Consider the following 45,762-nt stretch of genomic DNA (forward strand, 5'->3'; position numbering starts at 1 on the left):
CGGCCGGCAACCAGTTGAACGACATATGGTCCACCTACGAGTACGACGCCGAGGGGCGGGTGAAGCATTCCTACTCGTCGGGGCAGTGGCAATACCCCACGTATAATGCGCTGGGGCAGCGGGTGCAGGATTACCAGGGCATTGACCCCATGACGCTGACCTATCCGATTGACCTTTTCGGCCAGCGAACGGGAGCCTTTGCGCAGTGGCCGAGCCAGAACTGGACGGGCTGGAACGTCTACTGGTCGCAGATCGCGGGGCAGCGGCTGAATATGGGCGGGGCGAGCGCCTACATCGATCACTCGGATGCCGTGGGTTCCACCACCATGGAAACCGACCCGGCCGGGGCCGTGCAGTGGGACGTGACACATTATCCCTGGGGCGGGGTGTTCCAGGAGCAGGGCGCGCGGCAGTCGGAGGTGGTAATGGGCCTCGATTGGCAGGTCAACGACCCTGTAATCCCTTCGGCCACTCGCGAACTCAGCTCTGCTCTGGGCCGCTGGATGACGTCCGACCCGCTGGGCGGGGACGTGGCGAATCCGCAGTCGCTCAACCGCTATGCCTACGTGGGGAACAATCCCACGACTTTGACCGACCCGCTGGGGCTGCAATCTCCACAGGGGCTTCTCAAGGCGGAATTTAGGTTCCACTGCTTAATGGATCCAGTGTGCAATCACTGGTCGTCGACAGGAGGGTACGACTACTGGACCGTCGGCGGCTACGATGTGTTCGACGTGATGCAAATCCCGGTCCGGGCTTCCGAGTGGGTTCCGCCACAGTTCGCCCAGAGCGGTGACGTCTTGCATCTGACGACGGGGCATTGGGAAACCACCACGTTGGGTAACGCCACGATGGTCCTGGACATTCCCGGCATAAATTTCACCGCAGACAGTCCTACGACTGGAACGTTTACATCAGCGTTCTCGTTCCCCCAGACGGTGATCAAGTTCAAGAATTCCGGCTTCGTCCAAAACGTGCAGGACTATGCCGACTTTTTTCATCCCGGTCAACTTGACCTAAGGGACAAGTTGACGTTTTGCTCGGCCCACGTCGCAATAAACAAGAGTTCGGGACAGGTCCCACGCACACCGACGACTGGTGACTATCATTTTGACGCGATAAATCCTTGGGCACAGTCTCCAATACCATCGGTGGTTGACCCCAGCGGGCTTGCGCTACCCTTGGGCCATTTGGCTTTAGATGTACTTGGACTCTATCCAGGCTCCGCAGCATGTCACCCCTAGGATTTAATCCGTACGAGATTTCCATTCGCGAATGATCATTCAAGAGGAAACAAGGAGAGCGCCAATATGAGAAATCTTGCGCAGAGGAATTTTTGGGGTACCCTATCGATATTCATCACTGTTACTGACGCAATCGTGATTTTTGCTCTGGTGCGCTATTTGTACTGGAGGGGGTTGTGGCAGGCCGACGCAAGCCTACAGGCAGTCTTCGCCGCTTGGGGAGGAGCTGCGTTCTTGCTTTCGCTTGCGACAGGGATATTGGCGCTGCTAAAAGATACTTCACGCAGTTATGGCATGCTTGCTGTTTGCCTCAGCATCGTAAGCTTTTTTTTCTATATTAAATAGGCGGGTGGCGCAGGATCGAAAATCCAAAGGCGAGCGCGGCTGGCGCAGACCCTGATTGCTGGGGTCTGCGATCAGCGGAGCTGATTGGCTTACTATAGCGGCAGGCGGAGCCGGGCTGCGACACGACGCCTAATGGTCCGGGCGGGTGGCGCAGATATCGATTTTCGATGTCTGCGGTCAGCGAAGCTGAGTGGGGTTAAAATGGCGCGGTACAGGATCTGCGGCATTATGGCGTCAGGCGGCTGTGGTCAAGCTGGCGGTTTTATTTTCAGCAGGACGCGTCGATCACTGCAATGGACCGGGCGGAATGAAAAAAAGCAAGAGCCTCTCGCTGCGCGAGACCGCAGACACGACAAGCACGTATCTGCGCCACCCGCCGGAGTCTACTGGAAACCCCTCTACAACATCCTGGAGAGCCGCTTCACGGTGGTCCTGGTGAATGCCCATCACCTGAAGCAGGTGCCGGGGCGCAAGAGTGACCTTCGGGACTGTCAGTGGATCGCGCAACTGTTGCAACACGGGTTGCTCAAAAGCAGCTTCATCCCGCCTCGGCCGCAGCGGGAGTTGCGTGACCTGACCCGCCACCGCACCCAATTGGTGGAGGAACGGATCCGCACCGTGAACCGCATCCATAAGGTGCTGGAAGACGCCAATATCAAGCTGGCTTCGGTGGCGACGGAGGTGCTGGGCGTCTCGGGCCGGAGCATTCTGGAGCGGTTGATGGCGGGTGAAGAGGACCCCGTGAGGCTGGCCGGCTTGGCGCAACGGAGGTTGCGGAGCAAGATCCCGGAATTGGAAAAAGCGCTGCAAGGACGCCTGACCGAGCACCATCGTTTCATGCTGCGGCTGCTGTGGAAACAACTGGCGCAGCAGGAGGAACTGCTGGCCGAGTTGGAGGTCCGCATCGATGAGCAAACGCGCCCTTTTGCCGATGAGATCGAACGCCTGGATCAGGTGCCGGGTGTCGATCGTCGGGTGGCCCAGGTGATCATGGCGGAAGCGGGAGTCGATATGAGCCGCTTTCCGACCCACCAACACCTGGCGTCCTGGGCCGGGATGTGTCCGGGCAATGAAGAGAGTGCGGGAAAGCGCCAGCGGCAACGCATCACGCCCGGCAATCGATGGCTGAAACGCAGCCTCGTGCAGGCCGCCTGGGCAGCCAGCCACACCAAGAGCACCTACTTGGCATCCCAGTACCGGCGCTTGGTGGGACGCCGCGGCAAGAAGCGGGCGCTGGTGGCGGTGGGCCACTCGATGCTGGTGATCTTCTACCATATGCTCAAGGCTCGAACCACTTACGCCGATTTAGGCGGCGACTTCTTCGACCATCTCGAGCCCGACCGACTCAGGCGCTATTACGTTAAACGCCTGGAACGGCTCGGCTACAAAGTTGCTCTTCAAACATCCGTCGCCGCGTGACCGAAATTTTCAGGGCAGATTCCTCGGGCCGATCAACCGCGTCGGCCCTCGAAATGACGCGGGTACGGGATCGGAGACAGTCGAAAGCCCAAGTATCCGCCAGCCGCGAAAGTAGCCCAGCCACTCCTGGCTAAGGTGGAAAGGGCTCCGACACAGGCAGGAGTGCCTGTGCTACGGCGCCAGCCGCGGCGATCATAATTCTGTCGCTACGCGAGATCGCAGACGCTACAATGCAAGCATCCTTCGCCACATGCGAAACTCGAATGGCCGAATGAGCGGCCGGGAAGGGAAATATCCGATGCGAAAGGCTCTTGAGTGGGCGGTCCGTGCGAGCGCCCTGACCTTAGCGGTTCTTCTGTTGACCAGTTACATCCGGCCCGGTCCCGGTACGGTGCTGGCCGGACAGGACGGGAATGACGCTTCGCAGGAACACCGCGATTACTCTACCGCGAGCATCAACGGCAGCTATGCTTTTGTCGGCACCTATGCGGGGCTTGTGGCGTCCAGTTTCGGCGTGGTCACTTTCAACGGCCTGGGTTCAGCGCGCGGTTCGGTGATTGTGAATCAGCCCAACTCCGACGGATCGAGAAACATCGTTACGGTTGGCCTTGCGGGCACCTACTTCGTCAATCGCGACGGTACGGGGACCCTCTCTTACCTGGTAACTTTTCCAGACGGGCGCACGGCGAACGTGACCGAAGACCTTCTGATCACCAAGGCGGAGATGCGCCGCGGAATGCTGACCGCGACCTCCATGTTCGAGGCGCAAGAACAGCCGAGCGTCGTGCTTTCGGGAGAGGTCTACGTGACGCACACCTACACCCGGCGCCCCGATTGATCCTACAGTTTGGAACTGCGAGCCGGCCGCGAAGCCGCTTTCGGCGCCTCACGATAGCATAGGCAGGCGGCACGAAGCAGACGGAACCGAACGGAAGTCAACATTTCAGATTCGAGATTCCAACCAAAGCAGATCCTTCGCTACGCTCAGGATGACTTGTGGAGAGCGCCGCTACATCCGCGGACATCGCAAACAGCGCGATGTCTGCGCCACCCGCCCGCGAAGGCGCAGAGCGCATCTTTATTAATGCTATTCATCTGTCAGTAAATGCTCTGGCAGAGTATTATTTCATCCTGTAATGGTGCGACGACTGCCGGACCGGCGGGGTTCACCCTACCCGGCTTCCACGGATAACGCCGCCGCCTTTACAGGCACGCCAGGCACCCGCTTGCGCGCGAAATTGCATAGAACATCCCTGAAAATGCATCTAAAGCATGGGGGTCACGTTCAAGAGCGGCCTCTGGGGAGGGTGCGCCGTGAAAGCATCAGGACCAGGATGGGTCATGCTCCCCAAACCGATTCGCAGGCCCGCAAGGCCCGCGCACAGGCGGGCCGCGCCGGCGCCACTGCCGGCCTCGCGGCGAGGTTTTCAAACTTTATCGGAAGCCTCGGGCCGGGCCTGATCAGCGGCGCCTCGGATGACGATCCGTCCGGCATCTCAACTTATTCGATGGCCGGGGCCTCTTTCGGCTACGGGATGCTGTGGACCGCCTTGTTTTCATTCCCGCTCATAGCCGCAATGCAGTTGATGAGCGCGCGCCTGGGCACCGTGAAAGGCAAAGGACTAAGCGCGCTGGTGCGCGAATGCTATCCCGGCTGGGTGCTGTGGGGGACCTGCATTCTGCTGGTGACCGTCAGCCTGACGAATGCCAGCGCGGACCTGGCAGGCATGGCGGAAGCCACCCAACTGGCCACGGGAATCCGAGCCGTAATCTGGACGGTGATCTACACGGCCGTCATCACCAGCGTGCTGTTTGGCGCCTCCTACCGCCGCATTTCAAACATCTTCCGCTGGCTGACGCTGGTGCTTTTCGCCTACGTCGTCACCGCGTTTCTGGCCGGGTTTGACTGGAAAGGGGCCATGCTCGGCACGCTGGTCCCGCATCTGGAATGGTCAAAGGAATCGCTGGCCATGTTTGTGGGCATCATGGGCACCACCATTTCTCCTTACCTGTTCTTCTGGCAGGCAACGCAGGAGGTCGAGGAGAAAAATGCAGCGCGCAGCGGATTCTCTCGCCGGACGGGCGGCATCAGCGCCAATCTGCGCCAGGCGCGGCTGGATGTCGGGGTGGGCATGTTTATTTCGAATGCCATCATGTATTTCATTATTCTGACGGCGGCCGCCACGCTGCACACCCACGGCCAAACACATATCCAGACAGCCCGGCAGGCCGCCGAGGCTCTGCGCCCGCTCGCCGGCAGCGGCGCCTATTGGCTCTTCACCCTCGCCCTGATCGGCACCGGCATGCTCGGCGTCCCGGCCCTGATCGGCTCGTCGGCCTATGCGGTGTCAGAGGCGGCGCGCTGGCCTGGCTCACTCGAAAAGACGCCGCGGCGCGCCTGGCACTTTTACGCCTTCATCGCTGCTTCCATGGCGGTGGCGCTGGCCCTTGATTTTACGGGCATTGGCGCCGTCCGAATGCTATTCCTGGCGGCGATTCTCAATGGCGTGCTTTCCCCGCCTGTCATCCTGCTGGTGGTGCTGCTCAGCAGCAATCCGCGGGTGATGGGAAAAAGGACCAACCCGGCGGCCCTGCGCTGGCTCGGCTGGACCACATTCGCCGTCATGTCGGCGGCCAGCATCGGCCTGTTCTTTACGCTCTGAGCGGGAATGCCGGGTAGGGGAGCCCTCTGGGCTCCCGCTCTCCTTAACCAGCGGGTCCCCTACGCGGGCTGGGGCTTGCAGGCTGCGGTGCTTCTTTCAGCGGTGAGGGCAGCCTGGCCAGCAACAAGGCCGGCGCATTCCTTCCTTAAGTTCCGTGCGGACGCGCTCAATGTGCTGGCTTCTGGTTTCCGGTTTCTTGACGGAGATCACCCAGCAGATCCACTCATTGCGCGCGAGTGGCGTTATATCCTCCCATTTTGCCAGCGCGGCAGGGTCAGAAATGAGAACTTTCCGCAGGTCTGCTGGCAGACTGTGCACGGCGCCAGCAGAGATCGCTCTTTTTGTCATAGACTGCATTCTAGCGCGTTACGCAAACTGATTGCGGAGTTCTCGAGATGCCATTGCCTGCCGGGCTGGCGCAGAGATTGATCTCTAACGTCCGCGATCAGGGAAGCTGACTGGGGTTTAGAATGAGACGAGGCGGAGCTGTTCTGTAACTCTGCGTCTTCTGATTTTTAGCAAACGAACCGCAGAGTGGTCCCGCAGGGGCGGGACTACTCTGCGCTACGAGTAATCACAATTTTGCTGACGAGGCAGAAAGGAATCATTTTATGAAACTGAGATATATCTTAACGGCTGCACTGGTGATCATATTGTTGGCAGGTATAAACGGACTGCAGAAAATCAGGGCGGAGAACAATGGTCTCGAGCGGACGCCCGTTCTCGGCTGGAGCAGTTGGAGCTTTCTGCGCAAGCAGCCTACGGCAGCGAAGATTGAAGCGCAAGCGCGCGCACTGAAGGAGTCCGGCTTGCAGAGCGCCGGTTACAACTACGTAAACCTCGACGATTTCTGGTACCCGTGTCCGGGCCCTCAGGGTCCTGAGGTCGGGCCCTACGGCCGCTGGGTGATCGATTCATCGAAGTTCCCGGCGCATGGAGATACCAATGGCATCAAGGCAGTCGCTGATTACCTCCACGGTCTCGGGATGAAGTTCGGAATCTACATTACGCCGGGTATTTCGAAGCAGGCCGTCAGCAAGAACACGCCGATTCAAGGCACATCGTACAAGGCTGCCCAGATCGCGGAACCATCCATAAGAGAGAACAATTACAACTGCCGCGGCATGGTGAGGATTAATTATGATAAGCCCGGAGCGCAGGAGTTTATCAATTCATGGGCCGATATGCTGGCGGCATGGGGCGTCGATTACATCAAATTCGACGGCGTGACCAACAGCAACGCCGCTGACGTGAAGGCCTGGTCGAATGCCATACGGCAAAGCGGCCGGCCGATGGTCCTCGACGCCACGCAGGGGAGCTATACGCAGGCCATCGCCCCAACATTGATGAAGTACGCGAATCAATGGGAATTCCCGCCCGACATTGAATGCTATCGGTGCGAAAAAAGAGGCAGCAGCTATCCGCTGACGAGCTGGGCAGAGATTGCGAAACGTTTCGACTATGTGGCCGACTGGCAGCCTTACGCTGGTCCGGGAGGGTTCAACGATTATGACGCCATCGAGGTAGGGAATGGCAGGAATGACGGGCTTACTCCAGCCGAGCGCCAGACTCAGTTGAGCCTGTGGGCCCTTGCATCGGCGCCGCTGATCCTCGGCGTCGACCTTACTCACCTCGACCCACTGGACCTGAAATACCTTAAAAACACCGCCGTCGTTGCTGTTGACCAGGATTCGATCGCGGCTAAACGAGTTCTCGATAACGGTGACCGGCAAGTGTTCGCCAAGACAGAACCCAGCGGAGACGCGATTGTCGGTTTGTTCAACACCGGCGAGGCGGCGGAGAAAGTCTCCGTCGAAGCGTCTGCCGTGGGCCTGCCCCGGAATGCACGCGGGTACTCCGCGCAGGACCTGTGGACAGGCAAGACGGAGAAAAAAGGCGGCGCCATCAATGCTACTGTCCCCTCGCATGGCGCCGTGCTGTACCGCATCAAGGGCCTTTGAGATTATGAAACGGGAGTGATCTCTGCGTGACACGAGCAGGCGCTGGCGATGGCCCGCAGCTCAGGTAAGATGGAAGGATGCTGGGGACCTCGCGAACGGCGGCTGTAATTGCGCTTTCCATTTCTGTTATAGCCTCAGGTGTTTGGGCCATTCTCGTCAGCTCAAGGAAAACTCCAGCCGACCGAAAAATTTCAAACGTTGCGGTGAGCAGCACAGGCAATCTTCTGGCCGCAGGGACGGCGCAGGGGAAAATCACGGTCTGGGACCAGACGACCGGCGGCGCTCCACATCAATTCAGCTTTCCGTACGGTCCGTTAAACGACCTCCGGTTCAGCCCCGATGGCCATCTGCTTGCAATCGCCTCCAGAAACCTGGGCGTGTACACGCCGGCAGAACCGGCTGCTCCGCGACTGCTGCGTTCCGACAACGAAAATTACGGAAGCGTCCGCTTCAGCAAGGACGGCCAAAGTCTGCTGGTGGTGAATGGGACGAGCATCATGGAAACCATCGACGCACATTCCGGGGCCGCGCGACTCAAGGTCTGCTGTTCCTCCATCTATGGCGACGCCACTTTCACTCCGGATGGAGAAGCCTTCGTTAATGCCGGCCACTGGCCGGGTCTCTGGGACGCGCATAGCGGAAAACTCCTCGGGCGGTTTACAACCAATCGCGAGATCGAAACCTTTCGTCCCATTGCCTTCGATGACCGGCGCGGCGTCGTGATGATGGGCTCTCAGGATGGCCGTGTTTACGTCTGGGATGTGGCGAGTAGAAAACTGCTCGCCATCTCGCCGCCCCAATCGGCTTACGTCGATACGCTGATCGTGTCGAAGAACGGATGGGTGATCTTTGCCGGATTTGGCAGGAGCGTCGAGATGTGGAATCCCGACACCGGCCAGCATGGCACCCTGACCCCAGCTCGGCCCACCAGCAATCTGGTTCCCGGTCCCGACGGCGATTCTATTATCTTCGGGACCGTAAATGGCGAGGTCGAATTTTGGGACCTCAGGACAGAACAACGTGTACGTTCCATAAACGTTCCGCCGGTGTAATGGCCAGGTGCGGCGGGCGGCGAGGGGAAAAGCCGGACCATCCGGGGACCTCTGTCTGGTTCCCATCTTCCCAGAACCGACAACCTATAACTCTGCACGCAGAACGCTCTCCCCAATTTGAAGTTGGCGATTGATGAACTTTGAGGTACTTTGGTCATCTTGCTTTTGCGTGGCTGAGGACAGTGCCATCGTCCAGAGATTCGGCAAAACGGGGTATTGAGAATTTGAAGTCACAAACTGTGACCTCAAAACTGGCTGTTCCGACGGAGCGGATCGAGCGCCGCATCCTGCTGGTTCGCGGGCAGAAGGTGATGCTGGACGCGGACCTTGCGGAACTATATGCCGTCAAGACAAAAGCGCTCAATCAGGCGGTCAAACGGAATCCCGACCGCTTTCCCCCTGATTTCATGTTCCGCCTCACCCACGAGGAAAAAGAAGAGGTGGTCACAAATTGTGACCACCTCCGAAGGCTGAAGTTTTCTCCAACTCTGCCGTTCGCATTCACCGAGCACGGCGCCCTGATGCTCGCCAGTGTGTTGAACTCTGGCCGCGCCGTCGAGGTCAGCGTATTCGTCGTCCGCGCCTTCGTGAGGCTGCGCGAGATGCTGGCATCAAACCAGGAACTGGCCCGCCGCCTCGACGAGATGGAGCAGAAGTACGACTCGCGGTTCAAAATCGTGTTCGACGCCATCCGCGAACTGATGAAGCCGCCCGAAAAGCCCCGCCGGGCCATTGGTTTTGGCAGTACTGCGAGGCCGTCAGCCGAGGACGCATGACCTTTATGGATGCGCAGGACAAGTACTGGAACTCCGTGGCTTACGAGAAGAGGTTTGGCCACCCGTTGGTGATGGGCGAGATCGAGAGCCACGTCGAGCGGGCGGGCTGCGTTCTGGACTACGGCTGCGGCTATGGAAGGATCATACGGGAGCTGCACGCGGCAGGGTTCACCAATCTGTATGGAGTTGATTATTCCGCCGGAATGATCGGGCGGGCAAGGCGAGAGAATCCTTTCGCCTGCTACGCTCGCAACTCAGGATCGGAAATTCCGTTCTCCGACCGATCGTTTGACGCGGTGCTCCTGCTGGCGGTGCTCACCTGCATCCCGGATTCGGGCGAGCAGGCAAAACTATTCCGGGAGCTGCACAGGGTGCTGAAAGGGGGCGGCATTCTCTATGTAAGCGATTTGCTGATTAATGATGATGAACGAAACCGAGATCGGTATGAGCGCTTCGAGCCCAGGCACGGCTGCTACGGCGTGTTCGAGCTGGAGGAAGGCGTCAGACTGAGGCACCACACGATGGAGCATCTGGAGCGCCTTGCGGCCCCATTCCGGCCGATCAGCCGGCAGGAATTCCGCGTCGAGACGATGAACGGCCATGAGTCCCGGGCCATCCGAATGATCCTCCAAAAGCAGTCGCATGGTCACCAATCTCTCTGAACCGCCCGATCGTGCTGATGCTCCCGCGGCCCCTGCCAGTTTCGCGTGGAGTATCTATGAAAACGGCGGAGCAAGAAAAAAGTCCTGATGCTTACTTCTGTGTGGCGGCCATGGCATCTTACTTCAGAACTGCTCTTATCTTCTGCAACTCGGCGGTCAGGTTCTGCTTTTCTTCCACCACGCGCTTCGGATTTGGAATGAGTCTTGGCAGGGGCTCGGGCGCGTCGGCGATGGATTTCTGAAGCTCGGGGAGCTCCGCCGGATTGCTGAGCGCGCTGACGTAGAGACCTGTGATCCGCCCCAGCGCCGCCCGCGCCTGCGGGTCCAGTTTCTCGACGCCACCGGCCGTGCGAAAAGGCGCGCGAAAAATTCCCAATTCCTGTTCCACGGCGGCTCGCCAATCCAGACCGTCCGGTCCAATCCCCGATAACGCATTTCGCAGAGTCGCCCGCTCATCGCCGGACAGGTTCGCCAAGTGCACGATGAACGCCATTGCCCGAAGGTGCGCCGCAAGTAAATTTTTCGCCACCACCGCCGAAAACAGGGTTCCGCCGTTCGCCACGTCATGCGAGAAGCGCACTCCCGCCGCCAGCGCCCGCACGGCCGCGTCGGGATCGCTCATCCCCAATTGTAGCGAATAGAGAACGTTCAGCCGCCCAAGCTGCAGTGCCTTCCGAACGTAATCCACCGGCACGTCCGGCCCGAGCTGGTAATCGATGCCCCAGTCGCAATAGGGCAGCGCGGCGCCGCGCGCCATAGTCTCGAGCGCCTTGCGGTTTCTTTCAATCAGGTCCTTGTATGTTGACTGCACAAACGGCGCAGTGCCCTCGAGAATCCGGTTCAATTCTTTCACCTGCGCGTCCGTCAGCGCCACATCCTGCATTTGGGCAAATGCCGACCAGTATCGCAAAGCGGCGTTCTCGCCCGCCTTCGAGGACGTTTGCGCCGGCAGTCGAACCGGCACCGCGGCCAGCATGGCCAAGACCAGTGTTGCCAAAGCAAGGCGTCGGGAAATCCTCATGGTTTCAAATCCTCCATGCTCAGCGCGGCCAGCGCGCTTTCGGTGCCTTCCGGGAATGGTTCGGCGCGGCGCTGGAACGCCAGCCCGTCGAGCGCCGATTTGACGGACGGCGCACGCGCCAGCAACTCATTCGCGCTCCTGATGGTCAGCGGGCGGCCACCGGCCAGCGGTATTGCTTTCACAACGTCCACTGCCTTCACCTTTACGTCCACGACCTTGGGCTTGCGGTGAATCGCAGGGGACTGATTAGCCCGCTGGTGGGCGATGACCGCCGCCACAAGCACCAGCACCACGGCGGCGGCCGCGCACACGGCCAGCACGAATTTCCTGCGCTTTGCGGGGACGCTTCGCTCCATGGGCAGACGCTCGGCGGGTAGTGGCCGAAATTTCTTCAGCCGGACTTCAAATTGCTCGTCGTCATGGTCCAGCATGGCAGTCCTCCCTGGCGCACATGGTTTCGCGCAGCCTTGCGAGCGCATAGCGGTATCGCGAGGCGGCCGTATTCGGACTCACGCCCAGAACCTCACCGATCTCGGCAAAGGTCAGATCTCCCCAGATGTGCAGCACCGTCACCTCGCGTTGGCCGCTGTCGAGCGCCGCAAGCGCCTGCCGCAGCCTCAGTTCCGCCGCGTAATCGCGGTCCGGCGGCTCGAACCACGCCGAACGGGCGTCCAGCACCACCTCGCGCCGGCGAGTTTTGGCGTCATTCAGAATAGCGTTTCGCACCGAGGCAAACAGGTAAGCTTTGGCGTCGGCCGCATGGTCGATGCCCTGGGCCAGCAGCTTTGCAAACACCTGGTGCACGGCGTCCTGGGCCCGGGCGCGGTCACCCGCAATCGCCGCCGCAAACAGCACCAGCGCGGCACTGTGCCGGCGGTAAAGCGTCTCGATGATTGCGCCGTTGTCTCCAGCGTTCTGCACGTCACGGTCTCAGGAATAAGACAATCGAGGCCCGCAGATTTGTCTATCAGGCTCGAAGGGATTATCGCATCAGGCAGGTTTCGGCGCGACGCGCCGGACGGTAAAGCTGGGGCGGGCCACGTGCGGACACAGAACCCCGAGAGGAGCGAAGATTTTAGCGGGGGCGTGAGCCCTGTGGATAAGAGCCTTATGGACCGGTGGCAGTCCCCCTTCTCCCCGGCGGGGAGAGGGTTAGGGGGTGCGGCGTTCATTCACCCACGGCTTGCGGGGTGGGCTAAATTCTGCCGCTTCTCCGGAGCTGCCGGGCGACTTGGCGATTCAAGATTGCAGCTTCATCCCTCATCTATAGTGGTGTTATGCCAGTCGCTATTGCGCCATGAGCGGGAGGGCAGAGCCCTCCCCTACGCCGGGTCGATGGTTGCATTCCGGTTGCGAATCACCGCGTGCTGCCGAAGGTGAAAACAAGTCCGCTTGAGAACCGAACGCTTTCCTGGTGTCGCTTCATGAAGTCCGTAACGATGAGATCGCCCTGGAGCACCCGGAAGGAGACCATATTGCTGATCTTGAAATCAATGCTGCCGCCGAATGCTGCGCCAAAGGTGGTGGCGGTCGCCGGAATGCCGGCAAAGCCCTGGCTTCCCCTCACGACTCCCAACAGGGCGTGGGCGGAGGGAGTGAATAACGAGAGCTTGCGGTATGAGAACACGGGGCCGTACATAATCTGCTGTGAGTTGGTGTTGAAACCATTGCGCGTGCCCCACTGAGTGCCGAAGTCCAGCATTCCACCGAACCAGCTATTAACGTTCTGGACTGCGGCGGCCTCACCTCCGTCCAGGTTAAAACTGGTGTGGTTAATGTCACCAAGAAGATGCGAGTATCCGCCGTAGACCTCCCATTTGGGAGCCTGCTGCGCCAGAGCTGTGGCGCCGAGCAACACCCACATCATTATAAACAAACTAAACCTTCGCATGTAATCTCCTCCTCAATATGCCGGACTCTACCGGCTACTAACGCCATGGACCTGGCTCTTATGGTTCCGTCCATCCAACGACTGACCGGGACGCGCCTCAGTTCACAGTCAGTTGAATTGTAGTGCCGCGGGTAACGTTGCCCGAGGTGCCGTTGATACTCACAGTGTAGGTGCCGGCCGGCGTTCCACTTCCGGCTCCGGTTCCATTTCCATTTCCAGATACTCCAAACGACTTTCCGCTGCCACAAGCGACGCACATGGCGGCAGAGAGCGCCACGACGCCGAAGCCCAGCAGCACCTTCCGCCGTCTCGCCAGGAGAACCAGCAAACCCATTGCGAGCATAGCGGCCAGCGCGGCGATGGGAAGAGGAATACGGGAGAAAGGCCAGTTGAAGTTCATTGGTCCTGGAGGGACCAGGGAGCGGGCCGTAGTTGTTACAGTCACGGTAGCTTGCACAGGGTTGCTGCCGTCCGGCGTCACAGAGGCCGGGGAAATCGTGCAAGTGGCGCCGGTAAGCGCCGCGGGCAGTTGGCAGGCCAGGGCAACCTGGCTGGTAAACCCGTCGTTCGGCGTGACCGTCACACCGAACATCGCCGGTGTCCCCGCAGCCGTGGTCTCGGAAGGCGCCGATGTTGAGATCGAAAAGTCCGCGAGCACGCCGTTGCCCGTCAGCAAAACCTCCTGCGGGCTTCCCGGCGCATCGTCGGTGATGGTGAGCGCTCCGGCGCTTGAACCGGAGGCGCTCGGCTTGAAGGTGACTTGAATGGTGCAGTTGGTTGTGGGCTGCAGCGGCGCTTTGGTGCAGTTATCGGTTTCAGAGTAATCGCCGCTGGCCACGATGCTTGAAATGGTGAGCGCCGCGTTGCCGGTGTTCGTCACCTGGATGGATTGAGCCGACGACGTGCTGCCTACATTCTCACCGCCGAAGGCCAGGCTGGTGGGCGACAAGGTCAAAATGCCCGTGGGATTTCCGGTACCGCTCAGGTTCGCCACGTGCGGGCTGCCCGGGGCCGTGTCAACAATGCTGATGGCAGCGGTTCGAATGCCGGAGGCTGCGGGCGTGAAGGTCACGGAAATGGTGCACTTCCCGCCTGCCGGCTGCGCCGTGCCGCAGTCGTTGGTCTGCGCGAAATCACCGGCGTCGTCTCCGGATATTGTGATGCTCGTGATGGTGAGCGGATTGTCACCATTGTCGAGCGTGATGGTCTTCGGCGCGCTCGTCGTATTCACAAGCTGGGGCGCAAAAGTGAGGCCGGCCGGGCTCAGCGCAAGTCCGGCGGAAACAATCACCTTCGAAATGAAAGCGTCGCAGTTGCCGCCCGGAGTGATTTGAGCCGGATTTGAGAGCGGGAAATCGGTTGAGCAGGTTTGCCCCGCCACGTAGGCTGCGCCCAGGGTGTCCACGGCGATACCGTTACCCGACTCCGTATTCGATCCTCCAAGGTAGGTCGAGTACACAAGCGCCGCTCCGGCCGGGTTCAGCTCTGTGACGAAAGCGTCAGAGTTGCCGCCGCCGTAAGCCGACTGAAACACAGCCGTGCTCACGGGAAAATCGGTCGAGTTGGTTGTCCCCGCAATGAAAGCATCGTTGTTCAGATCCACGGCGATCGAGTTGCCGCTGTCGCCCGCCGAGCCCCCCACGTAGGTGGAGTAGAGCAGCGATGCCGCCCCCGTTTGGCTGGGGTCAATCTTGGATACGAAGGCATCTCCGTCGCACCCGCTCTGGCTGTTGAGCTTGCAGGTAGTCTGGTAAACCCCGCTCGTAGTGGGAAAGGCGGTAGACTTCGTAAGCCCCGTGACGTACACCTTTCCCGTGGCATCCACGGCCACGCCGTTGCCCTGGTCCAGGGCGCTGCCACCGAGATAGGTCGAATATAGGATCGAGCCTGCTCCCGCGCCGCACAAATTGGTATTGATCGTCGTCAGGAAACCGTCGCCGGCGCCGCCGTAGGTCGTCTGGAAGCCGGTCATAGGAGTGCTCCACGCAGGCGAATAGGTGATGCCCGTGATGGAGGCGTCTCCACTCGCATCCAGGGCAATTCCAAGCCCGCCGTCCTGAACGGCGCCGCCAATCGTTCCCGAGTATAAAGCCGTCGAGCCCGTCGAATCGAGCTTCAGCAGAAAAGCGTTCTGCGGAGCGGTGAAGGTGAGGCACTGTGGGGCAACGAAGGGAAAGTCCGACGCTTGCGTTGGACCCGTCACGTATGCATTCTGATCGTTGTCCACCGCCACAGCCTGTCCGCGCGTGTGCCCATGGCCGCCGAAGTACGTCGAATAGACCAGCGCCGAGCCCGCGGGATTCAGCTTGCTCAGAAAACCGGCCGACCAGATGAATCCGTTGTTGATGATGGCGCCACACTTGCCGTCTGGCGGGCAGTTGGGATCAAACGAACTGGGCGTGACCGGAAAATCGTTCGACAATGTCAAGCCCGTCACGTAAGCGTCGCCGAGCGAATCGACGGCGATTCCGTTCCCCTCGTCCTCGGCGCTGCCGCCGAGGTAGGTGGAATAAAGAATCGTGCCGCCGTCGGCGCTCAGCTTGGCCACAAAGGCGTCGGTCGGGAAATCATGTTCGCCACCCATGTTGGGTTGCAGAGGATGTTCCGTGGGAAAATCGATCGAAAAAGTTCCGCCGGTCACGAAAGCCGTGCCGTCGCTGGAAAGTACCGCGATGGCGTTTGCGCCGTCAATACTGCTGCCTCCCAGGTAGGTCGAGTACGCCAGAATGGGATCAATGACCAGCGGCTGCGCCCGGTCATATTGGCCCACGCGGAACCCCACCCCGCCCTGGCCGTCAATCACATAGCCGGCTTTTACCGGCCGGCGCTGGCCGGCTGCCTGCTGGTACGCCACTGGTTTGAGGAATGACAACTCCCCGCCAGGAACCGTCAACACCAGGTTTCCTGCGGAATCCAGGCGCAGCTTCCGCGCACCATCAATTTGGAGCCGGATTGCCGCAGCGTCCGCGCCAGGCGCGACGGCAAAATCGTACTCGAGCTGCCGCTGACGGCCGTAATAGACAAGGTTGATGCCCGGATAGACGCCGCTCTCCATCACCTTTCCGTAAGTTGGAATGCCTGTACGCCATTTAGAGCTGTCCCTGCCAACAAGGTAATTGGCCTTGCCGGGAAGCTCGTCGATGCCAGCCATCTGGCGACCTTCCGGGCTGGTTCCCTGCAGTTTCATCTGCACCACCGGCATCTCGTGCCCACCGGCCGACTTTAACTCAAGCACGGCCTCACGGGAGGTCAAAAAAAGAGCATAGCCGAGGCCTCGCGCCAGAAAGGACACTCGACTGTCCAGTTGTCCCTGATTGGGTTCAAAGCTGAGAGGGATTTTCCCGTAGTGGACCGCTTGCGCCCCAGCAGGGGATGCGCTGCGACGCTGAACTGCAGCGCGAGTCACGGCGGTGCCTGGATTGTTTGGCGAACTCGCCTTTGCCTTATTGACCCCGGCCTTGGACGCAGCCACCGCAGCACCGGGCAGCAGTGTCAACACGCATAATGAGAAGATAGTTAAGGCGATTCCCACGGCTCGATGGCTGGAAACAAAAATGCTTCCACGATGACTCATATTTTTTCCTCTCTCAACGTGCTATCGGAGTCCCTCGGTGAGTGCGTACGTCGGCGGGACTCGGACAAACTGAAGGAGGATCGCAGGGCTTGAACTAGTGTGCTTCCCTGATCCTCGGGTCGAGGGAAATGTGGCTCCCCCTCGCAACCGCCGATACATTAACTGCATTGTAACGGCGAGGTCAAGCACAAAAAGTTGTGGAACCATGGTTCTATACGGGTTCAGAACCACCCTGCATGGGACGTGTCGTGTGGCTCACGCTATGCGCGGGGACAGCTTGTGGGGGCGGGGGTAATTTGCTACCATCAGCGTCTCTGGCTTCCTCTCTTTGCAATGAAAATCGATTGAAAGCGCGGGGCGGACGGCCGGGCCGGGAGGGCATCTGAATTCTCAGGTTGGAGGGTTTCGTGCGCCGATTCGGACTCATTGCGGTTTTGTGTGTTGCCTGCGTCGGACTAACGGCCAAGGCGGCCGAAGAACATTCCAGCAGGCTGATGGGGTTTTCCGCTCAAGGCTCGGAGACGGAAAGGCAGTGGGAAGAGAAATTCAAAGCCATTCCTGAGCCGGAGAACATGCGCGCCTACATGCAGCGCCTCTCGGCGTATCCGCATCATGTCGGCTCTCCGTACGACAAATCGAACGCCGAATGGATCCTGTCAAAGTTCAAGGAGTTTGGACTCGACGCTCACATTGAAACCTTCTACGTGCTGTTCCCGACGCCGAAGGAGCGCAAAGTGGAAATGGTGGCGCCGTCGCAATTTGTTGCAAAACTGCAGGAGCCTGCCGTACCGGGCGATCCTACCTCTGACCAGCACGCGGCGCAGCTTCCCACCTACAACGCCTATTCGATTGACGGCGACGTGACGGCCCCGCTCGTCTATGTGAACTATGGCGTCCCATCGGATTACAAGACGCTTGAAAGCCTGGGTATTTCGGTGAAGGGCGCCATTGTGATCGCGCGCTACGGACTAAGCTGGCGAGGCATCAAGCCGAAGGTGGCGGCCGAGCACGGCGCGGTGGGCTGTCTGATTTACTCAGACCCGCGTGAGGATGGCTACTTTCAGGGTGATGTCTATCCCCAGGGGGCGTTTCGTCCGCTGGAGGGCGTGCAGCGCGGCAGCGTGATGGACATCACTCAATACTCCGGCGACCCGCTCACTCCGGGTGTCGGCGCCACCAAAGACGCCCGCCGGATTCCGCTGAAAGAATTAAAGGTCCTCTCGCCGATTCCGACACTGCCCCTCTCCTACGGCGATGCAAAACCGCTGCTCGATGCTCTTACGGGTCCGGTGGCCCCGACGAACTGGCGGGGCGGACTGGGCATGACCTACCACGTGGGGCCGGGGCCGGTAAAGGTCCATATGATCGTGAAAGCCAACTGGGACCTGAAGCCCATCTACGACGTGATTGCGAAAATTCCCGGTTCCGGCTACCCCGACGAGTGGGTTATCCGCGGCAACCATCATGACGCATGGGTCAACGGCGCTGAAGACCCCACAGCCGGGCAGGTTTCGCTGCTCGAAGAGGCTCGCGCTCTGGGCGCGCTGCTGAAGCAGGGGTGGAAGCCCCAGCGCACCATCATCTACTGCGCCTGGGACGGCGAAGAACCGGGTCTGCTGGGTTCGACCGAATGGGCGGAGGAACACGCCAGCGACCTCGAACGGCATGCCGCGGTCTACATCAACACGGATTCGAACGGCCGCGGATATCTTGCCGTGGAGGGCTCGCACACGCTTCAGAAATTCATTAACGGCGTGGCAAGAGACATCCAGGACCCCGAGAAAAACATCTCGGTGTGGCAGCGGGACCGGGACCTCAGAATTCGCCGGGCTGCGACGCCGGCCGAGCGGCAGGCGCTGAGGCAGGACCGCGATCTGAAGATTGGCGCGCTGGGGTCGGGATCTGATTACACCGTATTCCTTGACCACCTCGGCATTGCCTCCTTGGCGCTTTCTTATGGCGGCGAAAGCAATGGAGCGGGTATTTATCATTCGATTTACGATGACTATTACTGGTTTAGCCATTTTGACGATACCAAGTTTATCTATGGCCGGGCCCTGGCACAAACTGTGGGTACGACAGTTATGCGCCTGGCCGATGCTGATCTTCTGCCGCTCGATTATTCTGAACTTACCGAGACCGTCCGCACGTATGTGAACGAGCTTAAAGAACTATTGATGCACCAGCAGGCCGAGTCCAAGGAGTTGAACACCGAAATCCAGGAAGGCGTTTTCACCGCAACTTCCGATCCTGAAAAGCCTTTTGTTGCGCCGAAGCCTGAAACCTTCCCGCCCTTTCTGAATTTTGCGCCGTTGGACAACGGAGTTGCCGCCTTGGACCGAAGCGCAGACCGCTTCCAGAAGGCAGTGCAGGCCCTTGACGGCAACGGTGGTGACGCTCTGTCGCATGCTTCGCTCGCCCAGGTGAATCAGTTGATGATCGGGGCCGAGAGAAAACTGACCCGGCCGGAGGGCCTGCCCGGGCGCGCCTGGTACCGGCAGGAACTTTATGCCCCGGGTGTCTACACCGGGTATGATGTGAAGACCCTTCCAGCGGTCCGTGAAGCGATCGAGCAGCGACAATGGGACGAGGCCGGCAAACAGATTGCTATCCTCGGTAAAGTTCTGGAGGACGAAGCCCAGGCAATCGACGCCGTGGCGTCCAATCTCGAAAAGGCTACCCAGTGATTCCCATACCCACAAATCGACGGACGGCTTAGACGGGACGGTGTTCCCCACTCTTAATCTCTGCCGAGTTTCGCCCTTCTTCAGCTTTAACCCCCGCCGATTGCCTGAAAATTTCATTATCATCGAAAATTCATCCGAAAATTTTGCTAAGTGGATTATCATGAGTGCAGGTGGAAGGAAAAGTTTCATCGTGTGGGCAAAATTTGTGCGTATTTTTGGCGCTGACGGAGTAACTCCGTGAGGTTGCCTTACGTCCAACATTAGGGTAATTAACAATCCATTGACCCCGGCTGTAAGCTGTTGCCGTTTAAGGCTGGCTGCAGCCGGCTTTGTTTCGCTTTCAATATTGTCGGGTTCGAAGGGTCCGTTCGAGGTTAACAATGTCTCCTGCGGAAGAACGGGTCATTCGAGTGCTTCGGCCATCAGTGATTGTTTTATGCGGCCCGGCGGCATGTGGAAAATCGACGTTCGCTGAAAGGCATTTTCGTCGTACTCATGTTATTTCATCCGACCTTTGCCGGCAGTTGTTATGCGATGACGAGACTGACCAGCGTTACCAGGCACAAACATTTGCTCTTGTGAACTTTCTCATTGGTCAGCGCCTTTCCATCAACCGCATTTGTGTTGTTGATTCAACGGCGATAACTCCTGGGGCACGAAAGTCTCTGCTGGATCTTGGCCGGAAGTACCGGGTCCGTACAGAGCTCTTTCTCTTTGATATTGCGCTCGAGAAGTGCCTGGAGCGTGATCGTGCCCGTACGCGCTCGGTAGGTCCCAAAGTTATTGAAGAGCAATATCAGTTGTTCAAGCAGGCTCAGGAATCTGTAGGGGCCGAGGGGTTTGATGAGATTGTGGAACTGCGCGAGCCGGATTTGCAAAGCGTCCGCTGTGAGATTCTCTACCGTCCGATCAACCCGATTAACCCCAATAACCACATGAAGCGCCGCAACGATTCAACCATTCCAGCCAAAGGCCCCGAACCGCGTAGTTGACACTCCACCAGACCATCTCCTAGAATTCTCAAGAGATTATCTTTATGACATCTGGATCCAAAGGGGCCGTTTTGCAGCCCGAATTGAAGCATGCAACGGACGTCTTATCCCTGATCGGGAACACTCCCCTGGTCCGGTTGCGGAGGATTGGCGCGGAGTTTCCTCAGGCGGCGCTTTTGGCAAAGGCCGAGTGGGCCAATCCCGGCGGGTCGGTAAAGGACCGGGCCGCTTGGAGCATCATTCAGGAAGCAGAACGGGCGGGACTGCTGACGCCGGAAAAGACGCTGCTGGACTCCACTTCCGGAAACACGGGAATTGCTTATGCCATGATGGGCGCCGCTCGGGGCTACCGCGTCAAGCTCTTTATGCCTTCGAATGTGAGCCTTGAGCGCAAACAGATCCTGCAGGCGTTCGGCGCTGAGACCGTTTATACAAACCCCATGGAGGGTTCGGACGGCGCAATCCGGAAGGTCCGTGAGCTGGCTGAGAAAGAACCGCAAAACTATTTTTACGCCAACCAGTACAACAATCCTGCCAACTGGAAGGCCCATTATCAGACTACCGCACCGGAAATTTTCGACCAGACGGAAGGACAGATCACACACTTTGTGGCCGGTCTGGGAACCACGGGGACCTTTATTGGCACGGCGCGCCGGCTGAAGGAACTAAAGGGTGGCATCCGCTGCATTTCTTTTCAGCCGGACTCCCCGTTCCACGGCCTCGAAGGATTGAAGCATCTGCCCACCTCCATCGTTCCCGGCATTTATGATTCTTCGCTCGCTGACGAGAACCTGGAAATTTCAACAGAAGAGGCCTACGCCATGACATTGCGGCTGGCCCGGGAAGAGGGGTTGCTGGTGGGTATTTCCTCCGGTGCTTCCATGGTGGCTGCTCTCAAGGTGGCGAAGCAGGTCGAGAGCGGGGTGATCGTTACGATTTTCCCGGACAGCGGCGACAAATATCTCAGTGAGCGGTTCTGGAATGAATCGCCGGCGGGACCTTAGCCGGTGGTTGAAAAAACAACCGTCATGCTGAGCGCCAGCGAAGCATCTGCTGTACCCTACTGAAAATGAACAAAGCAGATCCTTCGCTCCGCTCAGGATGACGTAGCAGAGGTTTTTTCAATAACCTGCTGGACCGCGCTTTCGGCTTCTGGTTTTTCTTTATAGGTTGATTGAATGGAAATTAGACTGAAGATCGACCAGCTTGAGAGCATTCACTCCCATGGTGAGCGTGAATACCCAAACGAATGCTGTGGTATGCTGCTGGGCCGCGCGGACGGCGCTGCCAAGGAAGTGTCCGAGGCAGTGCCTTTGAAGAATTTACGGCTTGATTCTGCGCGCGCACAGGAACTGCTGCCACTGGAAGATCCCGGGCGCGAATCAGAAAAAAACCGCTTCCTGATTGATCCACTGGAGCAACTGCGGGTTGAGCGGGAAGCGCGCAAGCGCGGGCTGGACGTGGTGGGTTACTACCACTCTCATCCGGACCATCCGGCCCGCCCTTCAAATTACGACCGCGAACACGCCTGGCCGTGGTACTCTTATGTCATTCTTTCGGTTGAGCGCGGCAAGGCCGCTGAAATGACCTCCTGGGTCCTATCGGAAGACCGGTCGCAATTTGATCCTGAACCGTTGAAACTTTAGGCCGTCCACGTTCATCAAAGAAGCATAGTGGACTTTTTAGTGTATAATGGCCAGTTCCTGCTTGGTATGATCGGTCGAGGAGAAGGAATGCCTGTAAAAGTGGTTATCCCGACCCCCTTGCGTCAGTACACGGGGAAGAGCGATTCGGTTGAAGTTGAGGCGAAGACGGTTGGCGAGGCGCTGGCGGGGCTGACTTCCCGATTCAGTGACTTGCGAAAACACCTCTATAATGATGAAGGCAAGCTTCGCAGTTTTGTGAACGTCTACGTGAATGACGAGGACATCCGTTTTCTCCAAAAGGACCAGACTCCGCTTACCGAGACTGATGTCATCAGTATTGTTCCCTCTATTGCCGGCGGCTCGATGACCGGCTGTACCTGTAGCTAGCCTGGATCCCGCAAGGGCCGGGGTTCCGGGCTCATCCCCCACGACCAGAAAAAAGAAAGCAAGATGCGGGCGTTCCTGCTCGAGGGCGAGCGGGGCCTGCACGCGGCAGGAATTTTTAAGCGGGTGACAAACAAAGAGGAAAAAATGTCCACAGTAACAACAACTCCGACGGCGCAATTGACCAAGGACGAAATTCTTCGCTACAGCCGGCATCTCATCATGCCGGAAGTGGCCATGGAAGGCCAGCTCAAGCTGAAGCAGGCCAAGGTGCTTTGCATCGGCGCCGGCGGATTGGGCGCGCCGCTGGCCCTCTACCTGGCTGCCGCCGGCGTGGGAAAGCTGGGTATGGTGGACTTCGACGTGGTCGACTTCACCAACCTGCAGCGGCAGGTTATCCATGATACGGATGACGTCGGGCGGTCCAAGCTTGAATCAGCGCGCGACACCATCCGCGACATCAATCCGAGCGTGGAGGTCGTTCCGTACGAGACGCGGCTTACTTCCGAGAACGCGCTCGATATCTTCCGCGACTATGACATTGTTGTTGACGGCACGGACAATTTCCCCACCCGCTACCTGGTGAACGATGCCTGCGTCCTGCTGGGCAAGCCGAACGTTTACGGCAGCATCTTCCGCTTCGAGGGGCAGGCTTCTGTTTTCTACGCCCGGGAAGGCCCGTGCTACCGCTGCCTTTACCCGGAGCCGCCACCGCCGGGTCTGGTTCCAAGCTGCGCTGAAGGCGGAGTGCTGGGCGTGCTGCCGGGCATCGTGGGATCCATCCAGGCCCTTGAAACCATCAAGCTGATTCTTGGCAAGGGCCAGCCGCTGATCGGTCGCCTGCTGCTGTTCGATGCGCTCAACCTCAAGTTCCGGGAACTCAGGCTGCGCAAAAATCCGGAGTGCCCGGTGTGCGGAACGCATCCAACCATTACAAAGTTAATTGACTACGAGGAATTCTGTGGAATCCGGGGAGAGGAGCACGTGCCCGAAACCAACGTCCCGGAAATTACGGCGACGGAAGTGAAAAAGATGATGGACGAAAACAAACCCTTCGTTCTCATCGACGTTCGTGAACCCCACGAATACGAAATTTGCAAGATTCCGGGCGCCAAGCTGATCCCGCTGGGCGAAGTTCCGAAACGCATGCACGAGCTGAACTCCGCAGACGACATTGTTGTGCATTGCCGCTCCGGCGTGCGGAGCGCCCAGGCAGTGGAATTCCTGATGAAGGCAGGCTTCCGAAGGATCCACAACCTGAAGGGCGGCGTTCTGGCGTGGGCGCGGGACGTTGATCCCTCCATGCCCAGCTACTGATCGATTGCCACCTTCCAGCCGGGACGGGCGCCCGTCCGCCCCGGCATTCTTCCATCCTGCCTCGTTTCCAAATGCCAAGTGTGCATGCGCTTGCGCACTCACATCGGCAAATCTCCCGAGTTAGCTCATCTTTCCACACCCTTGCCGTCAGGGATTCAATGGTTGGCATCACAAGGAATCTACTAATTGTATGCATCTGTCTGCTGCGGTATCTTGGCTGACAATGCCGATTTTGGCAGCAAGAGTTCCTCAAAGAGTGGGCAGTCGAGAGGAGGGGCGAGCTCTCGCCTAATAGTTCAAGCCATGATGAAGCCGTTGGAAGGGCAAACACCTGGACCGAACTCCGGCTGACAAATGTCAGGAATGTCGGTGCGCTGTTTTTCCCACTGGATGTGCAATAAGGTGGTGACGCAGCGAGTTCCGAACCCGCAAAGCGCTGAGCTGCAAATCAGTGCGGGGCCTGCCACCTTAAACCCGAGCTGGGGGAAATTTCCATTGACCAATTTCCGCAATACTGGATCCGTTCATCAAACCCGCCATGGCGAATCCACTTCAGGACGATTCACGAATAACGCTCGGAAGCTTATCGACATACGCTCACTGATCTGCGTTGCCGCGGCCGTTGCAACCCTGTTGTGCGTCATGGCCGCAGGCAACTTACGGGTCCGAGTCAGCACTACTAACGTCAAGCCAGAGTATCGTGACGGCGTCGTCTTGATGGCGTTCCACCGCGATGTCCCCAAAACGCAACAGAGCCTCATCATCTCCAGTGTTGGTGCAAGAGAAATTAAGCAAATTGGGGTGGGCGTCCATGTCCTGGAGGTGGGACGAGGAAGCGTCCTCAAGACGATCCAGGCGCTCAAGGCGCACCCTGGGGTCCGCTACGCAGAACCTGATTACTTGCAGACATTGGCTGCCAGTTCCGCTCCCAATGATACCAGTTTCGGACTTCAGTGGGCCCTTCAGAATACGGGGCAGAACGTCAACGGCGTTACCGGGACTTCCGGAGCTGATGAGCGGGCGATGGCGGCATGGGGCGTCACCACCGGAACGAACTCAGTGGTGGTGGTCATTCTCGATACCGGAGTGCAGTATTCCCATCCCGACCTGCAAGTCAATATGTGGAACAACCCCGGAGGGATTGGCGGTTGCCCAGCTGGCACCCATGGCTACAACGTCGTAAGCAGCAATTGCGATCCCATGGACCTCGACACGGCATACGGCGGGCATGGCTCGCATATAGCTGGCATAATCGGCGCGGTCACCAATAACGCCGCGGGGGTTGCGGGAGTGAACTGGACCGCCAGCATCATGGCCTTGAAGTGGCTGACCAGTAACAGCAGCGGCAACACCAGCGATCTTATCACCGCGATGGACTGGGTTGTACAGGCCAAACAGGCTGGCGTGAATGTGAGAGTGGCGAACGACTCGGTGACCTTTGTGGGTACGGCCTTTTCGCAGGCGCTCTCGGATGAGATCGACCTGTTCGGAACCAACGACATCCTGTTTGTCACCGCCGCGGGCAATACGGCACAAAACAATGACACCGTTGCTCGGTATCCGTGCTCGTACCATCGGCCTAACATGATCTGCGTCGCGGCCACCGACCAGAATGACCACCTCTGGAGCTCCTCCAACTTCGGACCGACCACGGTCGATCTGGCTGCGCCCGGAGTAAATATTTACTCGACCCTGCGGCTGAGCAACTACGGCTATATCAGTGGGACGTCGATGTCGGCCGGAGAAGTTTCAGGTACGGCCGCTTTGGTCCTGTCGCGCGGGAACCAAACGACCAGCAATCTGAAGTCGGACATCTTGAACAACGTGGATACTCTGCCGGCTTTGAACGGCTTCGTGAGTACCAGCGGGCGCCTCGATGTTTGCAAGGCCGTGCCGGGTTGCAGCTCAGCCGTTACGGGATCCCCCACAAACTCGAGTCTGCCGGTGGTCACCGCCATTGCTCAGTTTGGTTCGCTGTTGGGCGCGTCAACGGGCATGTGGTCGGGTGTACCAACGAACTACACATATCAGTGGTTCCGTTGTGACGGCAACGGTTCAAACTGCGTGTCCATCGTGGGAGCTAACTCGCAGACTTACGCGTTGCTCGCTGATGCCGACGTGGGGGCAACGCTTCGCGTCACAGTAACCGCATCCAACGGTTCGGGCTCTTCTTCGGCCCAGTCCGCCGCGAGTGCAGTGGTCACGCAAGCCTCATCGCCTTTTGGTATTAATTCGTCGATCCTGGACGGCGGCGCAATTGGCGGCAGTTTGCCGTGGCAGGCCAGTCCCACTCCGTCAGTCAATTTTGTTCAGTTCTTCATCGATGGAGTGTTGAGCCAGACGTACTCTTCTTCGCCCTACACCTACAATCGGGGGACGACTAATGCGCTGGACACTACCACGCTCTCGAACGGGACGCACGTGCTTGGGATCAGGGCGCTCTCGACAGACAACATCACCTATGGTTTCTATGGCGCCACGGTTGTGGTTTCAAACTCATTTGCAATCACCACCGCGTCTCTGCCGAATGGCACGCAGAACACGGCCTACAGCGCGACGCTCGCGGCGAGCGGCGGGACCACGCCCTATACATGGTCAATCAGCTCCGGGAGCCTGCCGGCAGGGCTGACCTTGAACTCCTCGACGGGAGCGATCACGGGGACGCCGACGGGGACCGGGACCAGCAACTTTACCGTACAGGTAAGCGATGCCAATTCCCAGACAGCGACAAAGGCGCTGAGCATTACCATCAGCTCCGGTGGCGGCGGGGGTGGTGTGATCAGCGTATTGCAGGCGCGGAACGCCAACCAGAGCGGCGTAACGTCGCTCACCGTAAACATGGCGACGACGGCAGGGAGCACGATCATCTGCGGGGTGAGCGAAGGGGACAATGCTACCGATACCTGGACCATGACGGACAGCGCGGGGCAGTTGGGCTGGACGCAGGATGCGAGCGGCTATCTGACGGCGGACACGACGCAGCGCGCGGACATGCGATACATCACGAACTCGGCCGCACTGAGCTTTGTGCGCGCCAACTTCTCGACGCGGATCAACGCCCCGGCAACCATGGTCTGTTACGAAGTGAGCGGCATCGTGAGTGTTTCAGCGGAGGATTCGAGCGTCAATACCACATCGCGGGGCGGAGGGCTGGTCTCCGGCCCACTGACCACGTCGAACGCCAATGACATTCTGATTTACATGGAACGCAAGGGTGCGAACCAGACCAGTTGGACGGCGGGTTCGGGCTATGTGTTTGCGGCCAACGCTTTCAATGCCCGGATGGCGATTCAATACAAGATCGTATCAGCGAGCCAGACGAACACGATGACATCGATGACGCCGAATCCGGACTCGGGAAGTTCTTCCATTGGCATTTTTGCGGCGTTCAAGAGTTCCGGTTCTCCTCCCTCGCCCACGATCACCACCGCCTCTCTGACCAATGGGACGCAGAACACGGCTTACAGCGCCACGCTTGCGGCCAGTGGCGGGACGACGCCCTATACCTGGTCGATCACTGCCGGAAGCCTGCCGGCGGGGCTGACCTTGAACTCTTCGACGGGGGCGATCAGCGGGACGCCGACGGGGACGGGAACCAGCAACTTTACCGTACAGGTAAGCGATGCCAATTCTCAGACGGCCACAAAGGCGCTGAGCATCACGGTGAATCCTCCGGCGCTCGCCATCAGCACCACATCACTGCCCAACGGCACGCAGAACACAGCTTACAGCGCCACGCTGGCGGCCAGTGGCGGGACGACGCCCTACACCTGGTCGATCAGCGCAGGCAGCCTGCCGGCAGGGCTGACCTTGAACTCCTCGACAGGAGCCATCACGGGGACGCCGACGGGCAGCGGCGTCAGCAACTTCACGGTGAAGGTGACGGACGTCAACTCCCAGACCGCTACGCAGGCGCTCAGTATCACGATTAACTCTGCTGGCGGTGGGATCAGCGTGTTGCAGGCGCAGAACGCCAACCTGACCGGCGTTTCGTCCATCACCGTGAACATCGCGACTCAAGCAGGCAGTGCAATCATCTGCGGCGTGCGCGAGGGCGACAATAGCACGGATACCTGGACCATGACGGACAGCGCGGGGCAGACCGGCTGGAGTCAGGTCGCGAGCGGGTATGTTTCTCCCAATACAACAAACCGCGCCGATATGCGTTACATCACGAACTCTGTCGCTCTCACCTGGGTGCGTGCCAACTTCTCCTCGCCCGTCTCCAATCCGGCGACCATGGTCTGCTACGAAGTGAGCGGCATCGTCACTGTTTCGGCCCAGGATGCGAGCATCAATTCCACGTCTTCGGGTGGAGGACTTGTCTCGCGTCCACTGACGACGTCGAATGCCAATGACATCTTGATCTACATGGAAGGCAAGGGTGCGAATCAGACGAGCTGGGCGGCTGGCCCTGGCTACTTGTTTCCCGCGAATGCCGCAAACCCGCGCGTGGCCATTCAATACAAAATCGTTTCGACGACCCAGACAAATACGACAACCTCCATGACGCCGAGCCCCGATACTGGGAGTTCCGCCAGTGTTTTCGCGGCGTTTAAATGACCCATTGCACGGGTATCAACATAGCAGCTGGGGCCATTGACCTCATCCCATTGCACTAGATCCAGTCCTGGAATATCATCGGTTCATGTAGCCAGTTCCACAAATGGGGGTGCACGATGACCGTCCACGCCAATCGCCGGGAATTCATCCAGGGTTTCGGGGCAGCGCTTGCCGGGCTCGCTCTGGCTCCGCGCCACACTTTTGGAGCCGCCACTCCGCCGGCGCCTCCGGTTGCCGTGGCAAAGTGCATGGAATACGGACCCGAGGTCCGTCCCACGCTGGCCAGGATGTTTGACCAGATTGGGGGCCTGTCGCGCATCGTGCGCGGCAAGACGGTGGCTGTGAAGATCAACATGACGGGCCACACGACGGACAGGGTGCAGGGTATGCCGATCGGCATGACCCATTGGGTGCATCCGGAGGTGATCGGCAACACCGTCCACCTGCTGGGACAGGCCGGCGCGCGTAGAATTATTCTGGTGGAAAGCTCGCTGAGCCCGTCGCGCTCTCTGCAGCAATTCATGTCCGACGCCGGCTGGAATCCGCACGATTTTGCCAGCGCGGCGTCCCGAGTGGATTTTGTGGACAGCAATTACGCCGGACCGGGCGGAACGTACAAACGGCTCTGGGTTCCCGGTGGCGGTCTGATGTTCCGCGCCTATGATTTAAATCCTGTCTATAGCGATGTGGATGTTTATGTGTCTCTCGCCAAGCTGAAGGAACATGCGACGGCTGGCGTAACGCTTTCCATGAAGAATTCATTTGGCATTACGCCCTGCACCATTTACGGGCATGGCGCAGGTATCGACAAGCCGTCGGACGTGGTGAAAGGTTCGCGCGGCATGTTGCACGACGGCGACCGTCAGCCCTCCAAGACGGCGCTTTCGGAAAACGATCCGAGTTCGCCGCGTCAGCCTGGCTATCGCGTCCCACGTATCACCGCCGACCTTGTGCATGCGCGCCCAATCCATCTGGCCATCATTGACGGCATCCATACGGTAGCGGGCGGGGAAGGGCCCTGGATCGACCATTGCCGCCCGGTACACGCGGGAGTGCTGGTGGCGGGCACAAATCCTGTAACCACCGACGCAGTAGCGACGGCCCTCATGGGTTTCAACCCGATGGCTGTGCGCGGGACCGCGCCCTTTGAAGGATGCGACAGTACGCTGAAGCTCGCTGAAGACCTCGGCATCGGAACACGCGACCTGAAGCGCATTGAGGTGATCGGCACGCCCATCTCCGCAGTTCGAATCGATTTCCGCAGCGCCTAAGACATTCGTGGGGTCGATCTTCAGTTCGGCACTTCTGTATTTCCCCGCATGGTTTAGGGAATGCCGGGCCTGCCCTCCATTGTGTTACCATTTTTAGTTATGACCCACGCCAAAAAAGAGCTTGCGCCGGGCAGGTTTGCCACCTATGCCTGGATGGTGCTGGGCTACAACATCCTGGTGATTCTGTGGGGGGCGGTGGTACGCGCCACCGGTTCCGGCGCGGGCTGCGGCGACCATTGGCCACTCTGCCAGGGAGTGGTGATTCCGCACGCCGACCAGATTGCCACGCTGATTGAATTTTCCCACCGCGCAACGAGTGGCATCGACGTTCTGCTGGTCATCGGGCTCGTTTGGATGGCTTTCCGGCGGTTTGGCCGCGGCCATCCTGTCCGGCGCTGTGCTGTGGCTGCAGGTTTTTTCACGCTGACGGAAGGCCTGGTGGGAGCCGCGCTGGTGCTGTTCGGCGAGGTTGGCAACGTCGTCTCCATGGGCCGGGTAGTGGTCCTTTCCGTGCACCTGGTCAACACTTTTCTGCTGCTGGCGTCGCTGGCTCTCACGGCCTGGGCGGCGGGCAGCGGAGTTTCGGGCGATTCGCGGGCATCTCGGCCGCGGCCAGCTCCGGCCAAGGGGCTTTATGTCGCATACGGCGCAGGCCTGCTCGGCGCTATCGTGATCGCCGTAACGGGCACCATTGCCGCGCTCGCCGACACGCTCTATCCCGCCAAATCGCTGGCAGAAGCTTTCCGATGGGATTTCTCCGGCACGGCGGCTCCTATTCTTCACCTCCGCATTATTCATCCCCTGGTTGCCGTGCTGGTGGGAGGTTACCTGCTGGTATTGGCTGTTGTGGTATTGAGTTCGCCCGGCCCGGCGGCCGCCAAACGCATGGCCCGGCGACTGGCGGGGCTGGTGCTGCTGCAATTCTGCTTTGGCGCCGTGAACATCGTGCTGCTCACTCCTGTGACAATGCAGATTGCCCACCTCCTAGTAGCGGACCTCGTCTGGATTGTCCTCGTGCTGCTCTCGGCGGAGTCTCTCGGTTGGCGGGCGGAAAGCGCAGTTTCGTCCATAACTCCATCACTGGCCGCCGAGAGTCCGCGATCGGCCGTCCAGCAGGCGCCGGCCTCAAGATAGTCTCGGAATCTCCTGGCCAGACAGGGCAGCGCGGAAGGCTTCAGGATGAGGGATGGCCACGAAGAGCGCCATGACGCTTGACCGCGTGCTTTCCCGTTTCGGGATTGCATCGCGCACCGCCTCGCTCGAGATCATCCGGGCCGGCCGTTTGAAGGTGAACGGCAAAGTCGAGCGCGACCCGGAGCGATGGATCTGGCCCGAGAGCGATGTGGTCCATCTGGACGGCAAGCGTCTGCGGCCGGCGCCCCACACGTATCTTCTGCTTTACAAGCCCAAAGGTGTGATCACCAGCCACGGCGATCCGAACGGCCGCAAGACCATCTACGATCTGCTGGGAACAAGCGGCCGCTGGGTGGCGCCCGTCGGACGCCTGGACAAAGACACCTCCGGCCTGCTGCTGCTGACCAACGACACGGAATTCGGACACGGCGTGATGAGCCCGGAATCCGAGGTTCCAAAAACTTACCTGGTGAAAATCAACGCGCTGGTGAGTGATGAAGCGATTGCTCAACTGTCCCGTGGCGTGGAAATGAAGCGCGGCGATTGGGCGCGGCCGCTGCGCGTCAGGCGCCTGGAAGATCGCGGGAAATACACCCGGCTCGAAATCGTGCTGACAGAAGGCAAGAACCGCGAAGTCAGGCGCATGATCGAAGCGGTGGGCTTCAAAGTGCTCAAACTTGTCCGGACCCGCATCGGCCCCCTTACGCTGGAGGGACTCGAAGTGGGCAAATGGCGCGCGCTGACCGGGCAAGAGATTGCGATGCTCCGGCGCAAATCCGTGCCTGAACCTTCACGGCCGCGTACACTTAAGACCGGCAGTTGAAGCGCGGGCTTCGCCAGAAATTCTCCCTGTACCTCGAAGTTCCTCATCCCGTAAAATAGCCTGGAGCTTCAAAGCTGAAGGAAGGCGCGTGGAGCCGGGCCTATTCGACCGCCGAGTGCAGGCCGCCTCGTACGCCACCAGATTCCTGAGAGGAGATATAGATGCCACTGAACGTTGGAGATACGGCGCCGGATTTCAATCTTAAGGCGGCGATCGGCGATGAGCAGGAGGAGTTCAAGCTTTCCAATCACCGAGGCGAGAGGGTCGTGGTGGCGTTTTATGCCTTGGACTTCACGCCCGTTTGACAGAATGAACTCTCGGCAATCCAGCAGAATCTCTCGAGGTTTGCCGAGTTGAACGCCCAGGTCGTGGGCGTCTGCACCGACACAGTTTTCTCCCACATTGCCTTTCAAGAATCCCTGGGAGGATTGAAATTCCCCCTGGCTGCGGACCGATGGCCTTATGCTGCCACGGCGCAGGCTTACGGAGTGTTTCCGCCGACCCGGCACGAAATCCCCTTTGTGAATGACCGTGCGATTTTTATTGTAGATAAGAATGGCAGGATTGCGTGGTCAAAGGTTTATGCCTTGCGGGAATTGCCGGACCTCGAAGAAGTTTTGAAGGCGTTGGCAGAAATTACCTGAAGCCAATTGCGTGGGCACGGGACGAAGTCATCGCATGGCGGGACAGGTGTGAACGACACGCGGCGCAGCGGGGAAGTGGGATGCGCCCCGCTGCCGTCGTGTCCTCGTTCAGAGGCGTCGCGGGCTCCTCAGCGGCTCCGGGCTTCCCTGCGGTCCTGGCGCAGGTCACGGGCCTGACGCCTGAATTGATGCCTAACGTGGCGCAACTGGCGCCGGTCTGCGCGCGCCTGCGGGCTTTGGGGTCCAAATTGCCTGACGTCCGAATGAAGTTTTACCTGCCGTCGATCGATCTTGCGCTCGTCATGCCGCAGCGCCCGGCGATCCTGCCGCCTGTCCACGCGATTGTTCACGGCTTCGGGTCCAGATTGTCCGCGGGCAAAGCTTGCCGGTGCAGCCGCGAACGTCCCAGCCAGAACTACAGTCAACAACCACTTGAGTTCGTTTCGCATCATCGTTGTCCTCCGTCGCATCCGGTAGTTCCTGCTACTGTTGATGAAACCCGCGGCTGCGGAAAAAGTTTCGGAGGGCAGACTTAATGCCGGTGGTCAGTTTGTGCGAACTTGCGGACGGGCTGGTCGGCGACTGCGGTTATCCTTTTGGGCACGGCGCAGATTAGGGTTTTGGCTTTTTGATTGATTCTGGACTTTCCTCGTTTGATGACGTTCGGCTTTGGGCGGCTTGGCGTGAGGATCCGACCGGCGAACTTCCGCCCGCATGTCCTGCCGGCGCTGCTTAATTCGGTGGCGCTGATCCCGCAATTCCCTGCGGTGCTGTTCTTTTACAGCCTTGCTCGAAGCCGCTGCTGGATTCCCGTCCTGGCACGGGGCAATGACTGCCGCAGGCACCATGAACAATCCGGCCAGAACCATGCACATAATCCACCTGAAGCTTGGTTTCATCAACTCCTCCTTGACATTGGGCAGGGCCCCGCTTCCGGCTGGTAAACACGCATCGCAGTCGCCCTTAACTACTCGTAATGCATATTTGTTCGCTTGCCCATCGCAATAGGCTTCCATAGCATAGGAACCCCCGGCAGGAAGAACGGGCGAACAGCGAATTCGGACACGTGCTGTATGATATTAGAGGGCGCGTCCAGATGCATCAACAAAAAGCCGGAAGGAACTGAGATGAAACTTGCCCGATATTGTCTACTTTCCCTCTGCTTGCTTTCGGCCCCGCTGTCGGGACAACAGACCAACCAGAGAACTCAGAACCCGTTGGTGGACGGAAAGCTGATGTACGTCGGCAAAATGCCAGAGAATCTCGATGGCTGGATTGTGAATGATCTCAGCGCATGGGGCAAATACAAGCCTACCCGCCAGATTGAAGGTGTGGACCTTGTGATGAAGGCTTACGAACCGGAGACGGAAGTCCAGTACAAGTTGCGGCGAGGCATCCCCCAGCCAAAGGAAGTGCCAAAGGACCGCCGCCAAAAGCACGTGATGTTTTCAATTATTGTGGATGACTGGGTCACCGGACACCAGGTGTGGAAGGCGGACATCATGCAGCAGAAGCCGAAACGTGAGGTCAGCAGTCCTCCCGGCACGGAGGTCGAGATTGGCGCCGGCGGGCTTTCAAGCCAGCAGGTTGCGCAGGCCATTACGCGAGAACTGCGCAGATACGTGGACCATCTGAGTTCACAAAAGGGACCTCAATAGGTTTTGCTTCTCCCGGATAAACCATCCGTGATTCTGATTGATCGATTGATGAGTTGAAGTTCAATAGAAGGGCTGAAGCGATGAACTTTGCTGTTACCGGCGCGACAGGATTGTTCGGCCACGGGCTCGTCGAGGTCATCAGCAAACGCCATACGGTGTTTTCGGTGGGAAGGGCCGAAGCGGATATCACAAGGTTCGAAGAGGTGCAGGCGCTGTTCCAGAAATTACGCCCTGACGTCGTGGTCCACGCCGCAGCCAATCCCAGTCCTGACGCTTGCGAAACGGATCCGGCGCAGGCCTTTCTGGTCAACGTCCATGGCACGCGCCATGTCGCGGAGGCAGCGCGAGAGGTCGGCGCCGGCGTGGCCTATATCTCGACCGACGCTGTGTTCGACGGCGAGAGTCTGACTCCTTATGTGGAGACTGACCGTGCCGTGCCTCCAACGGTCTACGGCCGAACCAAGCTGCTCGGCGAGCGACTGGTGGCGGCGCTGCCACGATATTGGATATTCCGTGTCTCTGTCCTTTTCGGCCCTGGAAAGGAGAACTTTATTGACAAGGGCCTGAGGGCCATGAAATCGGGCCAATCGTACGTAGTGGCTGAGGACCAGACGGCGAGCGCGCTGTACACACTGGACGGAGCTGAGAAGATTCTCGAAGTGGTTGAGAGGGGACCCTCAGGACTTTACCATCTCACCAACCAGGGGACCTGCAGCCGCTACGAGCTGGCCAGGTATGCGGCGGAGAAGGCGGGACTTGACATCAGCAGGCTTGCCGGTGTTCCAGCCGACCAGATGGGCCGTCCAGCCAAGCGTTTGAAATACGCTGTATTGGAGATGCGGGCTTTGCAGGAAGCGGGTTTTTCGCTGCTCAGGCCCTGGCAGGCCGCTCTCGATGAATATCTGGGGAGATTGCAGCCTTTTTGACGGCCTTAGCCCAAGTCCTTTGGCCTAATTCCCGTTTTTCATGAATTCGACATCGTGGCCCGGGAAGATTCTGGCGCCGAGATCCAGCACCTGCTGGCGATCCAGGCGGGCCTGTTCGCGATCGCGCGGAATCATCGTCAGCACGCGGACGTCTTCTGAGCGGCTGAGGCAAGCGTCGCCGGCTACGACGGTCATCTGCTCCTTCTCCGGGATGATTACCGACACATGCCCGGGAACGTGGCCCGACGTTAAGGATATTTTCAGCCCTTCCGGCAATGAATGAGATTCGAGCCAGCAGCGCTGAGAGGCGCGCCCAAGGCGCTTCCGGTCCCACCACCGCAACGTGAACTTGCGCATCTGGTGCAGGCGTTCCACCGCATGATCGTATTCAAGAGTTTGCGGATAATATTTCAGAATCAGCTTTTCCCATCGCTGGCTGTCCAGGAGGTCGGAGTAGAGAGAACAGCACCAGTCGTGAGATTCCTGGGTAGCGTAAATGGAGCTGCCGGCAAACAGAGAATTGTTAAGAACGTGATCGATGTGGAAGTGAGTGTTAATAATGCTGTCGATATCTGTAATATTAAGGCCGTGTTGCCGGAGGGCGTTCACAAGCAAGTGTTCTTCATGCGGCATGCCGGTGTCGACCACGAAATGGCGCCCCCCATTCGACAGCAGCACCGATGCGGCGCTGTGCCAACTGCCCGGCAACAGCGTTTCCACTTTCCAGCCTGTTCCAGCCATGAGGTCTGCCTTCTGCGACGTTGATTGTAACAGGAATGCCGCGGTTTGGCGCTGCGAAGAAAGGCTGCGGCGCATCTGCTGCGGAGGGGAAACCGTTGATAGACTCTTTGGAGCTATCAGAACATCGGTTCGATGCCTTCAGGTGGTGGGCGGTGTCAGGTTTTTGAGAGCTCCAGACTGCTCTTCGTGTATCCTGACGATCCGCTGTGGAAGAGATGGCGCTCCAGGGCGCCCAGAATATCGGTCCTGGTAACCACGCCCGCCAATTGACCGTCCTCTGAAGTGACCAGAAGGATATGCTGTCCGGACTGCTTTCTCAGCAGCCGCAGGGCTTCCATGACGTCACAATCGGCGGAAACCCTGGAGGCATCTTTCTCCGTAATAGCGGCAACTGGAGTCTGCGCCCAGAGCCGCGGGTCTACTTTCCAAAGCGACCACAGGGCCGCCGTGCCCAGCAAGCGTTTTCCTTCATAAACGGGAAATACGGTGTGGTGCGCGTGGTTTTGGGCCGCATTCGCCAGCGCCTGCAGGTTGGATGACGCCTGGAGGGACACCACGTTTTCCTGCATCACACGGCGAACCGGAACGTGACCGAGTTCCTGCATTCGGACGCCTTCATGGAGGCGCTGGTCAGCTGAGACGGACGCTTCTCCTGACACCGCGTATGCAACGGCCGCCCCCACCAGCGCGGGTATGAGGAATGCGTGTCCACCCGTGGCTTCCGCCACGAAGACGACTGCTGCAAGGGGAGTCTTGTAGCCACCTGCAATGAATGCTGCCATGCCGACCGCCGCGTAGAGGTCTGGCGAGGGGCTGTGAACAAGGGCCTGGTTGAACGCAGTCCCAAAAGAGGCCCCTGTAAGGAAAAGCGGCACAAACATGGCGCTGACGCCGCCACTTCCCAGCGAAAAGAGTGTTGCGCCAAGCTTGAATACTCCAAACAGGGCCAGCTCGATGGTGGTGTGGCGGCCCAGGAGAATCTTGCCCACCGCTTCATAATTGGGCCCGATGGGAATCAGCGAGCCCTTGAAAATCAAAACAAACGTCAGGCCGCACACGCCGGTCAGCAGGCCTCCCATCGCCAGCTTGATCCAGTGGGCGGCAGAAAAGTTGACGACAAAGTTCCGAAACCGCCGGTAAGTGATATCGAAGGCCATAGCGATGAGCCCGCATAAGGCCCCAAGCACGGCGGACCAGAACAGGTCTTTCCGCGAAAATGATGAGGTCCCGGCAAAGTCGAACAGAGGGCGCGACCCGAGAAATGAAGCCAGAGTTCCGTAGGCAACAACCGAGGCAATGAGCGATGGCACAAGCGCCTCATGGGCCAGGTCGTCCTTGTATGGCATCTCGAGTGCAAACACCAGGCCGGTGAGCGGAGCGCGGAAGACCGCGGCCATGCCGGCCGCAGCTCCACTGATCAGCATGATGCGCTGATCGCGCGGTTCAAGCCTGAATCTGCGAAGCTTCCCCCACAGCCACGAGCCGATGGCGCCACCGCCGTAAATGCTGGGGCCTTCGAGCGCCGCGCTCCCTCCCAGCCCAACCGTGGTGATAGCGGCGGCTATCTTCGGCAGGAAATTCCGCATGTTGATATCGCCCTGATGCTCGTGATAGGAACGGATGATTTCCTCGGTTGAGTGCTCGTTGGGATTTGCAACAAAGCCCTGCATGATCAGCCCGGTCACCACGAAACCAAAAAGCAGGACTGGAATGATGGCCCAGTGATGGTGAAGGAGGTAGGCAAGAATCGGCGGCCACATCAGGTGCAGAATAACGATCGATATTCCTGTGATGATAAGCCCCGTGAGCAGGCCGATGACAGGCGCCACGAACAGCCATTTGTGGAGGTCACGGGAATACGTAGCGGCCAGGTCCTGACGCAACACTCCTGTATACTTTCGCAGTCGGGAATGGTTCACGAGACTTTTCACTTTCTTAGTCATGGCCGGCAAGCAAATCCCTGAGATTCGGGCTTCCAATCCGAAGCTTCCGGATCTCCTTCTGGTGAAGCTCGGTCAGCGTGTTCAGCAATCTTTCACCTTCAGGCAGAATGAAAACCTGCACGATGCGGTGGTCGCTTTCGGACCGGCTCTTTCGGACGAGTCCGTGGCGTTCGGCTCGCTGGACCAGTCCGACAACAGCGTTGTGGCGCTCCTGCAGAAATTCAGCAAGCTCTCCGATGGTAGCCCACCCCCTGCCTGTAAAACCTGCTATGCCAAGCAGGAGCTGGTGCTGCTGCGGCGTTAGACCGGTTGAGCGGGCGGCCCTTTCACTGAAGCGGAGGAATTTTCGGAGCTGATACCGAAAGTCCGCCAGACGGCGAAGGCCTCGAAGTCCGGTGGTCGCCTGAAGATGGTCCGCCGGGGAGCCCGATCGCTTCATAGCGCAAGTATATCACATCGTGATATATTAGGCGAACCGGATGGCAGCCCCGCAGGAGCGGGTTTTTACTGAAGAGCTAGGTTGACAAGTAGAGCGAAACTAGGTGAAGATAGAAAGGTTCACCCATTTGAAATTAGGGAAATAAGAGAATTGAATACGCACTTTCAGAAAAAGGAACGAGGAAGAATCCGCTGGCACTTGGTTGATGCTGAGGGGGTCGTCCTGGGGAGGCTTGCTGCGCGCACCGCGCGGATTCTGATCGGGAAAGAATCGCCGGACTGGACCCCGTTTTCGGACCACCGCGAAGGTATTATTGTTGTTAACGCCGAAAAGGTACGTTTGACCGGGAGAAAGCTTGAGCAGAAGGTTTACCGGCACTACACGGGATATCCGGGTGGGCTGAAGGAAATTTCCGCTCAACGGATGCTGGAGACCAAGCCGGAAGAACTTGTACGCGAAGCCGTCCTGGGAATGCTTCCCAAGTCTCGTCTGGGAAGCCGGTTGGCGACACGACTCAAGGTCTATGCTGGTCCAAGGCATCCGCATCAGGCACAGAATCCTGTGCCGGCCCGCCTGGCGGTTTAGTAACGATCAAGACATCAATAGCAATACATGAGGAGAAGGTGTGGCTGAATTGAGTCAATTTTGGGGTACCGGACGAAGAAAGACTTCGGTTGCGCGGGTAAGGCTTTCCCCCGGCACGGGAAAAATTCAGGTAAATCGCCGTTCCTTTGAGCAGTATTTCCCCTCCGAAGCGTTGCGTGCCGAGGTTCGCCAGCCGCTGGTTTTTACGGAGAACGACGGCAAATTTGATATTATGGTAAATGCCCGGGGTGGAGGGATTCACAGCCAGGCGGGAGCTGTCCGGCTGGGTATCTCCCGCGCACTGATCCTGTTTGACCCCGAGTTGCGTCCCCGCTTGCGACAGAGCGACTTCCTTACCCGCGACCCGCGCGCCAAAGAACGAAAGAAATACGGCCAGAAGGGTGCGCGCAAGAGGTTCCAGTTCTCGAAGCGGTAACACAGAGATTGAGGGGCCCAGGCGCCTGCCTTCGACTGCGGGCCGGTGAACGCCCCTGATTTTTATGGCGTTGGAGGAGATTTGTCGACGATCACGATGAAGGAGTTTCTGGAGGCCGGAGTCCACTTTGGCCACCAGACCCGCCGCTGGAACCCCAAGATGAAGGAGTATATCTATGGGGAGAGGAACGGCATTTACATTATCGATCTCCAGAAGACCCTCAAGCTTTTCAAGGAGGCGACCAAGTTTCTTGCCGACCTCGCCCACAACGGCAGGGTGATTCTGTTTGTGGGAACAAAGCGGCAGGCGCAGGAGGCGGTGGCGGAAGAAGCGCAGCGATGCCAGATGTTCTATATCAACCACCGCTGGCTTGGCGGGCTGCTGACGAACCATACGACCATCCAGAAGTCGATCCAGCGTCTGCGCGAGCTGGAGGAGATGAGCAGGGACGGAAGGTATGACCTTCTGACCAAGAAGGAGGTTCAGCGGCTGGAGCGTGAACGCAAGCATCTGGACCAAAACCTGGCCGGCATCAAGGATATGCCCGGACTGCCCGACGCTCTGTTCGTGATCGACTCCAACAAGGAGGAGATCGCTGTCCTTGAAGCCCGCAAACTGGGCATCCCGGTTGTGGCGATTGTTGATACAAACTGCAATCCGGAGGTTGTGGATTACGTCATCCCGGGTAATGACGATGCGCTTCGGGCCATCCGGCTGTTCACCTCGCGGGTTGCCGATTCCATCCTGGAAGGTAGGCAACTGGCGCTTGAAAAGCAGATGGAAGAAGAAAAGATCGCCGCAGAAAAGGCTGCCGAGGAGCTGGAGGCCCGCCGACAGGCGGAAGCGATTGAGGCGAGTGAACTAATTGTGGGCGAGGCGGACGTGTCCTTCGATATCGCCGAGGAGGACTACGACAAGTATCTTAAACTCGAGGAAAAAGAGGCGGAGCAGGAAACTTCACGCCCCGCCGTGGGAGGAGATGAGGAGGATTCCCAAGGGCGCGCGCGGCCCAAGAAGCGTCAGAAATTTGCGAGCAAAGCTCGAACCCGGCATGGGGACGAAGGCGACTCCGACGCGCGTAGCCTTGAAAGCGAATAGGTATTTAGAAGATGACGCTCCGATAAGGTAGGCAGGCTGAGTCGCACTGCCTACCTTTTTCGCGTCTGGAGGGTGAGGGGACAGGATGGCGGTTTCACTGGATACAGTCAAGAAATTGCGAGAGATGAGCGGCGCTCCCATGATGGAGTGCAAGAAGGCCCTGGACGAAGCCGGTGGCGACTTGGAGCAGGCGTTCACGGTCCTGCGCAAGCGGGGCCAGGCTGCGGCGGCCAAGAAAGCCAGCCGGGCTGCTACTGAAGGTTTGGTGGGTTCCTATATCCACGCCGGCGGAAAGATCGGCGTGATTATCGAAGTGAATTGTGAATCCGATTTTGTCGCCAGAAATTCAGAGTTTCAGCAACTGGTTCACGACCTGGCCATGCAGGTTTGCGCCACGGACCCCCGATTCATCCGCCGGGAAGATGTGGGACCGGACGTGCTCGAGCGTGAACGTGAAGTCCTGCGGGCACAGACGGCGGAGAGCGGAAAGCCCGAAGAGGTGGTAAACCGAATTGTCGAAGGCAGGCTGCGAAAGTTTTTTGAAGAGAACTGCCTTTATGAGCAGCATTTTATTAAAGACGGCACCGGAAACGTCACGATCGAGGAATTGATTAATTCCCGGATCGCCAAATTTGGCGAAAACATCCTGGTCCGCCGCTTCGCCCGCTTCAAAGTGGGCGAATCCGTTGGCGAGGCCGATGTGGAAGGGTCCGCGATTTGAGGCCCGTGCCTGAAGCCGCACGGAAGGACGTCATTGGCATATGAGCGAACCTGCCTTTCACCGAATCCTGCTGAAGCTGAGCGGGGAAGCGCTCATGGGTGAGCGCGGCTTTGGAATCGACCCTGCCGTGGCGTCCCGGATTGCTTCCGAAGTGAACGAAATTCAGCAGATGGGCGTTCAAGTCGCCATTGTGGCAGGTGGCGGGAACTTCATCCGCGGAGTTGTGGCTTCACAGAACGGAATCGATCGGGTGGTCGCTGATAATATGGGCATGCTGGCGACCATTATCAACGCGCTGGCGCTCCAGGACGCGCTGGAGAGAGCGGGGTCCCCGACGAGGGTTGTTACGGCGATCGAGGTCCGTGAAATTGCGGAACCGTTTATCCGGCGTCGCGCCATTCGCCACCTTGAAAAAGGTCGCGTGGTCGTTCTGGCTGGAGGGACGGGGAATCCTTATTTTTCCACCGATACCGCCGCGGCGTTGCGGGCCATGGAGATCAGGGCGGACGTCATTCTCAAGGCCACCAAAGTGAATGGCGTCTACGACGCAGATCCCGCGAAGGTGGCTGATGCCAAAATGATCACCAGGATCAACTACCTGGAAGTCCTGTCGCGCGGCCTCGCGGTGATGGACACCACAGCGATTTCGCTTTGTATGGACAATCATCTGCCGATCATTGTTTTCAATCTCACGGTGCCAGGCAACCTGAAGCGAGTGGTGATGGGCGAAAAGATTGGTTCACTCGTGGCGGCGTAGCCTGGTCAGGCAGGCGTTATCATGATCAATGAGACGACGGCTAACACGAAAGCGAGGATGACCAAGGCGCTGGAGGACCTGAGACAGGAACTGTCCACGCTTCGCACCGGCCGGGCGAGCGTGGGGATTTTCGACCACCTCCGCGTCGAATACTACGGTGTGCCGACTCCCCTGAATCAGGTGGCTACCCTTGCAACACCGGAGCCCAGCCTGGTGACCCTGCAGCCGTGGGACCCAACCGTGCTGGCAGTGCTGGAAAAGGCGATCCGAACCTCTGATCTGGGGCTAAATCCGGTGAATGATGGCAAGGTCCTTCGGGTGCCGATTCCGCCGCTTACGGAGGAGAGGCGCAAGGAGCTTGTGAAGCATGTCCACAAGGTGCTTGAGAACCACAGGGCGGCCGTGCGGAACATTCGCCGGGATGCGAATGAAGAACTGAAGCATCTATTGAAGGATAAGAAAATCTCGGAAGACGATGAGCGACGCGCCTTGGAGGCGATCCAGAAGCTTACCGACGATTTTGTGAAGAAGCTCGATGACCAGGGAAAGACCAAGGAAACCGAAATTCTGGGCGGGCATTGAGAACTTAAACCCGTTGAAACCTTGACACCCGAGACCTGTTTCGTGGTAGATTTAGAAGGTTTGAGTACATTTTGATTTTTCTTAAGGCGTGGAGGGTCGCAAAAGTCGATTGCGGCAGTGCCATGCGGAGTTAAGGATGCCCACATTCAACCAGTTGGTTCGCCGCGGACGCAAGGTGGAGCGGTACAAAACGTCGAGCCCCGCGTTGCAGGGTTCGCCCCAGAAACGAGGAGTGTGCATCCGTGTTTACACCCAGACCCCGAAGAAGCCGAACTCGGCCCTGCGAAAGGTTGCGCGAGTGCGCCTGACCAACGGGTTTGAGGTGACGACCTATATTCCTGGAGTGGGTCACAACCTCCAGGAACACTCGATTGTCCTCATCCGAGGCGGGCGCGTTAAGGACCTGCCTGGCGTTCGCTATCATGTGATTCGCGGAACGCTGGATTCAGCGGGAGTCACAGACCGGCGCCAGGGACGATCAAAATACGGCGCGAAGCGCCCAAAGGCTTCCTGAGCGTTTCCCTGTTGGATTGGAAAGCTCGCTGGGGAATGCAAAGGAGAATGAAAAACCGATATGCCGCGTAAAGGGTACGTCGAACGACGGGAGGTGAAGCCGGATCCGCTGTATGTGAATCCGCTGGTGCAGAAGTTTGTGAACTGCATCATGTACGACGGCAAGCGGTCGACGGCGCAGCAGATTGTCTACGAGGCCCTGGGCTTGATCAAAGATAAGACGAATGACGACCCGCTGAAGGTTTTTAAAAAGGCGCTGGAGAATGTGAAGCCGGCGCTGGAAGTCAAGAGCCGCCGCGTGGGTGGCGCGAATTATCAGGTGCCGGTCGAGGTGAACCGAAACCGGCAGACTTCACTGAGCATCCGCTGGATTATTGGTTATGCGAGATCGCGCGGAGAGAAGTCGATGGTGGAAAAGCTTACCGGTGAACTTCTGGACGCATCGAATAACCGCGGGGGCGCTGTCAAGAAGCGGGATGACACGCACCGCATGGCGGAGGCCAACAAGGCCTTTGCTCATTACCGCTGGTAATCCCTGATCATCGGGGTCAACATGGACAGGGCGGGATGTGGTTCGGCCTCGAACCGCGATCCGCTTTGTGGGTCGTATCCAGCGACCCTCAACGCCAACTGGATTTACGCGGGCGCGACCTTCTCCTTCCGAAAGGAGGAGAAGCGCGGGATTCTCTGTCGTGCGATAAGAGTATGCCAAGGCAAGTGCCGTTAAACAAAACTCGGAACATCGGCATCATGGCTCACATTGATGCCGGTAAGACCACTACCACGGAGCGGGTCCTCTTCTATACAGGGATCACGCACAAGATGGGCGAGGTGCACGAAGGCACCGCCGTCATGGATTGGATGGAGCAGGAGCAGGAGCGCGGGATCACGATTACCTCGGCCGCCACCACCTGTTTCTGGAATAACTACCGGATCAATATTATCGACACGCCGGGACACGTAGATTTTACGGTGGAGGTTGAGAGATCGCTCCGGGTCCTTGACGGAGCGATTGCTATTTTAGGCGCTGTGGAAGGTGTTGAACCGCAGACAGAGGCGGTCTGGCGGCAGGCGGACAAATATCGCGTCCCCCGCATGGTTTTTGTCAACAAAATGGACCGCACTGGCGCCGACTATGAAGCCTGCATCAGTCAACTGCGCTCGAAAGTTCATGCCAATCCGATACCGGTCCAGTGGCCGATCGGGTCAGAAGACAACTTCCAGGGTGTGGTTGATCTTGTCCAGCAGAAGGCGTTCATCTGGAAAGAAGAGACTCTGGGAGCCAAGTTTGACATCGAAGATATTCCGGCCGGCCTTGTGGAACTTGCGCGGCAGCGCCGGGAAGAGATGATTGAGTCCCTCGGCGAGGCCGACGATCACATTCTCGAAAAATACGTGCATGGCGAGGATATTTCGGTCGAGGAGATGCAAGCCGCGATTCGACGAGCCACCATCAGCTTGAAGGTTGTTCCCGTCCTGTGCGGTTCGGCATTCAAGAACAAGGGCGTCCAGACCCTGCTGGATGCAGTCGTCACTTATCTACCTTCTCCGCTCGATATCCCGCCCATCGAAGGCGTTAATCCCACCAATGAAGAAGAAAAGATCGTCCGGAACGCGGCAGACAATGAACCATTTTCCGCGCTGGTCTTCAAGATCATGACTGATCCGTTTGTTGGCCAGCTTGCCTTTATGCGGGTCTATTCCGGATCGCTCAAGAGCGGTGACAGCGTTTACAACCCGCGGCGCGACCGCCGCGAGCGCATTGGGCGGCTGCTTAAGATGCACGCCAATAAACGCGAGGAAATCAACGAGGTCTATGCTGGCGACATCGCAGCCGCAGTGGGGCTGAAGAGCGTTTCGACGGGCGACACCGTGTGCGACGAATCGGCTCCGGTGGTTTTTGAAGCGATGGAGTTTCCGGCGCCCGTAATCTCGGTTGCCATCGAACCCAAAACGAAAGCCGACCAGGAAAAGCTTTCCGGCTCCCTCGCAAAGCTGATGCAGGAAGACCCCACCTTCCACGTGCATACCGATCCGGATACCGGCGAGACTTTGATTTCCGGCATGGGCGAACTGCACCTTGAAATCCTGGTAGACCGGCTGATGCGTGAATTCAAGGTCAGCGCGAACGTTGGGCGGCCCCAGGTGGCCTATCGGGAAACGATCGGCAAGGCAAGCGAGGCGGAAGGGAAGTACGTTCGCCAGACGGGCGGCCGAGGCCAGTATGGCCATGTGGTCCTCCAGATCGAACCTCTCTTGCATCCTGATCCGGCGGCAATCGCCGAGTTGACGAAGAAGAAATCCACCAGCCGCTTTGACCCCGATCTTCAGCTCCTGTTTCTTGATGAAATTGTGAGCGGTGTGGTGCCCAAGGAATATATCCCGGCGGTGTACAGCGGCGTACGCGAAGCGATGGAAGGTGGCGTTCTCGCCGGATACGAGATGACGGGAATCCTGGCCAAGCTTACCGACGGCTCCTATCACGAAGTGGACTCGTCGGAAATCGCTTTCAAGATTGCGGGTTCCATGGGGTTTAAGGAGGCCGCCCGGCGTGCCCGGCCGATCCTGCTGGAGCCGGTGATGAAGGTCGAGGTCGTGGTGCCTGAGGAGTATATGGGTGATGTGCTGGGCGACCTGAGTTCCCGTCGCGGGCATGTTGAGGGAATGGAGAGGCGAGGTTCAACGCAGATTATCCGGTCTACCGTGCCGCTCGCGGAAATGTTTGGGTATGCCACGGACCTTCGTTCCCGGACCCAGGGGCGCGCGTCGTACTCCATGCACTTTGCCCGCTACGAGCCCGCGCCGGCGTCGATTTCGGAAGAAGTTGTTGCTCGCGTCCAGGGACGGGTGGTTGGGAAATAGACGATAAATCAGGATCAAGGTTGAAGCTGAGAACTTTTCGAATTCAATGATGAGGCGATAGGTATGGCGAAGGAAAAATTTGACCGATCGAAGCCGCACATGAACATTGGGACGATCGGGCACATTGACCACGGGAAGACGACATTGACGGCGGCGATCACGAAGGTGCTGTCGAAGCACAATCCGAAGATCCAGTTTCGGGCGTTTGACACGATTGACAACGCGCCGGAGGAGAAGGCGCGAGGGATCACGATTGCGATCGCGCACGTGGAGTATGAGACGGCGAACCGGCACTACGCGCACGTGGACTGCCCGGGGCACGCCGACTACATCAAGAACATGATCACCGGGGCGGCGCAGATGGACGGAGCGATCCTGGTGGTGGCGGCGACCGACGGGCCGATGCCGCAGACGCGGGAGCACGTGCTGTTG

Annotated in this window: 42 protein-coding genes; 32 read left to right on the forward strand and 10 right to left on the reverse strand. The window is 58.7% G+C overall.

Features of this window, described 5'->3' with window-relative positions; translation table 11 throughout:
- The 5 genes from VFQ24_03185 to VFQ24_03205 form a co-directional block, all read left to right on the forward strand.
- Positions 1-1,244: RHS repeat-associated core domain-containing protein (locus tag VFQ24_03185; protein ID HET9177338.1), on the forward strand; the 1,244-nt coding region annotated here is incomplete at its 5' end.
- Positions 1,245-1,310: 66 nt separating this feature from the next.
- Positions 1,311-1,589 carry a hypothetical protein gene (locus VFQ24_03190; GenBank protein HET9177339.1) on the forward strand — a complete coding sequence of 93 codons (279 nt, stop codon included), beginning with the start codon at positions 1,311-1,313 and terminating at the stop codon, positions 1,587-1,589.
- A 201-nt stretch (positions 1,590-1,790) separates the two neighbouring features.
- Complete coding sequence (locus VFQ24_03195; protein ID HET9177340.1) at positions 1,791-3,008, forward strand: IS110 family transposase; 1,218 nt, start codon at positions 1,791-1,793, stop codon at positions 3,006-3,008.
- A 298-nt stretch (positions 3,009-3,306) separates the two neighbouring features.
- Positions 3,307-3,846 carry a hypothetical protein gene (locus tag VFQ24_03200; protein HET9177341.1) on the forward strand — a complete coding sequence of 180 codons (540 nt, stop codon included), beginning with the start codon at positions 3,307-3,309 and terminating at the stop codon, positions 3,844-3,846.
- 496 nt (positions 3,847-4,342) lie between these two features.
- Positions 4,343-5,671, forward strand: coding sequence for a divalent metal cation transporter (locus tag VFQ24_03205; protein HET9177342.1), 1,329 nt, complete (start codon positions 4,343-4,345; stop codon positions 5,669-5,671).
- Between the two features lie 96 nt (positions 5,672-5,767).
- On the opposite strand, the gene VFQ24_03210 is transcribed toward VFQ24_03205, so the two are convergent.
- A complete protein-coding gene (locus VFQ24_03210) occupies positions 5,768-6,019 on the reverse strand; it encodes a YdeI/OmpD-associated family protein (GenBank protein HET9177343.1) in 252 nt (83 codons plus the stop codon).
- A 263-nt stretch (positions 6,020-6,282) separates the two neighbouring features.
- Here VFQ24_03210 and VFQ24_03215 point away from each other — a divergent pair, with 263 nt between their 5' ends.
- The 4 genes from VFQ24_03215 to VFQ24_03230 all read left to right on the forward strand — a co-directional run bounded on the left by VFQ24_03215 (position 6,283) and on the right by VFQ24_03230 (position 10,122).
- Complete coding sequence (locus tag VFQ24_03215; GenBank protein HET9177344.1) at positions 6,283-7,632, forward strand: glycoside hydrolase family 27 protein; 1,350 nt, start codon at positions 6,283-6,285, stop codon at positions 7,630-7,632.
- Positions 7,633-7,709: 77 nt separating this feature from the next.
- Positions 7,710-8,684, forward strand: a complete 975-nt coding sequence (locus VFQ24_03220; protein ID HET9177345.1) for a hypothetical protein — start codon at positions 7,710-7,712, stop codon at positions 8,682-8,684.
- Positions 8,685-8,923: 239 nt separating this feature from the next.
- Positions 8,924-9,460: an ORF6N domain-containing protein gene (locus tag VFQ24_03225; protein ID HET9177346.1), complete on the forward strand. Its 537-nt coding sequence runs from the start codon at positions 8,924-8,926 to the stop codon at positions 9,458-9,460.
- Complete coding sequence (locus VFQ24_03230) at positions 9,457-10,122, forward strand: class I SAM-dependent methyltransferase (protein HET9177347.1); 666 nt, start codon at positions 9,457-9,459, stop codon at positions 10,120-10,122. Before VFQ24_03225 ends, VFQ24_03230 begins: the two co-directional genes overlap by 4 nt.
- Before the next feature lie 118 nt (positions 10,123-10,240).
- Here the strand turns inward: VFQ24_03230 and VFQ24_03235 are convergent, their stop codons facing one another.
- The 5 genes from VFQ24_03235 to VFQ24_03255 all read right to left on the reverse strand — a co-directional run bounded on the left by VFQ24_03235 (position 10,241) and on the right by VFQ24_03255 (position 16,608).
- Positions 10,241-11,143: a hypothetical protein gene (locus VFQ24_03235; GenBank protein ID HET9177348.1), complete on the reverse strand. Its 903-nt coding sequence runs from the start codon at positions 11,141-11,143 to the stop codon at positions 10,241-10,243.
- The gene (locus tag VFQ24_03240; protein ID HET9177349.1) at positions 11,140-11,574 is read right to left on the reverse strand and encodes a hypothetical protein; all 435 of its coding nucleotides are present in this window, start codon (positions 11,572-11,574) and stop codon (positions 11,140-11,142) included. Before VFQ24_03240 ends, VFQ24_03235 begins: the two co-directional genes overlap by 4 nt.
- Entirely contained in the window at positions 11,561-12,064 is a 504-nt protein-coding gene (locus tag VFQ24_03245; protein ID HET9177350.1) for a sigma-70 family RNA polymerase sigma factor, read from the reverse strand. The genes VFQ24_03240 and VFQ24_03245 overlap by 14 nt, the downstream gene beginning before the upstream one ends.
- A 436-nt stretch (positions 12,065-12,500) precedes the next feature.
- Positions 12,501-13,034, reverse strand: coding sequence for a hypothetical protein (locus tag VFQ24_03250; protein ID HET9177351.1), 534 nt, complete (start codon positions 13,032-13,034; stop codon positions 12,501-12,503).
- Positions 13,035-13,131: 97 nt separating this feature from the next.
- Positions 13,132-16,608: an SBBP repeat-containing protein gene (locus VFQ24_03255; protein HET9177352.1), complete on the reverse strand. Its 3,477-nt coding sequence runs from the start codon at positions 16,606-16,608 to the stop codon at positions 13,132-13,134.
- A gap of 407 nt (positions 16,609-17,015) precedes the next feature.
- On the opposite strand from VFQ24_03255, the gene VFQ24_03260 reads away from it, so the two are divergent.
- The 11 genes from VFQ24_03260 (at position 17,016) to VFQ24_03310 (ending at position 32,069) form a co-directional block, all read left to right on the forward strand.
- On the forward strand, positions 17,016-19,295 hold the full coding sequence (locus tag VFQ24_03260) for a M28 family metallopeptidase (protein ID HET9177353.1): 2,280 nt from the start codon (positions 17,016-17,018) through the stop codon (positions 19,293-19,295).
- 380 nt (positions 19,296-19,675) lie between these two features.
- The gene (locus VFQ24_03265; protein ID HET9177354.1) at positions 19,676-20,287 is read left to right on the forward strand and encodes an AAA family ATPase; all 612 of its coding nucleotides are present in this window, start codon (positions 19,676-19,678) and stop codon (positions 20,285-20,287) included.
- A gap of 44 nt (positions 20,288-20,331) precedes the next feature.
- Positions 20,332-21,291, forward strand: a complete 960-nt coding sequence (locus VFQ24_03270; GenBank protein ID HET9177355.1) for a cysteine synthase family protein — start codon at positions 20,332-20,334, stop codon at positions 21,289-21,291.
- A gap of 174 nt (positions 21,292-21,465) precedes the next feature.
- Positions 21,466-21,933 carry a M67 family metallopeptidase gene (locus VFQ24_03275; GenBank protein HET9177356.1) on the forward strand — a complete coding sequence of 156 codons (468 nt, stop codon included), beginning with the start codon at positions 21,466-21,468 and terminating at the stop codon, positions 21,931-21,933.
- Between the two features lie 87 nt (positions 21,934-22,020).
- Entirely contained in the window at positions 22,021-22,320 is a 300-nt protein-coding gene (locus tag VFQ24_03280) for a MoaD/ThiS family protein (protein ID HET9177357.1), read from the forward strand.
- A gap of 144 nt (positions 22,321-22,464) precedes the next feature.
- Entirely contained in the window at positions 22,465-23,634 is a 1,170-nt protein-coding gene (gene moeB, locus VFQ24_03285; GenBank protein HET9177358.1) for a molybdopterin-synthase adenylyltransferase MoeB, read from the forward strand.
- 642 nt (positions 23,635-24,276) lie between these two features.
- The gene (locus VFQ24_03290; protein ID HET9177359.1) at positions 24,277-28,197 is read left to right on the forward strand and encodes a putative Ig domain-containing protein; all 3,921 of its coding nucleotides are present in this window, start codon (positions 24,277-24,279) and stop codon (positions 28,195-28,197) included.
- Between the two features lie 116 nt (positions 28,198-28,313).
- Positions 28,314-29,468, forward strand: coding sequence for a DUF362 domain-containing protein (locus tag VFQ24_03295; GenBank protein HET9177360.1), 1,155 nt, complete (start codon positions 28,314-28,316; stop codon positions 29,466-29,468).
- Between the two features lie 99 nt (positions 29,469-29,567).
- Positions 29,568-30,602, forward strand: a complete 1,035-nt coding sequence (locus VFQ24_03300) for a COX15/CtaA family protein (GenBank protein HET9177361.1) — start codon at positions 29,568-29,570, stop codon at positions 30,600-30,602.
- Between the two features lie 52 nt (positions 30,603-30,654).
- The gene (locus VFQ24_03305; protein HET9177362.1) at positions 30,655-31,425 is read left to right on the forward strand and encodes a pseudouridine synthase; all 771 of its coding nucleotides are present in this window, start codon (positions 30,655-30,657) and stop codon (positions 31,423-31,425) included.
- Between the two features lie 161 nt (positions 31,426-31,586).
- On the forward strand, positions 31,587-32,069 hold the full coding sequence (locus tag VFQ24_03310; protein ID HET9177363.1) for a redoxin domain-containing protein: 483 nt from the start codon (positions 31,587-31,589) through the stop codon (positions 32,067-32,069).
- Positions 32,070-32,197: 128 nt separating this feature from the next.
- Here VFQ24_03310 and VFQ24_03315 read toward each other — a convergent pair whose 3' ends face one another.
- Entirely contained in the window at positions 32,198-32,521 is a 324-nt protein-coding gene (locus tag VFQ24_03315) for a hypothetical protein (GenBank protein ID HET9177364.1), read from the reverse strand.
- Positions 32,522-33,196: 675 nt separating this feature from the next.
- On the opposite strand from VFQ24_03315, the gene VFQ24_03320 reads away from it, so the two are divergent.
- Positions 33,197-33,727: a hypothetical protein gene (locus tag VFQ24_03320; GenBank protein ID HET9177365.1), complete on the forward strand. Its 531-nt coding sequence runs from the start codon at positions 33,197-33,199 to the stop codon at positions 33,725-33,727.
- Positions 33,728-33,807: 80 nt separating this feature from the next.
- Complete coding sequence (gene rfbD / locus VFQ24_03325; GenBank protein ID HET9177366.1) at positions 33,808-34,653, forward strand: dTDP-4-dehydrorhamnose reductase; 846 nt, start codon at positions 33,808-33,810, stop codon at positions 34,651-34,653.
- A gap of 24 nt (positions 34,654-34,677) precedes the next feature.
- Here the strand turns inward: rfbD and VFQ24_03330 are convergent, their stop codons facing one another.
- The 3 genes from VFQ24_03330 to VFQ24_03340 all read right to left on the reverse strand — a co-directional run bounded on the left by VFQ24_03330 (position 34,678) and on the right by VFQ24_03340 (position 37,776).
- The gene (locus VFQ24_03330) at positions 34,678-35,394 is read right to left on the reverse strand and encodes an MBL fold metallo-hydrolase (protein HET9177367.1); all 717 of its coding nucleotides are present in this window, start codon (positions 35,392-35,394) and stop codon (positions 34,678-34,680) included.
- Positions 35,395-35,549: 155 nt separating this feature from the next.
- Positions 35,550-37,313: a chloride channel protein gene (locus VFQ24_03335; GenBank protein HET9177368.1), complete on the reverse strand. Its 1,764-nt coding sequence runs from the start codon at positions 37,311-37,313 to the stop codon at positions 35,550-35,552.
- Between the two features lie 16 nt (positions 37,314-37,329).
- A complete protein-coding gene (locus VFQ24_03340) occupies positions 37,330-37,776 on the reverse strand; it encodes a MarR family transcriptional regulator (protein ID HET9177369.1) in 447 nt (148 codons plus the stop codon).
- A 150-nt stretch (positions 37,777-37,926) separates the two neighbouring features.
- Here VFQ24_03340 and rplM point away from each other — a divergent pair, with 150 nt between their 5' ends.
- The 10 genes from rplM to VFQ24_03390 all read left to right on the forward strand — a co-directional run.
- Positions 37,927-38,361 (forward strand): 50S ribosomal protein L13, encoded by a 435-nt coding sequence (rplM, locus tag VFQ24_03345; protein HET9177370.1) that lies wholly within the window; start codon positions 37,927-37,929, stop codon positions 38,359-38,361.
- 40 nt (positions 38,362-38,401) lie between these two features.
- Positions 38,402-38,797 (forward strand): 30S ribosomal protein S9, encoded by a 396-nt coding sequence (gene rpsI, locus VFQ24_03350; protein ID HET9177371.1) that lies wholly within the window; start codon positions 38,402-38,404, stop codon positions 38,795-38,797.
- Between the two features lie 81 nt (positions 38,798-38,878).
- Positions 38,879-39,895 carry a 30S ribosomal protein S2 gene (gene rpsB / locus VFQ24_03355; protein ID HET9177372.1) on the forward strand — a complete coding sequence of 339 codons (1,017 nt, stop codon included), beginning with the start codon at positions 38,879-38,881 and terminating at the stop codon, positions 39,893-39,895.
- An 85-nt stretch (positions 39,896-39,980) separates the two neighbouring features.
- Positions 39,981-40,616, forward strand: coding sequence for a translation elongation factor Ts (gene tsf, locus VFQ24_03360; GenBank protein ID HET9177373.1), 636 nt, complete (start codon positions 39,981-39,983; stop codon positions 40,614-40,616).
- Positions 40,617-40,656: 40 nt separating this feature from the next.
- Positions 40,657-41,373: a UMP kinase gene (gene pyrH, locus VFQ24_03365; protein ID HET9177374.1), complete on the forward strand. Its 717-nt coding sequence runs from the start codon at positions 40,657-40,659 to the stop codon at positions 41,371-41,373.
- Between the two features lie 21 nt (positions 41,374-41,394).
- Positions 41,395-41,955, forward strand: coding sequence for a ribosome recycling factor (frr, locus tag VFQ24_03370; protein ID HET9177375.1), 561 nt, complete (start codon positions 41,395-41,397; stop codon positions 41,953-41,955).
- Between the two features lie 136 nt (positions 41,956-42,091).
- The gene (rpsL, locus tag VFQ24_03375) at positions 42,092-42,469 is read left to right on the forward strand and encodes a 30S ribosomal protein S12 (GenBank protein ID HET9177376.1); all 378 of its coding nucleotides are present in this window, start codon (positions 42,092-42,094) and stop codon (positions 42,467-42,469) included.
- A 60-nt stretch (positions 42,470-42,529) separates the two neighbouring features.
- Positions 42,530-43,000 (forward strand): 30S ribosomal protein S7, encoded by a 471-nt coding sequence (rpsG, locus tag VFQ24_03380; protein HET9177377.1) that lies wholly within the window; start codon positions 42,530-42,532, stop codon positions 42,998-43,000.
- 173 nt (positions 43,001-43,173) lie between these two features.
- The gene (gene fusA / locus VFQ24_03385; GenBank protein HET9177378.1) at positions 43,174-45,330 is read left to right on the forward strand and encodes an elongation factor G; all 2,157 of its coding nucleotides are present in this window, start codon (positions 43,174-43,176) and stop codon (positions 45,328-45,330) included.
- Between the two features lie 63 nt (positions 45,331-45,393).
- Positions 45,394-45,762: GTP-binding protein (locus VFQ24_03390; protein ID HET9177379.1), on the forward strand; the 369-nt coding region annotated here is incomplete at its 3' end.

Source organism: Terriglobia bacterium, from assembly GCA_035712365.1.
Classification (GTDB): domain Bacteria; phylum Acidobacteriota; class Terriglobia; order UBA7540; family UBA7540; genus SCRD01.

What these genes read in the sequence shown, in the direction of transcription:
- tsf (HET9177373.1), top strand. Translation starts at nt 39,981, where the DNA reads ATGGCGGTTTCACTGGATACAGTCAAGAAATTGCGAGAGATGAGCGGC.
- VFQ24_03265 (HET9177354.1), top strand. Translation starts at nt 19,676, where the DNA reads ATGTCTCCTGCGGAAGAACGGGTCATTCGAGTGCTTCGGCCATCAGTG.
- VFQ24_03320 (HET9177365.1), top strand. Translation starts at nt 33,197, where the DNA reads ATGAAACTTGCCCGATATTGTCTACTTTCCCTCTGCTTGCTTTCGGCC.
- VFQ24_03200 (HET9177341.1), top strand. Translation starts at nt 3,307, where the DNA reads ATGCGAAAGGCTCTTGAGTGGGCGGTCCGTGCGAGCGCCCTGACCTTA.
- moeB (HET9177358.1), top strand. Translation starts at nt 22,465, where the DNA reads ATGTCCACAGTAACAACAACTCCGACGGCGCAATTGACCAAGGACGAA.
- VFQ24_03240 (HET9177349.1), bottom strand. Translation starts at nt 11,574, where the DNA reads ATGCTGGACCATGACGACGAGCAATTTGAAGTCCGGCTGAAGAAATTT.
- rpsL (HET9177376.1), top strand. Translation starts at nt 42,092, where the DNA reads ATGCCCACATTCAACCAGTTGGTTCGCCGCGGACGCAAGGTGGAGCGG.
- VFQ24_03220 (HET9177345.1), top strand. Translation starts at nt 7,710, where the DNA reads ATGCTGGGGACCTCGCGAACGGCGGCTGTAATTGCGCTTTCCATTTCT.
- VFQ24_03330 (HET9177367.1), bottom strand. Translation starts at nt 35,394, where the DNA reads ATGGCTGGAACAGGCTGGAAAGTGGAAACGCTGTTGCCGGGCAGTTGG.
- VFQ24_03340 (HET9177369.1), bottom strand. Translation starts at nt 37,776, where the DNA reads ATGAAGCGATCGGGCTCCCCGGCGGACCATCTTCAGGCGACCACCGGA.
- VFQ24_03250 (HET9177351.1), bottom strand. Translation starts at nt 13,034, where the DNA reads ATGCGAAGGTTTAGTTTGTTTATAATGATGTGGGTGTTGCTCGGCGCC.
- VFQ24_03235 (HET9177348.1), bottom strand. Translation starts at nt 11,143, where the DNA reads ATGAGGATTTCCCGACGCCTTGCTTTGGCAACACTGGTCTTGGCCATG.
- VFQ24_03290 (HET9177359.1), top strand. Translation starts at nt 24,277, where the DNA reads ATGGCCGCAGGCAACTTACGGGTCCGAGTCAGCACTACTAACGTCAAG.
- frr (HET9177375.1), top strand. Translation starts at nt 41,395, where the DNA reads ATGATCAATGAGACGACGGCTAACACGAAAGCGAGGATGACCAAGGCG.
- VFQ24_03190 (HET9177339.1), top strand. Translation starts at nt 1,311, where the DNA reads ATGAGAAATCTTGCGCAGAGGAATTTTTGGGGTACCCTATCGATATTC.
- VFQ24_03275 (HET9177356.1), top strand. Translation starts at nt 21,466, where the DNA reads ATGGAAATTAGACTGAAGATCGACCAGCTTGAGAGCATTCACTCCCAT.
- VFQ24_03215 (HET9177344.1), top strand. Translation starts at nt 6,283, where the DNA reads ATGAAACTGAGATATATCTTAACGGCTGCACTGGTGATCATATTGTTG.
- VFQ24_03210 (HET9177343.1), bottom strand. Translation starts at nt 6,019, where the DNA reads ATGACAAAAAGAGCGATCTCTGCTGGCGCCGTGCACAGTCTGCCAGCA.
- VFQ24_03230 (HET9177347.1), top strand. Translation starts at nt 9,457, where the DNA reads ATGACCTTTATGGATGCGCAGGACAAGTACTGGAACTCCGTGGCTTAC.
- VFQ24_03195 (HET9177340.1), top strand. Translation starts at nt 1,791, where the DNA reads ATGGCGCGGTACAGGATCTGCGGCATTATGGCGTCAGGCGGCTGTGGT.
- VFQ24_03270 (HET9177355.1), top strand. Translation starts at nt 20,332, where the DNA reads ATGACATCTGGATCCAAAGGGGCCGTTTTGCAGCCCGAATTGAAGCAT.
- VFQ24_03280 (HET9177357.1), top strand. Translation starts at nt 22,021, where the DNA reads ATGCCTGTAAAAGTGGTTATCCCGACCCCCTTGCGTCAGTACACGGGG.
- VFQ24_03305 (HET9177362.1), top strand. Translation starts at nt 30,655, where the DNA reads ATGGCCACGAAGAGCGCCATGACGCTTGACCGCGTGCTTTCCCGTTTC.
- rfbD (HET9177366.1), top strand. Translation starts at nt 33,808, where the DNA reads ATGAACTTTGCTGTTACCGGCGCGACAGGATTGTTCGGCCACGGGCTC.
- rpsG (HET9177377.1), top strand. Translation starts at nt 42,530, where the DNA reads ATGCCGCGTAAAGGGTACGTCGAACGACGGGAGGTGAAGCCGGATCCG.
- VFQ24_03205 (HET9177342.1), top strand. Translation starts at nt 4,343, where the DNA reads ATGGGTCATGCTCCCCAAACCGATTCGCAGGCCCGCAAGGCCCGCGCA.
- pyrH (HET9177374.1), top strand. Translation starts at nt 40,657, where the DNA reads ATGAGCGAACCTGCCTTTCACCGAATCCTGCTGAAGCTGAGCGGGGAA.
- VFQ24_03300 (HET9177361.1), top strand. Translation starts at nt 29,568, where the DNA reads ATGACCCACGCCAAAAAAGAGCTTGCGCCGGGCAGGTTTGCCACCTAT.
- VFQ24_03255 (HET9177352.1), bottom strand. Translation starts at nt 16,608, where the DNA reads ATGAGTCATCGTGGAAGCATTTTTGTTTCCAGCCATCGAGCCGTGGGA.
- fusA (HET9177378.1), top strand. Translation starts at nt 43,174, where the DNA reads ATGCCAAGGCAAGTGCCGTTAAACAAAACTCGGAACATCGGCATCATG.
- VFQ24_03315 (HET9177364.1), bottom strand. Translation starts at nt 32,521, where the DNA reads ATGATGCGAAACGAACTCAAGTGGTTGTTGACTGTAGTTCTGGCTGGG.
- VFQ24_03295 (HET9177360.1), top strand. Translation starts at nt 28,314, where the DNA reads ATGACCGTCCACGCCAATCGCCGGGAATTCATCCAGGGTTTCGGGGCA.